The organism is Shewanella subflava, assembly GCF_025971955.1.
GTDB classification, from domain to species: domain Bacteria; phylum Pseudomonadota; class Gammaproteobacteria; order Enterobacterales; family Shewanellaceae; genus Shewanella; species Shewanella subflava.
In genome coordinates, this window is sequence record NZ_JAPDMX010000031.1 from 57,672 (window position 1) to 108,291 (window position 50,620).

General features: G+C 40.5%; 39 protein-coding genes and 7 pseudogenes. 22 read left to right on the top strand and 24 right to left on the bottom strand.

Annotated features, from left to right (window positions below; all coding sequences use genetic code 11):
• Positions 1 to 153 precede the first annotated feature (153 nt).
• From OHT75_RS15570 to norR, 4 genes and pseudogenes are all read left to right on the top strand, one after another.
• Positions 154 to 1,405: pseudogene (locus tag OHT75_RS15570) on the top strand (IS4 family transposase).
• A gap of 315 nt (positions 1,406 to 1,720) precedes the next feature.
• A complete protein-coding gene (locus OHT75_RS15575; protein ID WP_264728286.1) occupies positions 1,721 to 2,368 on the top strand; it encodes a cytochrome c oxidase subunit 3 family protein in 648 nt (215 codons plus the stop codon).
• Between the two features lie 31 nt (positions 2,369 to 2,399).
• On the top strand, positions 2,400 to 2,714 hold the full coding sequence (locus tag OHT75_RS15580) for a cytochrome C oxidase subunit IV family protein (RefSeq protein WP_264728288.1): 315 nt from the start codon (positions 2,400 to 2,402) through the stop codon (positions 2,712 to 2,714).
• A gap of 181 nt (positions 2,715 to 2,895) precedes the next feature.
• Complete coding sequence (gene norR / locus OHT75_RS15585) at positions 2,896 to 4,641, top strand: nitric oxide reductase transcriptional regulator NorR (protein WP_264728290.1); 1,746 nt, start codon at positions 2,896 to 2,898, stop codon at positions 4,639 to 4,641.
• A 102-nt stretch (positions 4,642 to 4,743) separates the two neighbouring features.
• Here norR and OHT75_RS15590 read toward each other — a convergent pair whose 3' ends face one another.
• The 10 genes from OHT75_RS15590 to OHT75_RS15640 form a co-directional block, all read right to left on the bottom strand.
• The gene (locus OHT75_RS15590) at positions 4,744 to 5,151 is read right to left on the bottom strand and encodes a cytochrome C oxidase subunit IV family protein (protein WP_264728292.1); all 408 of its coding nucleotides are present in this window, start codon (positions 5,149 to 5,151) and stop codon (positions 4,744 to 4,746) included.
• Positions 5,152 to 5,198: 47 nt separating this feature from the next.
• A complete protein-coding gene (locus OHT75_RS15595) occupies positions 5,199 to 5,861 on the bottom strand; it encodes a cytochrome c oxidase subunit 3 family protein (RefSeq protein WP_264728294.1) in 663 nt (220 codons plus the stop codon).
• 30 nt (positions 5,862 to 5,891) lie between these two features.
• Complete coding sequence (locus OHT75_RS15600) at positions 5,892 to 6,716, bottom strand: CbbQ/NirQ/NorQ/GpvN family protein (protein ID WP_319803641.1); 825 nt, start codon at positions 6,714 to 6,716, stop codon at positions 5,892 to 5,894.
• Between the two features lie 75 nt (positions 6,717 to 6,791).
• The gene (locus OHT75_RS15605) at positions 6,792 to 8,774 is read right to left on the bottom strand and encodes a nitric oxide reductase activation protein NorD (protein WP_264728296.1); all 1,983 of its coding nucleotides are present in this window, start codon (positions 8,772 to 8,774) and stop codon (positions 6,792 to 6,794) included.
• 211 nt (positions 8,775 to 8,985) lie between these two features.
• Positions 8,986 to 10,389 (bottom strand): cbb3-type cytochrome c oxidase subunit I, encoded by a 1,404-nt coding sequence (locus OHT75_RS15610; protein ID WP_264728298.1) that lies wholly within the window; start codon positions 10,387 to 10,389, stop codon positions 8,986 to 8,988.
• Positions 10,390 to 10,404: 15 nt separating this feature from the next.
• Positions 10,405 to 10,851, bottom strand: a complete 447-nt coding sequence (locus tag OHT75_RS15615) for a c-type cytochrome (RefSeq protein ID WP_264728299.1) — start codon at positions 10,849 to 10,851, stop codon at positions 10,405 to 10,407.
• 320 nt (positions 10,852 to 11,171) lie between these two features.
• Positions 11,172 to 12,995 carry a thiamine pyrophosphate-binding protein gene (locus OHT75_RS15620; protein WP_264728301.1) on the bottom strand — a complete coding sequence of 608 codons (1,824 nt, stop codon included), beginning with the start codon at positions 12,993 to 12,995 and terminating at the stop codon, positions 11,172 to 11,174.
• A 998-nt stretch (positions 12,996 to 13,993) separates the two neighbouring features.
• Entirely contained in the window at positions 13,994 to 15,088 is a 1,095-nt protein-coding gene (locus tag OHT75_RS15630) for an ACP S-malonyltransferase (RefSeq protein WP_406682039.1), read from the bottom strand.
• A 3-nt stretch (positions 15,089 to 15,091) separates the two neighbouring features.
• On the bottom strand, positions 15,092 to 17,332 hold the full coding sequence (locus OHT75_RS15635; RefSeq protein ID WP_264728304.1) for a thiamine pyrophosphate-dependent enzyme: 2,241 nt from the start codon (positions 17,330 to 17,332) through the stop codon (positions 15,092 to 15,094).
• 175 nt (positions 17,333 to 17,507) lie between these two features.
• The gene (locus tag OHT75_RS15640; protein ID WP_264728307.1) at positions 17,508 to 18,683 is read right to left on the bottom strand and encodes an acyl-CoA dehydrogenase; all 1,176 of its coding nucleotides are present in this window, start codon (positions 18,681 to 18,683) and stop codon (positions 17,508 to 17,510) included.
• A 202-nt stretch (positions 18,684 to 18,885) separates the two neighbouring features.
• On the opposite strand from OHT75_RS15640, the gene OHT75_RS15645 reads away from it, so the two are divergent.
• Entirely contained in the window at positions 18,886 to 19,722 is an 837-nt protein-coding gene (locus OHT75_RS15645; RefSeq protein ID WP_264728309.1) for a LysR family transcriptional regulator, read from the top strand.
• Positions 19,723 to 19,819: 97 nt separating this feature from the next.
• Here the strand turns inward: OHT75_RS15645 and OHT75_RS15650 are convergent, their stop codons facing one another.
• From OHT75_RS15650 to OHT75_RS15670, 5 genes are read right to left on the bottom strand one after another with little or no spacing between them, the layout of a single operon-like run.
• Positions 19,820 to 20,602: a peptidylprolyl isomerase gene (locus tag OHT75_RS15650; RefSeq protein ID WP_264728311.1), complete on the bottom strand. Its 783-nt coding sequence runs from the start codon at positions 20,600 to 20,602 to the stop codon at positions 19,820 to 19,822.
• A 56-nt stretch (positions 20,603 to 20,658) separates the two neighbouring features.
• Entirely contained in the window at positions 20,659 to 21,342 is a 684-nt protein-coding gene (gene narI, locus OHT75_RS15655) for a respiratory nitrate reductase subunit gamma (protein WP_264728313.1), read from the bottom strand.
• Between the two features lie 9 nt (positions 21,343 to 21,351).
• Positions 21,352 to 22,065: a nitrate reductase molybdenum cofactor assembly chaperone gene (narJ, locus tag OHT75_RS15660; protein ID WP_264728315.1), complete on the bottom strand. Its 714-nt coding sequence runs from the start codon at positions 22,063 to 22,065 to the stop codon at positions 21,352 to 21,354.
• Positions 22,066 to 22,075: 10 nt separating this feature from the next.
• Entirely contained in the window at positions 22,076 to 23,608 is a 1,533-nt protein-coding gene (gene narH / locus OHT75_RS15665; protein ID WP_264728317.1) for a nitrate reductase subunit beta, read from the bottom strand.
• A 15-nt stretch (positions 23,609 to 23,623) separates the two neighbouring features.
• Positions 23,624 to 27,349, bottom strand: coding sequence for a nitrate reductase subunit alpha (locus OHT75_RS15670; protein WP_264728318.1), 3,726 nt, complete (start codon positions 27,347 to 27,349; stop codon positions 23,624 to 23,626).
• 289 nt (positions 27,350 to 27,638) lie between these two features.
• Here OHT75_RS15670 and OHT75_RS15675 point away from each other — a divergent pair, with 289 nt between their 5' ends.
• Positions 27,639 to 29,426, top strand: coding sequence for an ATP-binding protein (locus tag OHT75_RS15675; RefSeq protein WP_264728319.1), 1,788 nt, complete (start codon positions 27,639 to 27,641; stop codon positions 29,424 to 29,426).
• A gap of 423 nt (positions 29,427 to 29,849) precedes the next feature.
• On the opposite strand, the pseudogene OHT75_RS15680 reads toward OHT75_RS15675, so the two are convergent.
• Positions 29,850 to 29,975, bottom strand: a pseudogene (locus OHT75_RS15680) (IS256 family transposase); the annotation flags it as partial.
• A gap of 273 nt (positions 29,976 to 30,248) precedes the next feature.
• Here OHT75_RS15680 and nrdG point away from each other — a divergent pair.
• Positions 30,249 to 30,728, top strand: a complete 480-nt coding sequence (gene nrdG, locus OHT75_RS15685) for an anaerobic ribonucleoside-triphosphate reductase activating protein (protein WP_264728320.1) — start codon at positions 30,249 to 30,251, stop codon at positions 30,726 to 30,728.
• Positions 30,715 to 32,511 (top strand): anaerobic ribonucleoside-triphosphate reductase, encoded by a 1,797-nt coding sequence (nrdD, locus tag OHT75_RS15690; protein ID WP_264728321.1) that lies wholly within the window; start codon positions 30,715 to 30,717, stop codon positions 32,509 to 32,511. Before nrdG ends, nrdD begins: the two co-directional genes overlap by 14 nt.
• 422 nt (positions 32,512 to 32,933) lie before the next feature.
• Here the strand turns inward: nrdD and narL are convergent, their stop codons facing one another.
• Complete coding sequence (gene narL, locus OHT75_RS15695) at positions 32,934 to 33,575, bottom strand: two-component system response regulator NarL (RefSeq protein WP_406682040.1); 642 nt, start codon at positions 33,573 to 33,575, stop codon at positions 32,934 to 32,936.
• 313 nt (positions 33,576 to 33,888) lie between these two features.
• Here narL and OHT75_RS15700 point away from each other — a divergent pair, with 313 nt between their 5' ends.
• Positions 33,889 to 35,502 (top strand): MFS transporter, encoded by a 1,614-nt coding sequence (locus tag OHT75_RS15700; RefSeq protein WP_264728323.1) that lies wholly within the window; start codon positions 33,889 to 33,891, stop codon positions 35,500 to 35,502.
• A gap of 82 nt (positions 35,503 to 35,584) precedes the next feature.
• The gene (locus OHT75_RS15705; protein WP_264728324.1) at positions 35,585 to 35,968 is read left to right on the top strand and encodes a ribonucleotide reductase subunit alpha; all 384 of its coding nucleotides are present in this window, start codon (positions 35,585 to 35,587) and stop codon (positions 35,966 to 35,968) included.
• Positions 35,969 to 36,020: 52 nt separating this feature from the next.
• Here the strand turns inward: OHT75_RS15705 and OHT75_RS15710 are convergent, their stop codons facing one another.
• Positions 36,021 to 36,530, bottom strand: coding sequence for a hypothetical protein (locus OHT75_RS15710; RefSeq protein WP_264728325.1), 510 nt, complete (start codon positions 36,528 to 36,530; stop codon positions 36,021 to 36,023).
• Positions 36,531 to 36,569: 39 nt separating this feature from the next.
• Positions 36,570 to 38,297 carry a bifunctional protein-serine/threonine kinase/phosphatase gene (locus OHT75_RS15715; RefSeq protein WP_264728326.1) on the bottom strand — a complete coding sequence of 576 codons (1,728 nt, stop codon included), beginning with the start codon at positions 38,295 to 38,297 and terminating at the stop codon, positions 36,570 to 36,572.
• 308 nt (positions 38,298 to 38,605) lie between these two features.
• Between OHT75_RS15715 and OHT75_RS15720 the strand changes: the two genes are divergently transcribed.
• Together OHT75_RS15720 and OHT75_RS15725 are read left to right on the top strand one after the other, a co-directional pair.
• Positions 38,606 to 39,904: an MFS transporter gene (locus OHT75_RS15720; RefSeq protein ID WP_264728327.1), complete on the top strand. Its 1,299-nt coding sequence runs from the start codon at positions 38,606 to 38,608 to the stop codon at positions 39,902 to 39,904.
• On the top strand, positions 39,901 to 40,275 hold the full coding sequence (locus tag OHT75_RS15725; RefSeq protein ID WP_264728328.1) for a putative zinc-binding protein: 375 nt from the start codon (positions 39,901 to 39,903) through the stop codon (positions 40,273 to 40,275). The genes OHT75_RS15720 and OHT75_RS15725 overlap by 4 nt, the downstream gene beginning before the upstream one ends.
• Before the next feature lie 40 nt (positions 40,276 to 40,315).
• Here the strand turns inward: OHT75_RS15725 and OHT75_RS15730 are convergent.
• Positions 40,316 to 40,920 (bottom strand): annotated as a pseudogene (locus OHT75_RS15730) (IS30 family transposase); the annotation flags it as partial.
• A gap of 30 nt (positions 40,921 to 40,950) precedes the next feature.
• Positions 40,951 to 41,250 (bottom strand): annotated as a pseudogene (locus tag OHT75_RS15735) (IS66 family transposase); the annotation flags it as partial.
• Positions 41,251 to 41,652: 402 nt separating this feature from the next.
• On the opposite strand from OHT75_RS15735, the gene OHT75_RS15740 reads away from it, so the two are divergent.
• Positions 41,653 to 42,861, top strand: coding sequence for an IS4 family transposase (locus OHT75_RS15740; protein ID WP_264728329.1), 1,209 nt, complete (start codon positions 41,653 to 41,655; stop codon positions 42,859 to 42,861).
• 377 nt (positions 42,862 to 43,238) lie between these two features.
• A complete protein-coding gene (locus OHT75_RS15745) occupies positions 43,239 to 44,726 on the top strand; it encodes a NarK family nitrate/nitrite MFS transporter (RefSeq protein ID WP_264728330.1) in 1,488 nt (495 codons plus the stop codon).
• Between the two features lie 594 nt (positions 44,727 to 45,320).
• Here OHT75_RS15745 and OHT75_RS15750 read toward each other — a convergent pair.
• Together OHT75_RS15750 and OHT75_RS15755 are read right to left on the bottom strand one after the other, a co-directional pair.
• Positions 45,321 to 45,590: pseudogene (locus OHT75_RS15750) on the bottom strand (transposase); the annotation flags it as partial.
• Between the two features lie 232 nt (positions 45,591 to 45,822).
• The gene (locus tag OHT75_RS15755; protein ID WP_264728331.1) at positions 45,823 to 46,047 is read right to left on the bottom strand and encodes a helix-turn-helix domain-containing protein; all 225 of its coding nucleotides are present in this window, start codon (positions 46,045 to 46,047) and stop codon (positions 45,823 to 45,825) included.
• A gap of 119 nt (positions 46,048 to 46,166) precedes the next feature.
• On the opposite strand from OHT75_RS15755, the gene OHT75_RS15760 reads away from it, so the two are divergent.
• Genes OHT75_RS15760 through OHT75_RS15775 form a run of 4 tightly spaced genes read left to right on the top strand, consistent with a single transcriptional unit; the run spans position 46,167 to position 48,831 of the window.
• Complete coding sequence (locus OHT75_RS15760; protein ID WP_264728332.1) at positions 46,167 to 46,403, top strand: hypothetical protein; 237 nt, start codon at positions 46,167 to 46,169, stop codon at positions 46,401 to 46,403.
• Positions 46,396 to 47,619: a site-specific integrase gene (locus OHT75_RS15765; RefSeq protein ID WP_264728333.1), complete on the top strand. Its 1,224-nt coding sequence runs from the start codon at positions 46,396 to 46,398 to the stop codon at positions 47,617 to 47,619. Before OHT75_RS15760 ends, OHT75_RS15765 begins: the two co-directional genes overlap by 8 nt.
• Positions 47,612 to 48,475, top strand: coding sequence for an HD domain-containing protein (locus OHT75_RS15770; protein WP_264728334.1), 864 nt, complete (start codon positions 47,612 to 47,614; stop codon positions 48,473 to 48,475). The genes OHT75_RS15765 and OHT75_RS15770 overlap by 8 nt, the downstream gene beginning before the upstream one ends.
• Positions 48,476 to 48,498: 23 nt before the next feature.
• The gene (locus OHT75_RS15775; protein ID WP_264728335.1) at positions 48,499 to 48,831 is read left to right on the top strand and encodes a hypothetical protein; all 333 of its coding nucleotides are present in this window, start codon (positions 48,499 to 48,501) and stop codon (positions 48,829 to 48,831) included.
• A gap of 141 nt (positions 48,832 to 48,972) precedes the next feature.
• On the opposite strand, the pseudogene OHT75_RS15780 reads toward OHT75_RS15775, so the two are convergent.
• Positions 48,973 to 49,376 (bottom strand): annotated as a pseudogene (locus tag OHT75_RS15780) (transposase); the annotation flags it as partial.
• Positions 49,377 to 49,440: 64 nt separating this feature from the next.
• Here OHT75_RS15780 and OHT75_RS15785 point away from each other — a divergent pair.
• From OHT75_RS15785 to OHT75_RS18015, 4 genes and pseudogenes are all read left to right on the top strand, one after another.
• A pseudogene (locus tag OHT75_RS15785) lies at positions 49,441 to 49,787 on the top strand (transposase); the annotation flags it as partial.
• A 121-nt stretch (positions 49,788 to 49,908) separates the two neighbouring features.
• Complete coding sequence (locus OHT75_RS15790; RefSeq protein ID WP_264728336.1) at positions 49,909 to 50,118, top strand: helix-turn-helix domain-containing protein; 210 nt, start codon at positions 49,909 to 49,911, stop codon at positions 50,116 to 50,118.
• Complete coding sequence (locus OHT75_RS18010) at positions 50,115 to 50,324, top strand: helix-turn-helix domain-containing protein (protein ID WP_406682041.1); 210 nt, start codon at positions 50,115 to 50,117, stop codon at positions 50,322 to 50,324. The genes OHT75_RS15790 and OHT75_RS18010 overlap by 4 nt, the downstream gene beginning before the upstream one ends.
• A 19-nt stretch (positions 50,325 to 50,343) precedes the next feature.
• The gene (locus OHT75_RS18015; RefSeq protein WP_406682038.1) at positions 50,344 to 50,559 is read left to right on the top strand and encodes a transposase; all 216 of its coding nucleotides are present in this window, start codon (positions 50,344 to 50,346) and stop codon (positions 50,557 to 50,559) included.
• Positions 50,560 to 50,620: the final 61 nt, after the last annotated feature.

The window sequence follows — 50,620 nt, forward strand, 5'->3', positions numbered from 1 at the left end:
TGATGTTCCCCCCTAGCCTCAAAGTATTTTATCTTAACTCATATCATAGACAGGATATTTAGCAATAAACCTATATTTTATATAGAAAAAAGGCCTTATTTATGATCTGATAATTGTCGTTAAACAAATCAACATGAGCAATAAATAAAGTTGGTGACAATTATCACCTTAAAAAAGCAATTTATGCAATTATTCAATACAGACATCCTTCAAAAAATGGCTAAGCGCACAGGGTTTGTACAACGAAATCGCGCTGTTCTACCTGAGTTACTGGTGCCGAGCCAGGTCTCTGCGTTGAGCAAAGGGAACTGCCATGCCATTGCTGACTTACATCGTCAGTTTAATGCTATGTGCCTGACAGAAAATGATAATGTGGCTTACAAACCTTTTCATAATCAGCTCCGCAAAGCAGCCTTTGCCGATTTTATGAAGCAACTGGTTCAGTTGGCTATCGCCCAATTTGCGCGCCAATAATGCGCGCTGTTACCGAAGAAGTTGTCTGACTTTGATGATATTTTGCTTTAGGACGGTAGTTCTTTTCATGTCCACAAGACGTTAGCAGACGTGTACCCAAGCCGCTTTAAGCGTAATCCCACCGCGATTGAGTGTCATATGACCATGTCATTGCGCATATTTAACCCGATGGCAATGGCGATAATTGCTGATACAGCTTCAGAAAGAACCTATCTTCCCATGGCCTTTAGGATGAAAAATACACTGCTTCTGGTTGATGCGGGCTATCCTGAATTCAAGTATTTTGCCAATGTGGAACAGCGTAAGACTTCTATATTTTTCGGGGGAAAAAAATCACTAAACCCAAGAATAGTTGAAGCTAGATATGTTAAGGGGAGGCGGCTGCCTAAGCTTAAAGACATCACGCGTCGCACCAACCGCTCTGAAGTGCTTGACCTAAAAGTTCGGCGAGGGACGCAGGAATTTCGAGTGATAAGAAGTTGGTTTGCAGAAGAAAAACGATTTTGCATCTGGTTAACCAACTTACCGACAGAGTCTTATTCAGCCGATGACATTATGGCGATTTACCGCTGCCGCTGGCAGGTTGAGCTGCTGTTCAAAGAGTTGAAATCACATACAAACTGGCAAAGATTTGCCACCGCGCAGAAAGCGATAGTTGACGGCCTAGTATGGACCAGCCTGCTGGCACTTATTATCAGACGCAGCACAGCGATGCGCATCATGCCCTCAGTTTCGCTGTTCAAAGCAGCAAAGAATGTGGACGTTTGGCTGCTGCCGATTTTTGAATGTATCTGTCATCGGGCTTGGTCAGAAATAACAGAAAAGATAGCCTGGGCGGTCTGCTACATAACAAGAAACGCAAAAAAGTCACAGCAAAAAATCTATAAAAGACATAACGTTAGATGGAATTTTTGCAGGCCTTAATGCTTAAGGTCCAGTGTATGTAACTCATATAGACAACGTTACCATTGCCATTCTATATATTTCATCATTTGCTAGCACACTTTAAAATATACAAAACTCCTGTTATGGTGAGTTTTTATGTTAATTATCTCTATGAATATCGAGCCTCATCCATTTTCAGCCTGAGCCGTGTCTAATTAACACATGCCTGTATATTTAACCTCAATAACACCCATTAATTACCATTATTTTTCAAATAGATAGCCATTTAACAAAAACTTCTTAAACATAGGCACGATTGTTGCTTTGTACTATTCAAATAGTTTACCTCTGAAGGTGATACATGTCGCCACTTGCCATTATCGATGAACAGGCTCGTTTATCTACACATCACTCATATCAACAACCATGTCAGGTATCAAACGCTACAGCACCCGAGACTAGGCTACCCGGTGACATTGCTATGTGGTTTGTCATCATGATGGAGTTAACCGTGTTTGCGCTATTTTTTATCGGTTTTGCGGTAATGAAACGCTTAGAGCCACAAATGTTTGCCCAAGGGCAAGAGATTATACATATCAGCATAGGACTTGCTTGTACGATAAGTTTATTGATCAGCAGCTATTTTGTCGCGCTAGCGCTCGACGCGGCAAAGTGCGGCGACAACCCTAAAGTAGGTAAACACATTATTGCCAGCTTATGTTTTGCTTTTATCTATTTGATTGCTAAAAGCTATGAGTACTCTTTACTGGTTAATGCCGGTTTTAGTCTGTCTACTAATGATTTTTTCACCTTGTATTTTTTGATCACCGCATTCCACTTTATGCACGTAGTATTAGGTTGTGGAATTTTATTTTATTTGTATAAACAAAGCCGTAAACACTTTTATAGCACCAATGAAAATCAAGGTTTTGAAGCCGCGGCGACCTACTGGCACATGGTCGACCTAGTATGGATTTTAGTCTTTTTCTTAATTTATATTGCCCATTAAGACTTTACTTAAAAATGACAGGAATACCCCTATGAATGCATATGTCAGTAATACTAAATCTATACATGTTGCCGCCATTATCTTGGTCGGACTAACCTGCTTTACTACGTTTATTAGTTATTACCCCGCAGCTTTACTGTCTTCAAATGCGTTGTCTTTAGAAAGCATACGACCCAGCGTGCGGCTTATTGGCATTTTAATCATCGTATTAATGACCATAGTTAAAGGTGTGCAAATTGTAGATACATTTATGGAAATGCGTCACGCGCCTAAACACTGGCGTTGGTTAGCGTTAAGTTATCCCATTATTATCCCGCTACTGCTTACCTTAATTCTTTACCTTTAAATATGACACGGTATGAATCCATAGCGGAACCAATACAGGAGTCATTAAGTCACCCGATAAAACTGTGCAGTTGTTCACACTCTATCGGTTTATTGCAGGACAAAATCTTAGGCGTTGATATATTGACAACATAAAATCGCGGCATAGCTATTTTGTTGTCAATTACCCCACGGAGCCTGTCATGTTAGCGCAAACCTTACTGGATATTGCATTAGATCTTAGCCAAAGCTTGCCTAAAAAAGCGCTTTATCAACGCTTTATGACTGCAGTTAATCAAGTCATGCCCTGTGATGCGGTTGCCTTATTAGAATACCAAGGCAATGAACTTGTACCTGTTGCGGTTGACGGCCTATTACCTGAAGTGCTTGGTATGGGCTTTGCGCCCCATGAGCACCCAAGGTTAGAAGCCATTATGGCCTCCCGCCACCCTATTCGTTTTAATGCAGATTCAGAACTTGCCGATCCCTATGATGGTTACCTAGTCATCGATCCCAAACGCGTGTTAGATGTTCATGCCTGTATCGGCTGTAGCTTATATGTAGAAGATACACTAGTAGGTGTACTCACCTTAGATTCGCTCAACGTCGGCGCATTTGATACCACAAGCGATATCAGCATTGCCACTTTAGCCGCCCTTGCCGCAGCCACTATACGTAACGTTAACTTGCTTACCCTACTTGAGCGTCAAGAAAGTCATTCGGCCAATGATATTGAAAGCTCGTTTAAACAAAAACCATTAAAGAAGTCAGATTTTATTGGTGAAACCCCTTGTATGCTGTCGCTTAAAGACGATATTCGCATTGTGGCTAATTCCGATTTATGCGTGTTGATCAGTGGTGAAACCGGTGTTGGGAAGGAAGTAGTCGCCCGTACTTTGCACGCCCAATCTAAGCGTAAACAGCAAGCTTTAGTACAATTGAACTGCGCTGCATTGCCAGAAACTTTGGCTGAAAGTGAGCTGTTTGGTCATGTTAAAGGGGCGTTTACCGGTGCGACTAAAGATCGTATGGGTAAATTTGAATTAGCCCACCAGGGCACCTTGTTTTTAGACGAAGTAGGTGAATTATCTTTAGAGTTACAGGCAAAACTGCTGCGGGTTATTCAAGATGGTGAAATTCAGCGTTTGGGGCTAGATCGCAACATCCATGTTGATGTGCGTATTATAGCTGCCAGTAACCGTAATTTACTTCATGCGGTGAGTGAAGGTCATTTTCGTGAAGATTTATACCATAGGTTATGTGTTTATCCGCTGCATGTACCACCACTACGTGAACGCCAAGGCGACATTCCGCCCCTGTGCGGCAACATAGTCACCAACCTAAAACACAAAATAGGCTTAAGTAGCGCTAAAACCGTGCGCCTAAGTGAAGATGCCATGCAAATATTGTTAACTTATTCATGGCCAGGTAACGTTCGTGAATTACAAAATGTGTTGATGCGCGCCGCCCTCAAAGCCAGTGCCGAAGGCAAAAGTGTCACCATCATTCAACGTCATCACTTAACTTTTGCAGGTGAACAATTTAAACAAGTATCCATCCAGCCAAGGAGCTCTTTATCAGTCGCATCAGCAGCTCAATTTTCTTCATCAGCACCTTTAAAGCCAGAGACTTTAAAGTCAGAGCAGTTTAAGCAAGGGCTTACCAATCAAGACATTGTTAAATCAGAGCCGGCTATCTCTGTCGTAACATCCGCAACAGCAACCGATAACGCAAATGGTGATAACCAACTAAATAATAGTGAGAATACTCATTCACTATTTTTAAACAAAGGTCAGTCTTTTAACGACAAGGTGGCAGAGTTTCAACGCCACGTCATACGCCAAAGTCTTGAGGACAATAACCACGTTTGGGCTAAAGCCGCACGACAATTACAATTAGATAGGGGAAATCTGCACCGCCAAGCCAAGCGATTAGGGTTGATATCTTAAGGTGAGTATTTTATTAAATGCTCAAACGTTACGTATACACCCATGTAGATATTAGTTATCTAAGTAAATTGATAATGAAAGATAAAGCTTGGAAGAGATTAATTAATACAAAATAAAACATCCGCCAATCAACAATAGAACTAGCACAAGGTAGCTTTTCATTATTCGTTGTGGCCAGCCTTGGGTGTGTTTAAGTCCCATAAAGTAGTCAATGACTAATGAACCTTTGGCCAACACTATTCCCAATACCAGCAGTAAGCTTAATTGATTGATGTGATTTATGTGGATTAATTGCTTAACGTCAATGAGTTGAATGTTATTTTCAACTGCGGGCTTTATCAAAGTCCCTTCGGCAATCGCGGCGCTTAATAGGGTTAATAACACTAAAATGACCCACACCCAAATAGGTCGAATGCGAGTGCTAATGTTAACGCTAAGTGCTGGAGTCAATCGTAGCTTAATGTGCGACTTTAACCTTTGCATAAGTGACTTTAATAATCTATTTGTCATATCCACTCGATTTTTCTAGCCATTACCGCTTTAGCGCAGTACATGCATTAATGCAGTACGTACAAAAGCGGAAAGATGATAATCCACACCATATCAATCATATGCCAATAGGTTGCTGCGCTTTCTAATCCCTCATGGTTTTTAGCGTCATAAAAGCCAAAAGCGGTTAATAATGCCACAAAACCTAGGGTGGCCATGCCTATCAACACATGCAATAAATGATTAAAACCAATGTAATAGTAAGCGGCAATAAAGTAGTCATCTCTGGGGCTAATTCCCAAGGCTTCATTACGGCCGAACTCCAAATATTTAACGCCGCAATACAAGGCGCCTGCAGTGATGGTGAGCAGTAACCAATTAATTGTACTTTTAGTATTGCCAAGCTTAATCGCTGCCATGGCTTTAACCACGCATAAACTGCTTGAAAGTAATATCAGTGTATTAGTAAGGCCAGAAAGCGTGCTGAGCTTTTGTGGGCCTTGGCTAAAGTCTGCCGGGAAATAGGCTTTAGCCACTAAAAATAAGATAAAAAACAGCCCGAATTCAGTCAGTTCAGCGTAAATAAATACCCATACCGCTAATGAACCCGGCGCTTTTGGCGTCGGGTTCTGTTCAGCTAGGCCACCTTGACTATCTACCTGGTGATCACCAAGTTCCTGCAGACTCAGCAATGATGCAGATTCTGCCTTATGTTCAAGTTCGGGCATCATTTTAACCGTAGAGTCAGTCGTGATTGCGGCTTAAAAATGGGCATTAACAAGGGTAGATAACGCTTTATTGGTTTCAGTTTCATCGGTTAATGGCTCGATAATACAATGCAAACAGGCCATTTGAGCGTGACAGCCACTGGACATCATTTTTGCTGCATAGATCAATAAACGGGTCGATACCGCGGCTTTTAAATCGATATCACTTAAACGGCGAATATCGGCACCTAATTTGACCAAGGTTTTAGCCAATTCAAGGCTGATCCCCGCTTCATGTACTAGAATATCAGCCTCGTTTTCTGGGGTTGGATAGTCAAAAGACATCGCCACAAAACGCTGACGGGTACTAGGCTTAAGCCCTTTCATCATATTTTGATAACCTGGGTTATACGACACCACCAACATAAAGTCTTTATGGGCTTTAATCACCTCACCTGTGCGTTCAAGATACAGCTCGCGGCGATGATCGGATAACGAATGCAAGACTACAGTGGTGTCTTTACGCGCCTCAATAATTTCATCTAAGTAACAAATACCACCATTACGCACCGCACGAGTTAACGGGCCATCTTGCCAAAATGTGCCGTCAGAACTGACTAAATGACGTCCAAGTAAATCGGCAGCGGTTAAGTCATCATGGCAAGACACTGTCACTAATTCGCGCTCAAGTTCTTGTGCCATATATTCTACAAAACGCGTTTTGCCACAGCCGGTTGGTCCCTTAATAAGGATCGGTAAATTGTGTGCCATGGCAAAGTTAAAAATGTCGACTTCGTTGTCTTGCACTTGGTAGTAACAGCTGTTGGCTTTTTTAGTCATTGCTTCTGTCGCTGTTTCAATGCGGGTGTCTAAGGTCATAACGGGCTCTCTTATCGCGCAAAATGGATAAATTAAATAAAGTTTAGGCTAACTTAAGGCTCACATTAAAAGTGACTAATGCACTGCTGTAAGATGCAGGTAAATTTTAGGTAATACTCGCGGTAACTCACTGGCGTTACTCACAATAGCAAAGCCATTACTGCCAAATAGATAAGGCAAGTAATCATGGCCTTTTTTATCTATGGTGACGCAATAGGGGACTAAACCTAATAGTTTGGCTTCAACTATCGCTTGGCGAGTATCTTCAATACCGTAACGGCCTTCATACTGGTCTAAATCGTTTGGTTTACCGTCGGTGATGATCAATAACACCTTGTTCGCTCCGCCGCGCTGCGACAATAACTGACTCGACTGGCGAATAGCGGCGCCCATACGGGTGTAATAACCAGGTTCGATGCGGGCTATGCGGCCACGCACATGATCGCTATGGGGCATGTCGAAATTTTTAAAAATATGAAAACGAACATGTTGACTGCGCACCGATGAAAAACCATACAAAGCAAAGTCATCACCCAGACGCGTCAATGCTTCACTGAACACCATTAAACTGTCACGAATAACATCAATGACCCTTTGTTTATCATCAATATAGGCTTCGGTAGATAGTGATAGGTCTGCCAGAATAAGACAATTCACATCTCTGTTTTGGTGCTGAGTATCAATATAAAATGCTTGTTTACTGCTGTCTTTAACCGGTAAAGCAAAATTATCAATCCAGGCATCAAGATCGATTTCATCACCACTTGGCTGGGCTTTTCGACGATTTGGGGTTAAGCCTATGTGCGCAAACAATGCCAGAATATCTTGGCTAAGTTTTTGGTATTCACTGGATAACGCCATCGGCTCAACATCATCACTTATCATGGTTTGCAGCACACAAGCATTGTCAACTAAACGTTGCTGCTTATAGTCCCATTCAGGTAATAGAATACCGTCGCCAAGACGTAAATCATCTTGAGCGGCTGCGGGTAAATCTAAGTCGAATCGAATCCGAGCCGCATTGGCTTTTCTGTGACGAGACAAACTAATGATATCTAAATCTTTGGCTATTTGAGTGACATCGGCATCATCATCTTCATCGCTTTGGCAGCGATCTAAATTTATCTGTTCAGTCCAGGTCATCAAGGCTTCAGCTTGAAACACTAAAAGACCATCGGTTTTACGATTGTCGTCTGCGTATTGCGCTTTCTTGCGTTGCTCAATTTCTTGCAGTTCGCCCGGTTTTCGTTTGCTGTTTTTCTGATTATTTTTTTCGTCCATAGGGTCAAAATTAGCCCCTTGACCTTGTACATCTATTGGCGGATAAAGCCATAAAGGCACAGGCAGCACGTCTTTACTGCAAGGGGGATATTGATTAATGACCCCAGGAATTTTAAGCACTGTGGCAATGGCTTTCTCTGCTTGCTCTAAGTCATTATCTTTATTGAAAAAATCGCCTTTAAATAAATGGTGACTTAGTGAAGAGGTTGGTTGTTTTTTAAGGGATGCGTCAATTTCGATACTGCGCAGACGCAGTACTTCGTGCGCTAAGGTACTGTAAAGTCGTCTTAGGCCCGCATATTCAGTTATTAAATGACAAGTGGCCTGCTGATTGTCATTAAACCAATCATTTTGATTAAGTACAGAGCCGCTATTATTTGCATCATGGTTATTGGTATCATGAGTGTTTAGCTGAGCACTGCGGCGCTGTTTATCTAGTTGGGCTGCTAATGCCGTGAGCCAAAAATATAGCGACTGATTAAGATTTTTATCGGTAAATAAGGCGATATAAGGCGGTAATCTAAGGCTGCGCTCATCCTGCCAACTTACATAGAATTGCTTATGGCTGCCAGCAATTTTTTGCATTGTGCTGCGATGAATATTAAGCTCACGCTTTTCAGCCATTTCAATACTTTTTGCGCCATCGCCGCCCATTGCACGGTAATAAATTAACAACTGTGATTGTAATTCACTGAAATGAACCTTGGTATCAACATGGTCAGTAGTCACTTGGGATGTTATCCATTTGTCCCATATTTTGCCAACGACTTCTTCCATTTTTACCTCGATAATTAAATAGTGAATCGTTTATGTTATGTGAGATTAAAAACGCTGATACTAATCAATAAAATCCAGCCAAGTAAAAGGGTGGGCACTTACCCAGCTGGCAAAAACTAGCTCACCTTCTCAAGCATTAAAATGGGACAGCCATCAATAACCTGCCGTCCCATCACCTTACTTAATTGACACGTTTAAATCGTTTTCGCAGCTAAATTAGACTACCGCTAAGCTGTTTTTTACCATCATTATTAGCGATGACAAAGCTGGTAAAATACGTTACAACACCTGCGGTGAAGATTAATGCAAACCCAAGTCGTACCACATAAAATGGGGTTAACTCGGTTTGAGTTGCCATAAAGCCTAACGCTTCACCTGCTTCAGGTAATCGTTGTAACGCTACTTGCCAAATCCCTGCTGCGGTAAGCGCAAAGGTAATGCCAAGCATGCCGATACACATTAACCAAAAACTAATGCGCTCGACTTTTTGTGCTCTAGCACTGTTACCTTGCAGACGACCGTTCATTACAGGCATAGAGTAAGAAATCATACACATCACTACCATGGCATAAGCACCAAAGAAGGCTAGATGACCGTGTGCCGCAGTTAATTGTGAACCGTGTGTATAGTAATTTACAGGTGCTAAGGTATGTAAGAATCCCCATACGCCTGCACCTAAAAAAGCCATAACAGCAGTACCTTGAGCCCAAGTGGTGGCTATCTTGTTACCATGATCACGACGACGTTCTTTCACTACTTTGAAGGCGAATACCACCATCATGAAGAAAGGCACCGGCTCTAAAGCTGAGAATAGCGATCCCATCCATAACCAGTATCGTGGTGGGCCAACCCAGAAATAGTGGTGTCCCATACCAATAAGACCTGAGATCAGTGCCATAGCGATAATGACATAAAGCCACTTTTCAATATGCTCGCGATCAACTCCAGTAACCTTAATGAGCACGAAGGCTAATAGCGCACCTAAAATAAGCTCCCACACACCTTCAACCCATAAATGCACCACAAACCACCAGAAGTATTTATCTAGGGTTAAGCTGTCAGGATTATAAAAAGAGAATAAATAGAACACCGCCAAGCCAACTAGACCGGTTAGCAGTACCATGTTTATCACCGTTTTGCGGCCTCTTAATATCGTCATACCGATATTAAATACAAAGGACAAACAAACTAATACGATACCTATTTTAGTGATGGTGGGTTGTTCTAAAAACTCACGTCCCATAGTAGGGAATAGCTCATTTTGGGTGATCCTAGCCAACTCAGCATAAGGGACAAGTAAGTAGCCTAAGATGGTTGCTATACCTGCGAAAGCAAACACCCAGAAGGTTATTTTTGCCAACAAGGGGCTATACAGCTCAGTTTCCGCTTCTTCCGGTACCAAGAAATAGCTGGCACCCATAAAACCAAATAACATCCAAACTATTAATAAATTGGTGTGTACCATTCGGGCGGCATTAAATGGGATGTAAGGAAAACCGGCATCACCATTAATGTATTGCAGCCCCATAAGTAAGCCAAAAATCACTTGGCCAGCAAATAAAATCATCGCAAAAATAAAATACGGTTTTGCAATTAATTGAGATTCATACTTCATATTTCGCTCCTCTCCTTAACCTTCGATATTAGGTGGCCAATTGTTATCATCAATTCTGGATGTCCAGATCAGAAACTCTGCCAAACTATCGATTTCTTCATCGGTTAAATTAAATTGCGGCATCTTACGGCGATGAGGTATGGGCAAAGGCTGGGCATTCATCCATCCACGCATATAACTCTTAAATGCAGCCTCGTTACCGGCTCCACGACGATCAAACACGTTAGCAAGTTCAGGAGCATAATAAGCCCCCTCACCCATCAAACTGTGACAACCGATACAATTGTTGGTTTCCCATAATCCCTTACCGGCAATCACTTGTTCAGTCAGCGCATCTCTATTTTCTCGCTTAGGCAGTTGGCGGACTGTGTCCACCGACAATCCTAGTAGCAGCAACAAAAAGAAAAAGCTGCCGCCATAGTAAATATTACGGGCCATACTTTTTGTAAATTTCTCAGCCATTAACGACTCCTTGATAAAAGATTTCACTCACTGCAAAGCAATCCTCAAGCCAACTATGTAACTAATTGATATTAAAGAAGTTAAGATTGCATTTTTTGTTATGCAAATAGTGGAGAAGTCCAATTAACAACATGCACGTTGTTAATTGGATAACGATAATCGAAAGGTGATGTTAATAAAACAAGACTAATTAATGTCTAAGTGATTCATTTACTGAATTTTTGAGGATTTTTTAACCAAGGTCGAATATCAACACTCACCACTCAATACTGCGGGGTGAGCAGATACGATATGACGCCAAGATAGTGCATTGTTGTAAATTATGGTCGACATAATTCCTGCCATAATAAGTTCGCATCTGGATCATCATTTTTAAAACCAATGTAGGTATTTAATTTTTTGCTTATATCACTTTGATGCTCAGGCTCAATTGAGGTTGGTATTTCAATTAAATGCATTCCACCTTTAGCGGTAATTGTTAATGTTGCCATAAACTCAGCAATTGTTTCACAGTAATGCCCTTTTCCACCATAGGCTTGAATCAGCATTTTAGGGTCAAAGCCATTATCATTGCAGGCATAAATAGGGGCATCACCAGCTTTACCTAAATGAAATACATTGTTGCGCATATATATAATGGTAATGTCAGCATGCTGCTTCTGTAGGTTGATGAGCTCATTGGCCTGAAAGTTAAATCCACCATCGCCTGTAATTACCACAATTGTTTGTTTAATTTGCTGCTGCTTCAGTTCATCCGCAATCGCTCTAGCATAAGGTAAACTGGTGCCCATTGCGGCGTACCAAGGGTTAGCAAAAAAACTGCGCCCTAGCTTGTTATTAATGGTTTTTAATTCAAAACTAGCAAAAAAAGCATTACCAACTTCTGGCACAAAAATGAAGGGACAAACTAAGCTATCTTGCACCGTGTTAATAACACTCGCCAGATTGGCGTAACTTATTTTGCCCTCTATTGTAAAACTATTGTCAACGCCATTCGGTAATGGCCTTATCTGCGTTTGCAGTAACTCTATTCTTCTATCTCGCTCAAGTGCCAATGGGACTTCAAGTTTAGGCTCTAGTAATGCTACAACAGCCTGTATATCTTGCTCCCAACGTGCGGTTCCTTTAAGCATGGTTTTATTTTGATGATTATCAATCGAATGGGTTTGACTGCCAAAAGCATTATTGGTGTCAGAAGGAAAAATAGCTGTGCCAATTTCCAGTACATAATCAACCACTGTCTCTATATATGACTGAAATGGTGTGTTACTAAAAACACCATTATAACTACCAAGGCAAAGTGGATCGTTTTCATCAACCATTCCCTTTGCAAACCAAGTAGTTCCATACGAAATGTGATGTCGATGGCATAACTTAATAAGCCTCTCTAATAATGCCGAATTAAGACGAAGTTTCTCACCCAAAAACATAAAAGGCGCTTTAGCCTGGGTAAGCTTGTAATGAATTTCATTGGCGATTAAATCTGCACCACTCAAGTTAAGATGCTGAACACGTAAAGATTCAAGCGTGGTCGGCAACGATAAAACCTGTGTCGGTCGATAAATTAAATCCCTTGGAATTTCTATATATACCGGCTGACGATTTAAATACGCGTCTGTCAATAATTCAAAAAATTGCTGCGCGGCGATATTAGGCTGCCCCGTATGACGCTGCCCTTGCAAACGTTCGGCTCGTATACCTAGTGCTTTAAATGCATTTAACGCAGCATTAAGATCTGAATTCCACGCAGTATGGGGATGAATTGTATGATGAAGTGCATGCTGTGCAATTTCATTTTCACCCGGCGCGCCTGATATAAATATAACCGGTAATCCTTCAGTGCGCGCAAGGGCTGCGGCAGAAATACAAGGTAAACTCCCTACGGTATAAGTGCTAAGACAAACGCCGAACCCTGTAACTTCTGCTTGTGCACAGGCACTAAATCCCGCATGCATCTCATTACTAGAAGGTAATACATCTACATAGGGCTCAAGTGAATTAATCAAATTGGCAACAAAGTCACCTCCGACACCATAAACACGCTTTACTCCAAAAAACTGTAATATCTGACCAATACTGTGCCCAAGTTGTGGCAGGCTATTATGGTACTCTTGACCAAAATTTTGCTTAATAGATGAATTCACAAATCATTCCTATAATCATTAATGATGCTCAGAGTAAAAGGAAGTGTGAGATGGAATATTGTTCAAGATCAATTTTGTAAAATTATTCAAAAAGTGTATTTGTCACACTTTATAGACAGCAAATGTTTTATTGATATAAGCACTTGATAAAAATGGTTTTTATGTGTATTTATTTAGACACGCCAGTTAGGGAACATTGTTAAAAAGATCTGTTTAATAAAAGTAATTTTTGAGCTGAATGCCATTGTTGCCTAAATAAACTTTTTAAGCATGTTGGGTTCTGAACCTGTGAACACATAATAGGAATCGATATTAGATGAGAAAATCTAAGCACCACATCACTAAATGGCATGAATACAACAAAGCCATAATAAATCGAATTTCACTCACTTTTTGATATATGAACAAGCGATAAAACCGTGGTATCGTTCCGAGCATCATGGTGGCCGAGGTCAAGGTTTGTAGTATAGAGATACTTCTCTAGAAACAGCTTTAATGCTCAAAGATGTGTTTCATCTGCGTTGATGAGCCAGGAAGGCATCATGAATTCAACGTTCTTCTCAGAAGAGTGTGCCTTTGTCTTCCCCAGATTACAGCTGTATTAAAAAGCGAGCTCAAACTGTCGATATCAAGGATACCCCCTACTGTGGAGCATTTTCCCACTTAGTTGTTTATTACACAAAGCTAAAAATTTACTAGGACGTTGAATGCTTTGAAGAATAATGCATTCAAACCGTAGAAGAAAGATAATGATTAGCGTCAACGTTTACTCTCGGAAACGAGTATGTAACGTTATAAATGTAGGGGTCAAGTAAAATTGAGTCTGCGAATTTATAGCGACCAAGTCGATGAGGCATTAGCTGTGGAGATCATGAAAAAGTCATAAGACTCGGTATACCTATCCGGCAGCAGATCAATTAATACTATCAAAAAACTATAGAACTGCCTTGTCTAGTAAATGATTTGATCAACAAAGCCACTTATGATAACTAATATTATCAATATTTAATGACTAATTCTCGTTGTGTTTTTATCCCCATAGCGAGTAGTCTTGGCAGTATTCCTTGAACTGAAATAAAGTCTGCTTTATTACGCCAGTCAAAACCTTGCACATTAATTATAGCCTGCGCTACTGGTCCTCCTAAGGTATTTCCAGGACCAAGAATGATCACTTTGTCCGGTGCAAATTCTTTTATTCCTACCGCGATGGCGACGGTAAAATCGTAGGGGGCCAATACTTGCTCCACTAATGTGTACTCATGTAGTTTTTGAAGATCTGTGCTGTACTGAGTCCAGATGTTGCCCTCGCCATCTATCATAGGTATTTGCGGCTGGTGAAATAACTCTTGTGGCAAAAGTGCTTTAGCCTTGTTTGAAATTTGCTGCAGTAAAGGTGAATGAAATGCAGCGTGATTATAAAGCCTCATTGGGTATCTGCCGTCAATATTGGGCAGTAGGATTTCGGCAAGTTTTAGACCTGCTTCATTCCCAGCCAAAACACGATATCCCCCTAAATAAATGGAGCTAAATAGCTCACAGCCTTCGCTATTATTCACCTTGGCAATGACGTCATCAATAATCATTGTTTTAGTGCAGTCCTGAAGCCAGTGCTCGTCCATTTCGGGATAAATCAGCTGACCGCCAATTAAGCCATCGGCCATCATTGAACCCATAGTATTAATTACTTCAATTGCACCTTGTTCATTCAGGCTCCCCGCTAACGCTAAGGCTATATACCAACCCATGGAGTTGCCTGTCACAGCAACTATCTCATACTGTTCTCGATCTATGTCCTTAAAATCACTCATAGCGCAAGCGTAAATCAGCGCCGAGGCGTTTTCCCCCGTAGTATGCAACTTAAAGGAATACTTAGCTTGGCCATCTAGCTGAGTAATGCCTTGCTGATTAAGGCTTTTTCTATATGTATCTATACTAGCTATAAAGTCTTTTTTATCCGTATGAAAGCGCTGTAAATAACCTAACTCGTCTTTGTTATAACAGCCACGCCCTGGTGCTACCACTAGCACTCTTTGCTTGGATATATTCACCTTGTTTGCTAACTGATTATGATCAACTTGGCTCACTGTAGAAATTCCTTAAATAGTCGCTAATTTTATTATTGATGACTTAACCAAGCTTAGCGCCGCTGTAACAATCGAGTCTCGCGTTGGCAAAGGTAAAGTTGCTGCATCAGCTAAGGGAATAAAACAATCCTCAGCTGTGATACGGGCTATTTTAGGGCAAGCCTCGCCTAATATTTCATGCAAGCTTGCCATAATCGCCTCACTTACCGAGCCACTGCGACGACACTCATCGACAATCAGCACATGCTCACACTCGCCAGCATACTGGGCAATGGCAGCGTGATTTAATGGCGCTAAGTATCGTAAATCAACCACTGTGGTCTTGATCCCTTGCTCAGCGAGGATTTTCTCTGCCTGACGACTCAAGTAATATCCATTGGCATAACTTATGATGCACAGATCTTTACCTTCGCCGTATTTACCCAATTCGCCAAAGGCAAGCCTTGTGGCCTGAGTTTGACTGACATATATCCCTGCCCAAAGATTATCGCCAACCTCGTGCAAGTCTCTAGTCATATACAAGGCTATCGGTTCCAAAAATACCACTATACGCTGCTCTTCCTGAGCTAAGCGCACGCATTCTCGAAGCATGGCCATGGCATCCTCACCATTTGAGGGAGAGGCCAAGATAAGGCCGGGAATATCCCTAAACAGGGTGAAGGAATTGTCATTATGAAAGTGTCCACCAAAACCTTTTTGATAAGCTAGACCTGCAATGCGGATAACCATAGGGTTAGTGAATTGACCATTAGAAAAGAACGGTAAGGTGGCCGCTTCGCCGCGTATTTGATCTTCGGCGTTATGCACATAGGCTAGAAATTGGATCTCTGGGATTGGCAGAATACCATTGTGGGCCATGCCGATGGCAAGCCCTAAAATAGAGGTTTCATCTAATAAAGTATTAATTACCCTATTTGGTCCAAAGCGTTCCACTAAGCGCGATGTCACATGGTACACGCCACCCTTTTTACCTACATCTTCGCCGCACACCACAATATTGCTATGCCTTGCCATTAACTCTGTGAGGGTCAGGTTAATCAACTTGCCCATGTGCACGGGTTTATCGAGCGAAAGCTTATCGGCAATCATTAAGGCCTTGTAGTCGTCTTCACTCAATGGTGTGGTTGGCACTTGCTCTGGTAGCAGATTAGGCGGCACAATAGAGGCCATTGCTTGCTCCGCGGTTTGCAACTTTGGCCTGTGTATTACCTGCATGGCGATGGCAGTGATGCGCGCTTTTAGCTCGTGGTAGAGGTCAATTACACCTTGGGGGGTTAACAACTTAGCTTCAATGATCTGCTGAGCCGTAACCAGCAAGGGATCTTGGGCTTCGTTTTGTAAAATATAGTCTCTTTTCATGTAGGCGATTTCGGCGTCGCTGCCGGCGTGGCCCATAAGGCGCACTGTGCGCACATGCAAAAATACCGGCTTGCGATAACGCCTAGCGAAGTCGGCGGCCTGCTTAGAAACACGATAGGTGTCTAGCAAATCACGGCCATCGCAATAGAAATATTTAAGCCCTGGACGCAGGCTAAAGTTAGCGTTGATCCAGCCTTTAGGCGTACGGGTAGATATACCTATGCCATTGTCTTCACAAACAAATATCAACGGCAATGGCACCTGCTGATAGGCGGTCCAACAGGCAGCATTAATGGCAGTTTGGGCACTGGCATGGTTGGCCGAGGCATCACCAAAATTACAAATAACGATACTGTCACAGGGCATCTTAGCGTCAATACCGATTCTATCTGTCAGTGGAATACTTAAGGCGGCGCCAACGGCTTTGGGTAAATGAGAGGCTATGGTGGAGGTCTGTGGCGGAATAAACAGTGTTTTGCTGCCCAATACTTTATGACGGCCGCCTGAAATAGGGTCATCGCTGGATGCGGCAAAAGACAGTAGCATGTCCCACAGCTGAGTTTCACCACTGACATGGCGGCCGCGCTCTATCATAAAGGCGGCGCTGCGATAATGTAGAAAGGCCATGTCCGTTGGACGCGTTGCCATACCGTAGGCAGCATTACCTTCGTGCCCCGAACTGCCAATAGTATAAAAACCTTGATTACGGGCGCGCATACGCCGGGATTCTAAATCTAATAGGCGACTCTTTAATTGGGATTCAAACATGCCCAAAAAATCTGCATCAGACAAGCCCAGTTTTTTGTGATCCCAGCCCTCGCCTATTTCTTCAAAATCTTGCTGTAATACCCTGTTTATAAACAGCCTTTCTAAGGCTATCGCTCTGTCTTCCATTGCCGTCACCGTCAGTGAAAAGCCACCTTTACACTGCGTTATTGAATCTCATCTTATGACTTAATTCGTGTTACTCAAACAGCACAAGTCCTTACAGGCTGGGCTGCAATACATTAAGTAATGTCACTTATACTAAAATAGTTAAGTGACTTAAGGAGTAAAGTGGATGTTGATGTTAGCCGAAGGCTTGAAGTCCTGTTTGGGCACGACCTAAAATCAGCGCGTGAATGTCATGGGTGCCTTCATAGGTGTTAACCGCTTCAAGATTCATCACATGGCGAATAACATGAAACTCATCACTGATACCGTTGCCGCCGTGCATGTCACGGGCCATACGGGCGATATCTAGGGCTTTGCCGCAGGAGTTACGCTTGATCATGGAAATCGCTTCCACAGGCAAAGCATTATTGTCCATTAGGCGGCCCGCTTGTAAGCAGGCAAATAGCCCCATGGTGATGTCAGTTTGCATGTCGGCCAGTTTTTTCTGAATAAGCTGAGTGGCTGCCAATGGGCGATTGAACTGAATTCGGTCTAGACTGTATTGACGCGCCGCATGCCAGCAAAATTCAGCGGCACCAAGGGCTCCCCAGGCTATGCCATAGCGGGCCTTGTTCAAGCAGCCAAACGGGCCTTTTAAACCCGACACATTAGGCAATAGAGCATCTTCGCCAACTTCGACATTGTCCATCACGATTTCACCTGTGATAGAGGCGCGAAGCGAAAACTTACCTTCAATCTTAGGTGCGCTCAGGCCCTTCATGCCTTTTTCTAGCACAAAGCCGCGAATGTCACCGTCAAGCTTGGCCCACACCACAAACACATCGGCAATCGGCGAGTTGGTGATCCACATTTTAGCGCCAACAAGACGATAACCGCCGTCAATTCGGGTGGCGCGAGTTTTCATGCCGCCAGGATCAGAGCCCACATCAGGTTCAGTCAAACCAAAACAGCCTACCCATTCACCGCTAGCCAGCTTAGGTAAATATTTCATCCGCTGCACTTCGCTGCCATATTCATAAATGGGATGCATCACTAAGGATGACTGCACACTCATGGCCGAGCGATAACCGCTATCAACGCGTTCGATTTCACGGGCAACTAGACCGTAGCTAACATAGTTTGCACCGCTGCCGCCATATTGCTCAGGCAAGGTAGCACCTAATAAACCTAAACCACCAAGCTCGGGCATTATTTCACGATCAAAATGTTCATGACGGTTGGCCATTAACACTCGGCTCATTAAATTATCTTGAGCGTAGTCATGTACCATACCGCGGATCATTCGCTCTTCTTCAGTTAACAGGCTGTCAAATTGTAATGGGTCTTGCCAATCAAATTTCACGCGGGACATGAGTTTTCCTTTCATTAGTTGGCTAACAGCCCCTTCATCTATGATTGATAAGACACATAGTTGATTAGGCTGCTGAACAGTTAAACATTGATAATAAATACTGCTTTAAATTTGACTTAATATAAGCCTAATACTATCTTAGGAAAAATATTCTTTTCCTTTAACACCTATAGCTTTTAGCTATGCGCCGCGAGCAGGTAAAATGAACCTCAGAGCCTTGAATTATTTTGTCTCTGTCATTGAAAAAGGCAGTATTAGTGGTGCAGCCAAGCATTGCTATATTTCCCAGCCATCCATTTCGGCGGCTATCGCCTCATTAGAGGCCGAGCTTAACACTCAGCTATTCCTGCGCCACGGAAAAGGAGTCAGTCCTACCGATGCTGGTACACGTTTGTATCCTTTGGCTAAACGCCTACTTAACGAGTCTAAAGCCATTCAGGCTTTATTCAGCAAACCTGAAATTCAAGTGCCGTTTAAGCTTGGTTTGATCCGCTCTCTGGGTGTACGACGAATGAGCATGCTGTTAAAAGATTTCACCGCAGCTTGTCCTGATATGGATCTGACTTTGGTGGAGCCAACAGAATATGCCAATGCCAGAATAGTTAGCACTCGCGATATCACCACACATGAAAACTTTCAGCCCATTTGGCACGACACTTTTTTATTGGCGATACCACCATCGTTAAGTTTAAGCTTGAAATCGTCCATCGAATTAATCGATTTACAGCAGCAGCCCTTTATTCACCGCGCTCCCTGTGAGGCTCTCACCAGTTTGCAGCAATTGTTGGATATGGAAGGAGTTAAATTGCAAATAAGGGCGCGTATTCAAACGGTAGAATATGCGGTTGGTCTTGTGGCAGCAGGTTTAGGTATTGCTTTAGTTCCTGCAATACCTGCTATTTTAGAGGATAAAAATATTGTTTGTAGACCACTCGCTGACATTTCGCTTAAACGCACCATTGGCCTAGCATTACCTTTGGGGCAAGCTCATACTGAACAACAAAAGCTACTTGCTATCGTGTGCAGTAAACAACATTAGTTTGAGTTGAACGCTATTCATTGAAAATGGGGTTGGCTTAATCGACCACCCCATTAACGACTGCGATAACCTTTATAGTAGCTCTTACTACTGACTTTTACTGCATCAGCGGACTGGCATCAACATTAAAATCAAAGCCATCAATCTTAGCTTGACTAATTAGATGCCTAATGTATTGTGCTATGGCTTTGCGTTTCACTTTTTCATTTAAATAAGTGGTAATACGTTGCTCAACAAATTCAAAAGGTAATTGATTACCAGCCACTTTCATGTCAACAAACACCACATGAAACCCATAACGCGACTCTACCGCATGGCTTATTAACCCTTCATTAGCAGCAAACACTTGGCGCTCAAACTCTGCCACGGTTTGGCCTTTACTCAATTGACCTAAAGCACCGCCGTGTTTTGACGAGTCACACTTAGAATGCGCTAAAGCTAACTCGCTAAAGCTTTCACCTTGCTGTAATTGATTAATAATGGCATCAGCAAGAGTCTTAGCCTCGAGTCTGGCAGTAACATTATCTGTAGGAGCCGGTAATAGAATGTGTTTTGCCGCAATTAACGGTGATGTTGAAAACTTGGATAAATTAGCTTGGTAATACTGAAAACATTCTGCTGCTGTTGCATGAGGGAATTGAATATCTTGGTTAACTAGCTGTTCGAGTAATGCATCATGGTAAGCTTTCTCGTCTTGATACTCAGTCACATCATCCTTTTTTGTAATGTCTAATTCGTTGGCTCGTTGGAATAATAATTTTCCAATAATCAAGCTTTGTGCTGCGCTTATCATGGCAGAACGATGATCTTCTGCTGGATGGTACTGCATCTCACTCAATATGTCTTGTTCAGAGATAGGCTCTAGATTAACGCTGATCATAAGGTATCCTCAGTAGTGATAAATGCCCTGAGACTGGCTCAGGGCAATATATATCATTAACGTTTCACACGAACGATTTGATAGTTACGGGTTAAGTATTGAACTGGCACACTGGCGATATGCACTAAACGGCTGAATGGGAACAACACAAACAAACTCATACCTAAAAATATATGAAGTTTAAAGATAATATTCACATTTGCGATAGCCGCGGTTGCTTCAGCTACGTCAAATGTCACCACATTTTGAGCCCAGCTCATTAGCAATAACATTTCTGAGCCATCAAGATGACCTAATGAAACTATGATTGAAATTAGTCCCAATACAAGTTGTACATAAAGCACCAACAAAATAGCGATATCCATATTGCTGCTTGTCGCTCTAACCCTTGGGTTATACAAACGTCGTTTTATTAGAATCGTTAATCCATACAAGCAGATTAAACCAAACAATCCACCTGCACCCATTGCAATTAACTGCTTATCGCTCGCTTCTATCCCGAACAGATGCCATACTTCTGCTGGCGTTAATAAGCCAACAAAATGACCCAGTAAAATAGCGATGATACCAATGTGAAAAGCACGACTTCCTCTTTTTAACTCCTTGCCTTCAAGTAACTGGCTTGAACCTGTTTTCCACGTATATTGCTCTCTGTCGTAACGGACGATAGAGCCAACGATAAAAATAGCTATGGCAATATAAGGGTAAATGCCAAAAAACAGCGTGTTTAAATAACTCATGGTTTACTCCTAACTGGCGCGTTTGTCAAAACCAGTCCAGGTGACTGGCACAAACTGATCTTTTCGTTGACTTTCACTTGGACGATTAACAGAGCTTGGGCAGTTTTCTGCATCAGGGGCACCAAAGGTTACCGCTTCTTCTTCCCATTCTTTATCAATTGCTTGTTTGGTATCATCGCGTTTTTCATTAACGAGTTGCGCCCGAATCGGCGCCAAATCTACCTGGTTTTGCGCTATATGAAGCAAGGCATCAAGCAACACCGCATAGTCACTTTGACGCTTTTCTAAGCGACAAAATAATAGGGCGATAATATGTTCAACTTCTTGCAAACCCGCCCTTGCGTTGTCATCACCCTGGCTTGATAAAAACTCAAGAAATAATGGAACATAATCAGGTAATTCCTTCTGATCAAGCTCTAATCCCGCCTGTTTATATTGACCGACTAAATCAACCATTGCCTGACCACGATCACGGCTTTCGCCATGAATATGTTCAAATAACCACAAACCAAGCGCACGGCCACGTTCAAATAAACCGTCATATTCGGCCTGCCAGTCCATCAAATCACCAGCAAAACGTTGCTCTATAAAGCCAATCACAGCGGTTTGATGTTCTTGATTTAGTGGGCTTTGTTGTACTACGTCAATTAGTTCATCACATGCTGAGATCATCTCCTGTTTGGGGTAATCCAGTAGATGAGATATCACACTCAATACTTGCATGTTCTACTCCTTACTTAATTTCTACTGGAATAATTTGGCGAACAGTTTGTTTTTTATTGCCAAACAAATTCACGCTATTGCCACCATCGCTACAACCATTACCAAAGCTAAATCCACAACCGTTTTTCATGTCGTAAGCATTAGCGGCATAGGCTTTATGACTTGTTGGGATAACAAAGCGATCTTCATAATTAGCAATCGCCATATAGCGGTACATTTCTTCAACTTGGTTTACAGTTAAACCTACTTGCTTAAGTACGGCTAAGTCTTCTACCCCTTCAACTTGCTGAGCACGTTTAAAAGCACGCATCGCTATCATTCGCTCTAGAGCATGAATAACAGGACGTTCATCACCTGCGGTAAGTAAGTTAGCTAAATAACGCATTGGAATACGCTGAGATTTTAAGTCAGGGATCACGCCATTCATGCCAATGTGACCCGCTTTAACCGCACTTTGAATAGGCGATAAAGGTGGGACATACCACACCATTGGCAAGGTGCGATATTCAGGGTGTAATGGCAGTGCGACTTTCCAATCTACTGCCATTTTATACACTGGCGATTGACGTGCTGACTCTAACCAATGTTCAGGGATACCTTCGGATTTTGCTGCGGCAATCACTTCAGGATCGCTTGGGTCAAGGAACAAACTTAATTGAGCTGGATATAAATCGTGCTCATTAGGTACGCTTGCCACTTCTTCCACTCTGTCGGCATCATATAAAAGCACGCCTAAGTAGCGAATACGGCCTACACAGGTTTCTGCGCATACGGTTGGTTGCCCGGCTTCAATACGGGGGAAACAGAAGATACATTTCTCTGATTTGCCTGATTTCCAATTGTAGTAAATCTTTTTATATGGACAACCTGACACACACATCCGCCAGCCACGACATTTATCTTGGTCAATCAATACAATACCGTCTTCTTCACGTTTGTAGATTGCCCCTGATGGACAACTGGCCACACAAGCAGGATTAATGCAGTGCTCACACAAGCGTGGCAAATACATCATGAAGGTTTTTTCAAACTGGCCGTATATGTCTTTTTGCACAACTTCATCAAAATTTTTATCTTTTTTGCGCTCAGAGAATTCGGTGCCAAGAATTTCTTCCCAGTTAGGACCCCAATTAATTTTCTCCATGCGTTGACCAGTAATCAAAGAACGAGGACGCGCTACTGGCTGATGCTTACTTTCAGGTGCATTGTGCAAATGCTGATAATCAAAATCGAATGGCTCGTAATAGTCATCAATTTCAGGTAAATCAGGGTTAGCAAAAATATTGGCTAACAACCTACGTCGATTGCCTTGACGAGGCTCTAAAGAACCATTTTTGTTGCGTTTCCAACCACCATTGTATTTATCTTGGTTTTCCCATTCTTTGGGATAACCAATACCGGGCTTGGTTTCTACATTATTGAACCAAGCGTATTCAACACCTTCGCGACTGGTCCAAACGTTCTTACAAGTAATAGAGCAAGTGTGGCAGCCGATACATTTATCTAGGTTTAACACCATGCCAATTTGTGCACGTACTTTCATAATTTTATCCTCGACCTACTCTTCGTCTAACCAGTCAACATTGTCCATCTTGCGGACAATAACGAATTCATCTCGGTTACAACCCACGGTACCGTAATAGTTAAAACCGTATGACTGCTGTGCATAACCGCCAATCATATGGGTTGGTTTCATCACTGCACGCGTTACTGAGTTGTGAATACCACCTCGGGTACCTGTTGTTTCAGCACCGGGAGTGTTAACTATTCGCTCTTGGGCGTGATACATCATACTCATACCCTGTGGTACACGTTGTGATACAACTGCACGACAGGCGATAGCGCCGTTTACGTTAAAAACTTCAATCCAGTCGTTATCTTTAATGCCGGCATCTTTGGCGTCGATTTCGCTTAGCCACACAATTGGGCCACCACGGCTTAAGGTGAGCATCAGTAAATTGTCAGAATAGGTTGAGTGAATACCCCACTTTTGGTGTGGCGTGATCCAGTTCAAGACAATTTCTTTATTTCCATTTGGTTTTTTACCCAACATTGGTTGAGTGGTTTTTAAGTTTACAGGTGGCTTATAGCTTACAAAGGTTTCACCAAAATCACGCATCCATTGATGATCTTGATAGAACTGCTGACGTCCCGTCACAGTACGCCAAGGGATAAACTCATGCACGTTGGTATAACCAGCGTTGTAAGACACATGTTCATCTTCAAGACCAGACCAAGTAGGTGAACTAATAATTTTACGCGGTTGTGCTTGAATATCGCGAAAACGGATTTTCTCTTCTTCTTTAGGTTTAGCTAAATGACTGTGATCAAGACCAGTAAACTCACTCAACGCCGCCCACGCTTTAACAGCAACTTGACCATTTGTTTCTGGTGCTAGACTTAAAATCACTTCTGCCGCATCAATAGATGACTCAATTTTGGGTCGACCTTTCTGTGGGCCTTCCGTCGTGTGCAAGTAGTTTAACTCACCGAGGAATGCAACTTCTTTTTCAGTATTCCAGTTAATACCTTTACCACCATTGCCTTGGCTTTCTAACAATGGCCCAAGCGAAGTAAAGCGGTTATAGGTATTTGGATAATCACGTTCAACTACTACAAAGTTAGGAGCAGTTTTACCCGGAATAAGATCACACTCGCCCTTCCACCACATTTTAACGCCATCAGGCTGAGCTAATTCCGATGGTGTATCATGCATTAACGGCACAGAAACAAGATCTTGCTCGATACCTAAATGACCAACGCATAGGGTTGAGAATGTTTTTGCAAGACCTTTAAAGATGTCCCAGTCAGAGCGAGACTCCCAAACAGGGTCAACCGCTTTAGATAAAGGATGAATAAAGGGATGCATGTCTGAGGTATTCATATCGTCTTTTTCATACCAAGTAGCGGTAGGTAAAACGATGTCAGAGTACAAACAGGTCGTTGACATACGAAAATCTAATGTTACCCACAAATCAACTTTGCCTTCTGGTGCTTTGTCATGCCAGACCACATCTTCAGGCTTTTTATCACCGCTTTCGCCTAAGTCTTTACCCTGTAGGCCATGTTTTGTGCCGAGGAAATGTCGCAACATGTACTCATGGCCCTTTCCTGATGAACCGAGCAAGTTTGAACGCCAAATAAACATGTTATGTGGGAAGTTTTTAGGATTATCAGGGTCTAAACAGGCAAATTGCATATCACCTGATTTTAACTGCTGCACGGTATAATCTTTAGGTGACATACCGGCTTTCACCGCTGCTTTACATAATTCCAGTGGATTAGTGTTGAACTGTGGAGCCGATGGCAACCAGCCCATACGTTCTGCACGGGTGTTGTAATCAAGCACCGATGCTGTCCACTTACTTTTATCTGCCAATGGCGATAACACTTCAGTCATTTCAAGTTTTTCATAACGCCATTGATCAGAATGGTTGTAGAAAAATGAGGTACCGTTCATTTGACGTGGTGGTTTTTGCCAATCTGAACCAAAGGCCAAAGGTAACCAACCACATTGTGGACGGAGCTTTTCTTGACCAACATAATGTGCCCAACCGCCACCTGATTGACCAACACAACCACACATCATTAACATATTGATTAGGCCACGATAGTTCATGTCCATGTTGTACCAGTGGTTTAACCCTGCTCCAACAATCACCATGCTACGACCATTGGTTTTATGAGCATTATCAGCAAACTCACGGGCAACTTGAATCACATGATCTGCATCTACGCCGGTTATTTGTTGTTGCCAACCCGGTGTATAAGGCACGTCATCATGAAAAGACTTCGCGGTATTGTCATCACCAAGACCATTATCAACACCATAATGGGCAATCATTAAATCAAATACGCTGGCAACAAAAATGCTAGAGCCATCTTTTAGCATCACATTTTTAACAGGTACTTTACGGATCTGAATTTCGTCATGTTCAGTATGTTGGAAGTAACCTAGCTCGTGGGCTTTACTGCCAAAATAGGGGAATTGAACATCTACAACACTGTCGCCATGCTGCTTCAAACTTAGCGCAAACTTATGCTTTTCGCCTGAGCCACCATTTCGCTGCTCAATGTTCCATTTGCCTTTTTCTCCCCAACGATAACCAATTGATCCTGTAGGTGAAATTAGTTCGCCTGTATTTTCATCAAGTGCAATGGTTTTCCATTCTGGATTATTATCTTGACCTAGATTGTCAGCTAAATCTGATGCGCGTAAAAATGCACCTTGAACTAAGCCTGTGTCATTTTCATCGAGCCTAACTAGCATTGGCATATCGGTGTAACTTCGCACGTACTCAGCGAAGTATTCACTTGGTTTATCAATGTGGAATTCTTTTAAAATGACATGTCCAAAAGCCATCGCAAGTGCAGCATCTGTACCCTGTTTGGGTGCTAACCAAATATCAGATAATTTTGAACATTCAGAGTAATCTGAAGTGATAACAACTGTTTTAGTACCTTTGTAACGCACTTCTGTAAAGAAGTGAGCATCAGGGGTACGAGTTTGAGGTACGTTAGAGCCCCAAGCAATAATGTAATTAGAGTTATACCAATCGGCAGACTCAGGAACATCCGTTTGCTCGCCCCAGACTTGAGGTGACGAAGGCGGTAAATCACAGTACCAATCATAGAAACTTAAACAGTTACCACCAATAAGCGACAAGTAACGCGAACCGGCAGCGTAGCTCACCATGCTCATGGCCGGAATGGGCGAGAACCCCATAATACGGTCAGGGCCATATTCTTTGGCGGTGTAGATGTTTGACGCGGCAATAATTTCGTTTACTTCATCCCATTCAGAACGAATAAAACCACCTAATCCGCGTTTTGTTTTATAGCTTTTAGCTTTAACAGGGTCATTAACGATTGAAGCCCATGCATCAACTGGATCGCTAAACTGGATTTTGGCTTCACGCCACAGTTTGAGTAAGGCTTGACGTACTTTTGGATATTTTAAGCGGTTAGCACTATAGATATACCAAGAGTAACTCGCACCGCGTGGACAACCTCGAGGTTCATGATTTGGCAAATCAGGACGAGTTCTAGGGTAATCGGTTTGTTGGGTTTCCCAGGTGACTAAACCGTCTTTCACGTATATTTTCCAGCTACACGAGCCAGTACAGTTAACGCCATGGGTAGAGCGCACAATTTTATCATGCTGCCAACGACGTCGATATCCATCTTCCCACTCACGACTTTCATCAGTAGTCACGCCGTGCTCATTGGAAAACGATTGCTTATTAGTCTTAAAGAAGCGCATTTTATTTAAGAAATGGCTCATGTTTACATCTCCTCACCTGCTCGGTAGTTGGCCTATTACTCTTTTTACTTATGCCAAAACAAGTTTGTATTATGCTCAGCGATAGACTGTAATATATGATTACAAAGCAGACTTTAATTTGACCCAGATCACGTCAAAATCAGTCAAAAATGTGATGTATAACAGATAAATACCCTATTATGGGTAGTGTGGAGTATGGCTATTTTCAGCAGCAATACTGGTGGGCGTAACCTGTTATGACTAGATAGAAATACAATTATCTAGTAATGAATTCTTTGTGGGTAATTAGATGAAAAAACATTTTCTTGGTTCGGTGATGTTCTACATCACTATGTCGTTAACTAGCATCATCGCCATTGCTATAATGACAATGTTTGCGTCTTATTGGATTACTGAACAAGCCGATATCGACGCCTACGCAATCAATATTAGCGGTTCGCTTAGAATGCAAACCTATCAACTGGGTTTTTATACCAACGCGGGCCTAACCTATGAGGCCAACCAAACAATTTTATTATTTGAAGATAAGCTCAACTCGCCTATTTTTAATAAACTAAGACAATCACCCGAAGTTACCTCTTTACTAAAAGAATTAACGGCATTTTGGTATCAGGAGGTTAAGCCAAACCTTACCTCTGGTGACCCCGCATTAACACAATACCTCGCAACCCAGACTTCATTGGCAGATCAAATTGTCAACCTACTACAGCAGAATGCAGAACATAGAATTGTATTACTGAGAACCATTCAACTGGTGGCGGTATTTATCACGCTTATTTTAGGCTTATTAATTCTTTATTTAATGAAGTTATGGGTGCAAATTCCAATGGCACAACTCACTAAAGCAGCCCATGCCATAGGTAAAGGTGACTTTACCCAAAGAGTACATGTAAAAGGTGACGATGAACTCGCTTTGCTTGCCGCGACTCTTAACCATACTTGCGATGCGATAGCGACCATGTATGGTCAACTTGAAAAAAGGGTAAAGGAACAAACTCAAGAATTAAAAAGAAACAATAAAGCACTGTTATTTTTATTTACTACAGTAAGAACTATGTTAGAGAAACAAGAGCATAAAATTGATTATCAAAAACTACTCGATGAGCTGGCTGAATTAATTAGCATTGATAACATTGAACTATGTTTGATGACAGCCGAAGGGAATAACCCTTATTTACAAGTGCAGAACCATCAATTGGCTAGTCATCTATGCGCTACAAAAAACTGCAATAAGTGCCATGGAGATGCAGTATTTATCAATATAGCTGAACCCAAAGATACACTTTATCCGCTCGTTTATAATGACATTAATTATGGAGTGTTAGTAGTTACCAATAACTTAAACATGAGCCAGCATAGTTGGCAAAATCAGTTGATTCAGTCGGTGGCCGACCAAGTCGCTTTATCATTGAATTTAGCAGATCAACATAACAAAGAAAGGCGTATCGCATTACTGCAAGAACGCACCGTAATAGCAAGGGAGCTACATGACTCTTTGGCGCAGGCATTATCTTATTTAAAAATTCAAGTTACCCGTTTAGATTTTAGCCAACAAAGACAACAATATGAACAACAGCAACCAATTATTGATGAATTAAGATTGGGACTGGATGCCGCTTATCGCCAATTAAGGGAGCTGCTGACAACATTCAGATTAAAAGTCCTCGATGAAGGGCTACATCCAGCATTAAATAAAACTTTAGAATTACTGACTGAACAAAGTGAAATGCATTTCAGTCTAAATTTTGCCATTCAACAAGTTCCACTCTCCCCTATGGAAGAGATTCATTTACTGCAAATTGCCCGTGAAGCTTGTCAAAACACGATACACCATAGTCATGGAGAACACGTTTGGATAAACATAACACAACCCGAAGTTAGCAAAGTCGTGTTAACTGTAGCAGATGACGGTATTGGCATCACTAATACCGCTAAACTTAACCACTACGGTATGGCGATTATGCAAGAGCGGGCAAAACAATTGAATGGTGAGTTAAATGTGAGGGATAGATTAGGGGGAGGGACTGAAGTAGAGCTTATTTTTACGCCACACAGTACTTTGTCACAAGCCATATAGATAATAGTAAATGTGCTCAAAAACCTATGAAAACTGACTTAAGGAAAAAGACATGGTCGCGTTGATGATCGGGAATTGCATGTACTGGATGGGGTAGATGTCACCGAGGTTCCCCCTGGCTGGGCTGGTTTAAAAACGATTGGTATGGCGATAAACTATCAAAGTGATGGTCAAAAAGCATCATTGGAATGCTGCTATTAGATCAGTTCTGCTCTACTATTTGGTAAAACGGCACGAGGGCCTCAGGGGGATTTAAAGTAAACTGCACTGGGTATTAGACACCGCTATGCGGGAAGAAAACTCCCGGATACATCGAGGTGTCGGTGCAGGGAATATTGCTGGTTTACGGCACATTGGAGCAAATATAATAAAGTTTGACACAAACAGAGCCGTCAGTATTAGGCGTAAACTGTTGTCTGCTTTTCTATCTTCAAATTCGATAGTAAAGCGATTTAGTGCTGGTTTCCAGTTTCTTATCGGCATCGTCCACTTCTTAGATGCTTGCATAATTGCCAAGTAAACAACTTTTTTAGTTGAGTCATCATTTGGCTGCTGTGGATACCGACTATCTTGAAGTTATATTTTTAGCGGGGTGTACTCAATTGAGTGAAAATTATGCATTCATGCTCTTGCTGTAAGGTGAGTACAACTTAAATAAGCAATCATTTACAGTCATTCATCTGTGTTAACAACCTCATTCTCCCTAGATTAATCCCATCGCAATAATCCTCAATAGCTTGATCTTGATCAAACTTTTATTTATCTATCTCGATATTATAAAAACACAATATATAGTACAAATAATATAATTAGGCACAATATATGGTTAAGTTGGAATTCAATAGCCTTGCACCACAGATCTGTTTTCAAGAGGTTCCTGATGAGGTGTCGTTAGCATTTACCATCACCGGTTGCCCACTACGTTGCCAAGGGTGCCATAGCCAAGATACATGGGATTCAGAAACGGGTACTCAGTTAAATAATGATAGTTTTCAACATTATTTAATACGCTATCAGGGTCTGGTGAGTTGTGTTTTATTTTTTGGTGGCGAATGGAACTCTCCTGCATTACACGACAAGTTATCACTCGCAAAAAAACACGGTCTTAAAACCTGTCTTTACACTGGAAAAAATAAGGTGTCACGGCATCTGATTGCACAGTTGGATTACCTCAAAACGGGGGCTTGGCGACCAAATCAAGGAGGATTAGAAAAGGAGAAAACCAATCAACGCTTTATTGAATTAGCAACGGGAAATCTACTCAACTTTAAATTTAGGGAACATCACCATGCCATCTCTTAACCCACAGCAATTACAAAAAAAATTAGCTTTCATTAAGCAATATCAACAATCCAATAATGCAGCTGATGCTTCGCATTTAGATGCGAATGCGAATGTGACCCATAAGAACATTGCCACCTTAGAAACCGAGTTAATGAAAGATTATTTTATTGATATTAATCGTGAATTAGTAAAACAAAAAATAACTGAATTATATGGTGTAGATTTAGCGAAAGAATACGAGAGACAAATAACAGAACATGAAATTTACGTTCATGATGAAACCAGTTTAAAACCCTATTGTGCTTCTATTTCAATGTACCCATTTTTACTCAGCGGATTAACTCAATTAGGCGGCGAATCACAAGCGCCAAAACACTTAGAGTCTTTTTGTGGCAGCTTTGTTAATTTAGTATTTGCTATCAGCGCGCAATTTGCTGGTGCAATTGCGACTGTCGAATTTTTAATGTATTTCGATTACTTTGCCCGTAAAGATTTTGGAGATGATTATCTCACCGAGCATAAACACGCAATAGAGAACCACCTGCAACACGTTGTGTATGCGTTAAATCAACCTGCAGCAGCAAGAGGATACCAAAGTGTATTTTGGAATATCTCTCTTTATGATCAATATTATTTTGAGGCCATGTTTGGGCAATTTGTATTTCCTGACTTTACCCATCCAGATTGGCACTCTTTAAAACAGTTACAAGTCTTTTTTCTAGATTGGTTTAATCAAGAACGGAATAAAGCCATTTTAACTTTTCCAGTGATCACCGCGGCAATGTTAACCGCTGATGATAAAGTTAAAGATACTGAGTTTGCTCATGTTTGTGCCAAAAATATGAGCGAAGGCGGTGCATTTTTTATTTATCAATCTAAAAATGCTGACTCTTTAGCCTCATGCTGTCGTTTACGTAATGAAATAAGCGATCACACATTCTCTTACAGCTTAGGTGCTGGTGGCGTCGCTACGGGTTCAATTAATGTTATCACTATTAATATGAATCGCTTAATCCAAGATAAACGCGATCTTAAAATCGAAGTTGAAAAGATTCATCAATATCAAATTTCCTATCGTAAACTAATGGAAGAACAATTGACCAATGGTATGTTACCAGTCTATACCGCAGGGTTTATCTCTCTGGATAAACAATTTATGACGATTGGTATTAATGGCATGGTAGAAGCTGCTGAATCCTTAGGTCTAGAGGCTAACACTAATAATGATTACCAAACCTTTGTCGACCAACAATTACAGATTATTTATAGGGCTAACCGAGAAGCTACTCAAAAATTTGGCTACAAATTTAATACTGAGTTTGTTCCAGCAGAAAACTTAGGTATAAAGAATGCGGCTTGGGATAGAAAGGCAGGCTACTTTGTTAATCGAAGTTGCTATAACAGTTACTTTTATCCGGTAGAAGACACTAACATTAATTATCTTGATAAATTTATTATGCACGGTGAAAAAATGACCCGCTACTTAGATGGGGGCTCAGCATTACATTTAAATTTAGATGAAAAGTTATCAGTAAAAAATTATCTTAATTTATATAATGTCGCTGCGCGTACAGGGTGTAATTATTTTTGTGTCAATGTGAAAATTACTATCTGTAACGAATGCCAGCATATAGATAAACAAACTCAGCAATATTGCCACCATTGCGGTTCAAAAAATATTGATTATGGCACCCGTGTTATTGGTTATTTAAAGCGCGTCTCAGCCTTCAGTCAAGGACGTCGAACGGAACACGATTTACGTTATTATCACCAGTCACCGGCACAAACTCATACGCTGTAAAGGAATATTTAGAACAATAGCCTATGCGGTAAATAACAAGCGATTGATGCCGGCATGTTTATGAATGTTCGGCATTTAAGTACCACTAGAAAATCATGGAACAATAAATTACTGAACAAACAAATGTAGTTGTAAAAATATACAAGTAAAGTGTTTGGAAACGTTCGCGTTTTCGCCCCTAAATCCTAATAGGCTTATCTAATATTTAAAACCAGTTAACTTATTTATACAGATTTTTAAATTTAAACATTAATTCAACCTTTTTTATTACAATCATTAAGAATCTCTTAAACCACATTGATAGTTTATTAAGAAAGTCTTAAAGAACTATCATATGTATGTTTTTTATTTTAAACAGTAAGATAGATAATGGTTGCGATCCTAATTTTGTAAATTAAAATCAATACTATTTATTTAAAGTACTACTTTTGTTGATGTAACATCCATACAGCGGCTTCAACACGGGAACGCATTCCTAGTTTTTTAAGTAGATGCTTAACATGAACTTTCACAGTACCATCGGTAATGTCGAGCTCTCTGGCGATTAATTTATTGGTTAACCCTTTGGCTATTTGCTTCAATATTTCAAATTCGCGACTCGTTAGTGAATTTAACAATAACGCCTTTTGTGACACGTCAGGCTTACGAATCGCCTTTGCCAGAATGGTGGCCAGCTTATCTGATATCACCATTTCCCCGCTAACCGCCTGTTTAATTTTTTCTAGGATCAACACAGGGTCCATATCTTTTAACAAGTATCCGTCTGCGCCAAAGCTGATCGCTTGGATAACATCTTCATCATTGTCAGAAACCGTTAACATAATAATTCGCGATGTTACGCCTTCAGCACGCAAGATACGTAGAGTCTCGAGCCCATCTAAACCATGCATATTTAAATCTAAAATAATTAAATCAGGGTCTAACTCCCTAGCAAGTTCAATACCTTTAGTGCCGTTATCTGCCTCCCCCACTACTTCTAAGCCGTCTTCTAAAGCAATCAATTGTGTTAAGCCTTTACGTAATAGTGGGTGATCATCAATCAATAATATAGTCGCTGTATCCATGTTCATTTTGTAGCCCTTCGCTGCTTATAAAATAAAACCCAGACCATAGTAAGTAACATTGATGAAACAAAAGTTGATTTACATCATAAGCAAGAGAGAATGTTTGTTAGGCCAACTGAATCAAAAATACTTAAGGCATCTCAAATAAAAATAATATATAGGCAATAAAAACAACACTATAAAATAAAAAATACTCATTAATAGGCATTGGATTTTACAATCAAGCCACTCAAACTTACCCACGAATGTGCATTGTTTCGATGGCTAACTCTCACCATAGTTATGCTGAATTTCATACACGTGGATGAGTAAAATGACAGATATAAACAGATGGGAACCAGAAAACGAGCAATTCTGGCAAACCAGCGGTAAATCAATTGCTCGGCGAAATCTGTGGATTTCAATACCCAGCTTGTTATGTGGTTTTGCTGTATGGCTATATTGGGGAATTCTAACCGTACAAATGATGAATGCGGGTTTTAATTTCACCTCTGATGAACTATTTACATTAACCGCAATAGCGGGATTATCAGGAGCGACTTTACGCATTCCCAGCAGTTTCTTCATTCGTTTTTGTGGTGGTAGAAACACAATTTTCTTTACCACATCTTTATTACTTATTCCGGCATTCTTTACTGGGGTAGCATTACAAAATCCTGATACTCCATTATGGCAATATCAACTTCTTGCACTATTGTCTGGTTTTGGTGGCGGTAATTTTGCTTCTTCAATGTCTAACATCAGTTATTTCTACCCTAAAAGCCAACAAGGATTAGCACTAGGATTAAATGCAGGCTTGGGTAACTTTGGCGTAACCTCGATGCAAATTTTAATACCGCTATTTATGACCTACGGTATTTTTGGTGCCTTTGGTGGCGACCCGGTTACGTTAATCAGTCCATCTGGAAGTTTAATCGGTAAAGTGCCTGCTGGGTCTGATACTTGGATCCAAAATGGCGGCTATTTATGGCTGCTCATATTAGTGCCATTATTTTTTGCGACTTGGTTTGGTATGGATAACATTCGCACCAAAGAAGTGTCACCCGATGTCGGTTCTCCGTTGAGTGCTATCGCGATGATCAGCATCATGTTAAGCATTGGACTTGTCACCGCGGCTGCCGGATTATGGCTCATACTACCTGAATCGGCAAATGGTTCAGGCTGGGGGATCCCTAAAGAATTGGTTTTAGTATTAGTCGTCGCCACGACAGTATTTTGCTTAAAAATGTTGCCTGGTGCGATAGGCGATAGCTTATCAAAGCAATATCAAATTTTTAATAACAAACACACTTGGGTGATGAGTGTTATTTACACCATGACATTTGGTTCTTTCATTGGCTTTTCTGCTGCTTTTCCATTAGCGATTAAAGTTATTTTTGGTTTTCAGCATGTGCTTGTAGACGGCCAAATGACCCACAACATCGTTAATCCTAATGGACCCAGTGCATTAATGTATGCGTGGATGGCACCTTTTATTGGAGCGTTAATCCGTCCAGTGGGCGGCTGGATTGCGGATAAGTTTGGTGGCGCCTTAGTAACACAAGTGTGTTCGGCCATAATGGTGGTTTCAAGCTTAGGCGCAGCATATTATATGAAGCAGGCTTACACCTCGGCAACACCTGAAGAATTCTTTATGCCTTTCTTTATCATCTTTTTAGTGTTATTTGCCGCCACCGGAATAGGTAACGGCTCCACGTTCAGAACCATCGCAATGGTGTTTCCAAAAGAACAAGCTGGACCAGTACTAGGTTGGACGTCGGCAGTTGCTGCTTATGGTGCTTTTTACATTCCCATGGTGTTTGGTCAGCAAATAAAATCTGGGACTCCTGATATTGCATTAATTGGTTTCGCTGTATTTTATGCCGTATGTCTATTAGTTAATTGGTGGTTTTATCTGCGTAAAGATGGTGAGTTTTATAACCCATAAAGTCGACGTTTCTCAGGCTTGTACTTACGAATAAGCCTGAGAGAATTCATATTAAAACAGATATTTATATTAGAGTAATACTATGAGCGCATTAAAAGAGTTAATTACCATGGCAAGCTACCAGGGTGAACCTGTAAAGCTATTATTTTTGTTTGCCAAAGCGGAATATGAACAGTCAGAAAAAGGCACAAATAAAGACGAAAACAAGGGCCATATGATGCCGGTTATGTGTGTAGATAAACTGCCCGCTGAACTAACCAACTTTGCAGACCTATGCAGTGAAGCAGATAATATTAATCCAGAGTGGGAGTTTATTTTTGTCACCAGTATGTTTGCTGAAGTAGATAAAGAAGCGTTAGATGGTGGGCTAAAGCGCATGGCAAGTGACATTGAGAATGGCGAAAATACAGCTATGTACGTTGTGCTAGACAGGCAAGAAAATGTCATTGAAATGATGCGCAGTTAACCCATGTCAGTTACGACTTAACCGCCCGCGCCTTGCCAGTAATCATTAAGTATCACTGGCAAGAAGTGTCAAAATTTATCATAGTCAAAAATAATTTTGCAATGTCGTCTTTGGGCAGTGCTTCGTCGATTGTCGGAAAAAAAATACTCTCTTTCTTGATATTCAGCTGCAGGAGTAAGTCCTCTAGCTCATCAAAAATCTCTAATAAAGCATCTATTTTTGAATTAATCGCGAGTTTAGCCTTATTGCTTGGTGCTTGTAAAGGCTGGATAAGTTGTAAAAACCCTTGGTCGATATGCTCCATTAATATTTTACTGTGCTGTAATTCTAGCAGTAATGAATAAGTGGGATAGGTTTCAAATAGTGGGCTATTTTTATCTTCAAATAGTGGCAGCAACACAGCTTCTTCCCATCTAATAAAAAACATTAAATCAGTCTTTACCCGATAGAATACCTGTTGTGCCTGAGTCATATTTTTTGTTATCAGACTTTTGGCATAATAAAATAATAGGCTTTGCTTATCATGTGTGGCTGAAAAGTAATTGGTCATTAATCCCTGCATTGTAGTGCCTCCTTGATAAATACTAACGACCTTCACAAATCAGCTGGTTTGGCTGAATAGATAGATAACAACCATCAATGTTACAAACCAGAAACCACTGACTAACTTCCAAAAAAATAGGCTATTAGATTGCTTAACTTCGGGTTCAGGTTTTAAAAAAACAGGATTAGGCTGGGTCAAATCCGTCATAAATTCCGCGACCGTGTTATAACGCTCGTTTAAATCAAATTTAACCCCTTTTTCTAATGCTTTATCAAACCATATTGGAATAATGGGATTAATGTTGGCTGCTGATATATAACGTAACTTGTCGTAGTCCCTCATGTTTTGGCAATCTTCCACCTGTTTACCATAGGGTAGACAATGAGTAAAAATCTCATAACACAGGGTAGCTAGGCTATAAATATCACCTTGTATTCCTGGGTTTTTACCTTGTAAGTAATTAGGATCAGAATAGCTTGCTGTACCGAGTATACCTTGGTATTCAATAGGGCTGTAAAGTTCAGCAACACCGGCAACAAATACTGAGCCAAAATCGACAATTTTCACCCTATCCTGATCTAGAATCATAATGTTGGCCGGCTTTATATCCTGATGAACTGCATCATGTTGATGAAATGCATCCAGTGCTAATGCTATTTTTTTCACCAGCTCAATCGCTCTTTTAGGTGAAATAGGGAAATGCAGATCAAGCCATTTATCTAAGCTGATGCCAGGTAGCCACTCCATCAGATAATACAGCCCAGTTCTGGGACGATTGTGTTGAATAATTTTAACCACATATTCTGATTCGATACGGCTACCAATCCACTGTTCACGTATAAATCGGTCGATATAATGAATATCATCAATAAAGTTTTTCGAAGGGACTTTCATGGCAAACTGTTCTTGAGTTTCCATGTCTTCCACTAGGTATAAATGGCTTCTGCTTGATGCAAATACTTCACTTATAATTCGATATCCATCCAGCTTCATTCCCGCCTTTAAAATTGGCGGAAAAGGTAAGCGAGTAAGCTCGACATTTAAATCATCTATGTGCTGTTGCTGTAAGGATTTGATATGCAGAACTAAACAACTCATGTTGTCATCGCTATTGCCTTTTTCTGCTGCCTCAATAAGCTGCTTACAAATTTGGCTCATGGGTAGCGGTAGACCTAATAGCCGGGTGAGTTCATTTTCTGCAATAAAGTCATGCACGCCATCTGAGCACAGTAAAAAACGGTCCTGTTGTTGTAACACAAAGCTGCTGAAATCAATGTGTAATTTATTATCCATCCCCACAGCGCGGGTGAGAAATGTTTTATCTTTTTCAATACTGGCACAATGATCCTGCGTTAACTGCGTAAGCTTATTGTCTCGAAGGAGGTAGATTCTGCTATCACCTACATGAAAAAAATAGCCTTTATGCCCTTTTAACACTAACGCGCTAAGGGTTGTAAGATACCCTTTATGGTCATTTTTATACTGATGACTTTTACGAAATAAACGCAGGTTAATGGCGGATAATACTTGTTCTCCGCTTTTACCCACTGACCAAGTATCTGGTGTTTGATAGTACTCAACTAAAAAACGTTCAACTGCGATATGACTCGCTTCACGCCCCGCTTCTGCAGAGCTGACCCCATCAGCAACAATAAAAGCATACCCTTTTACTTGCTGTAAATAGGACTCTTCAGGCAATAACAGTTCTGTGGCATCTTCGTTAATGCCCTTAACCCCCGCATGGGATTCAAATGCAACGTCAATGTCAAACTCACTAACTGCCATAAATAAACCTTTTATATAGATTTATAAAAATAATGATAACCATAACCGACTTGTTCAAATATCGATATGGTGTTTGAGCTGTTGAAGCGGTATAACGGTTAGCAGAAACAATGCCAAACTACTCAACCTTCAACTGAACACCTTATTTTTTCCTGCTGTATTAACAACAGCATAACTAAATTAATACCTAATGATGGGCAAGTATAATCGCCAAAAAAAATCTCACTGGATATTAAAGAGTAGTGTGATCAAACACGTCATAACTTAGTTAAACTCAGAGGGAGTAATTGCTGGCATATGGGAGAGTCATGGCAAATCAACATTCTAAAGCTTGGCGAGCTTTATTGTTTGCGACGTTAGCTTTTGCGGCCAACTTTTCAGTATGGACTTTATATGCTGCTGCAGTGATCCCCTTTACCGAACAGCTTGGATTTTCACTGACTCAATTGGGGGTATTGCTCGCCTCACCTATGCTTACCGGTGCACTTAGTCGCATTCCTGCGGGATTACTGGTTGGTCAATTTAATGCTAAAAAGTTATTCAGTTTGCAAATGCTACTTTGTATACCGCCATTAGTATTGTTGCCATTGGCAACGGATTACACCAACTTGCTATTAGTTGGACTATGGATAGGGCTAAGTGGCAGCTCGTTCACCTTTGGGATTAATTATATTAATGATTTTTTTTCCCGAAAAATCCAAGGCACAATAATGGGGGTATTCGGTGTAGGTAATGCTGGAGCGGCAATTAATTTGGTGTTTGCCCCTATAATCATTGAGCTTTGGGGCTGGTCATATCTTGGCCCCGTTTACGCCGTAGGATTAGTGATTATTGCCTGGTTATTCTTCTGGTTAGCTCCTAATCCTTCAGAGCAAGTTCAACAATTAACCGCCAAGACTCACCCTAGGGCAGGCACTGGTATTAGCAACATTATCAGTACGATGAAAAACCTGCACGTTTGGGCTTTAGGACTTTACTATTACTTTGTTTTTGGCTCTTTTTTGGCATTATTAATGTGGCTGCCTTATTATTACATGCAAGCTTATCAGCTTAACATAAAGCAAGCCATGGCCTTTACTTTATTCTTTGTCGCCACATCCTCTGTTGTCAGAGCGCTTGGCGGCTGGTTCGCCGATAAATACGGTGGAAGAACTGTCAATTGGAGTGTTTTTTGGGTCTGTTTAGTGTGTTTGTTTTTTTTAAGCTACCCTCCCACAACCATGACAATACATGGCGTAAATCAAGATGTTCACTTAACTGTTTCAATTAATGTTTGGGTGTTTACCGGCTTACTATTCATTATTGGTGTGGCGCAGGGTTTTGGCCGAGCCAGTGTGTTTAAAGTGATTCACGATCAATACCCAAACAATATTGGCGTTGTAGGTGGCGTTGTAGCAGCAATTGGAGCTTTAGGTGGATGTAGCTTACCTATTTTGTTTGGTTTATCCGTCGATCTAATCGGTATTTATAGCGCTAGCTTTATGGTGCTATATGGCATTTTAGCCCTTTGCATGATGGCAATGTATATGGCTATTCAAGCAGAAACCCACCAAAAACGAATTGCAGAAGCAAAAAAATATAATTTCCTAGAGGATGATAATCTATGAGTCAGATAATTAATAATGGTGATTTACCCTTAGTGTATTCATGTTCTGGTTGCTCTAATGTTGCACAATTAGCCAATAATTTGGCCATCGAACTAAATGTTTTGGGCATTGCTGAAATGTCTTGTATTTCCGGTGTAGGAGGACATGTACGGCCTTTGGTTAAATTGGCTAAATCAGGTAGGCCTATCATTGCGATTGATGGCTGCCCATTAAATTGTGCCGCATCATGCTTAAATCAGCATAATATTAAAGCTACATATCATTTTGAGTTAACTAATACTATGAACTTACAAAAGCGTCAAAATAGCCAATGTGCAAAAACAGATTTACAAAGTGCTTTGGCAATGATTATCTTAAAAATAAGCCATTAAATAACCCCGAATTCAACTCAGAAGTGCGATACTCACCAAATTAAGCAGCTAATTGTTTAAACACAACAGCAGGCTGCTTAAACTTAAGGCATTTCTTAGGACGATTGTTAATCCTGTTTTGCGCAAACAAGATAATCTCATCGCTTTCAGTCCTTAAGTCAGTCCCTTTTTTACATATTACCTTAATAAGCCGTTGGCATTTTCATTAGCACCACGTTCCCAAGAACTATTCGGATGTGTAAAGTAAAACGCTGTGTCTAGTGTATTGGCTATGATTTAGTGGTTAGCAAACTCTCGACCATTATCGGCACTTATAGTGTGCACATATTGCTTATAGGGCATCAATAATTAGATAGTCGCTTTAGCCACATTTTCAGAAGATTTTGACGCCATTATCTTTATTAAAGAAAAACGGGTTTTGCGCTCTAAAATGGTCACGATTGAACCTGTCCCATTCTTCCCTAATACGGTATCAATTTCCCAATCACAGACACGTTCACGGGTATCAACAAAGGCAGTTCTAGACTCAAAAGCGGTGCCATTTTTAATCGCTGGCGTTTTCTCTTTTTTACCTCGGCGATAACGCTTATGGCCTTGCCGTAAATGGCGATATAATTTGCCGCTTTGACGCTTATTCCTTGCCAATAAGTAAGCGGTAAATGAAGCTGTGAAACGTTAATGCAAATTGCTCAAATCAACATTCCACGGCATTAAATCGGTCAAATCGTCGGTAGAAAGACGCTTGGGTAACTCGGTAAACAAGTGTCTGAAGTAATAATATGGACTGATATCATTGGCGCGACAGGTCATCACTAAACTGTATAAGTTCGCACTGGCATGTGCGCCATTGACTGACGTTGAGAACATCCAGTTTTTACGCACCGTTGTGAACGGGCGAATATCTCGTTCGGTAACATTGTTGTCGATGCTAATATCACCATCATCAAGATACGTTAATAATTTTGGCCATTGGTTGGTCTAACAGGACTGACATCTGATATTTTCCCTTAGTCAACAGCTGATAACTCATAGTGACACTCTTTTTCTTTGGTGAGATAAAGCCTACCACCTTCAGCAGTCGGCTTCTTCTATGCCTCAATTAAGAGTGTCACAGTTATTATCTTAATTCGGTACAAACTAAATAAGCAACTTTATGATTTTATGAAACTAGAATAATTTATTACGCTTATTTTATACCATGTACTTTTAGTACAAGAGCATTTTGAATATCAAACACCAAATGCTCGACTTCTCTTTTACAAGATATCCATAGACAGGATCTTTAGCTATAAACCTATATTTTAAATAGAAAAAAGGCCTTATTTATGATCTGATAATTGTCGCCAAACAAATCAACATGACCAATAAATAAAGCCGATGACAATTATCACCTTAAAAAAGCAGTTTATGCAATTCTTCAATGTAGACATCCTTCAAAAAATGGCTAAGCGCACTGGGTTTATACAGCGAAATCGCGCTGTTCTTCCTGAACAACTGGTTCCGTGTTTGGTCTCTGCGTTGAGCAAAGGTAACTGCCATGCCATTGCTGACTTATATCGTCAGTTTAATGGTATGTGTCTGACAGAAACAGATAATGTGGCTTATAAGCCTTTTCATAACCAGCTCCGTAAAGCAGCCTTTGCTGATTTTATGAAGCAACTGGTTCAGTTGGCTATCGCCCAATTTGCGCGCCAACAATGCGCTTTACTCCCGAAGAGGTTGTCTTGCTTTGATGATATCTTGCTTCAGGACGGCAGTTCTTTTCATGTCCACAAGGCGTTAGCAGACGTGTACCCAAGCCGTTTTAAGCGAAATCCTGCCGCGATAGAGTGTCATATGACTATGTCATTGCGCACATTTAACCCGGTGGCAATGGCGATAAGTGCTGATACCGCTTCAGAAAGAACCTATCTCCCCAAGGCCTTTAGGATGAAAAACAAACTGCTTCTGGCTGATGCGGGCTATCCTGATTTTGATTATTTTGCCGATGTGGAACGCCATAATGGTTTCTATCTTTTTCGAGGGGCAAAGTCACTCAACCCAAGGATTGTTGAAGCTAGAAATGGCAAGGGTCGGGTGCTGCCTAAGCTTGCAGGAATGAAGCTTAAAGACATCACGCGTCGTACCAATCGCTCAGAAGTGCTTGACCTAAAGGTCTGCCGAGGAACACAGGAATGTCGAGTGATAAGGCGTTGGTTTGCAGAAGAAAAGAGATTTTGCATCTGCCTAACCAACTTACCGGCAGAGTCTTACTCAGCCGATGACATTATGGCAATTTACCGCTGCCGCTGGCAGGTTGAGTTGCTGTTCAAAGAGTTGAAATCACATACAAACTGGCAGAAATTTGTCACCGCGCAGAAAGCGATAGTTGACGGTCTCGTATGGGCCAGCCTGCTGGCACTTATCATCAGACGCAGTACCGCGATGCGCATCATGCCCTCAGTTTCGCTGTTCAAAGCAGCAAAGAATGTGGACGTTTGGCTGCTGCCGATTTTTGAATGTATCTGTCATCGGTCTTGGTCAGAAATAACAGAAAAGATAGACTGGGCGGTCTGCTATATAACAATAAATGCAAAAAAGTCATAACAAAGAAAATCTAGGAAAGACATCACGTTAGATGGGATTTATGCAGGACTTAATGCTTAAGGTCCAGTATAGGACAAGATATCAAAGAAATTATGTTGAATTCATTTTTTATAATTTCAATAAAAATACCTAAAACATTTTAATAATTTATCTCTGATCTATTCCTTTAAAGTCAACTTACATCAAACACCAAAAACAACATACTCACTTGTGGATACAAAATCAGCAGCACAAACCTTTCTACAGCATAATAAATTTTAAAAGTGAGTAGGTGATTCTTAAGGCTAAAATAATGTTCTTGAATTAAATGACATACATCAACTTTTTTATTGATGAATCAGCCAAAATAATTTATCTCAGCATTATTGGAGTTTGAAATGGCTACTGAAAAATTTAACCTTTTTACTTTCAAAGACAAGATGAAAGTTTTACATCTTAGTTGGATGGCATTTTTTATTACATTTTTGGTCTGGTTTAACTTCGCGCCCATGTTAATGGCTGTTAAAGAGTCGCTTGGATTAACGACGGATCAAATTAAAACGTTATTAATTTTAAATGTCGCCCTAACAATTCCCGCTCGGGTAATTATTGGAATGTTAACGGATAAATATGGTCCTAAAATTGTTTATTCTGCCTTGCTAATCTTTTGTTCAATTCCTTGTTTTATGTTTGCGTTAGCAGATAATTTTATTCAAGCAGCTATAGCTAGATTCTTACTTGGCTTTATAGGTGCAGGGTTTGTCATTGGCATTAGGATGGTATCTGAATGGTTTCCACATAACGAACTGGGAACGGCAGAAGGGATTTATGGTGGCTGGGGGAATTTTGGTTCTGCTGCAGCAGCTTTCACTTTACCTTCAATTGCACTCTTATTTGGTGGAGAAGATGGTTGGCGCTACGCCATCGGGATCACCGGCTTAATTAGTTTGCTATTTGGTTTTATCTACTACTTCAATGTAACCAATACACCGAAAGGGTCGACCTATTTTCGCCCCAAAAGCTCAGTGGCTATGGAAGTTACTTCAATAGGTGATTTTTATTTGCTATTAGTTATGAAAATACCAATGTATGCAGCCCTCTCACTCTTAACATGGAAATTGTCTCCTCAAGGCGTTAACCTGATCAGCAACCTGGCAACCTACTTTATCTACGCGGGTTTGTTACTGCTTTACCTATTCGAAGTATATAAGGTATGGAGTGTTAATAAACATATTTTCAGCGAAGATGTTCCTGAAATACACAGATATAGCTTTAAACAGGTCGCTGTACTCGATATTTTATATTTTACCAATTTTGGTTCAGAGCTTGCGGTTGTATCAATGTTGCCGCTGTTTTTTTTAGACACCTTCTCACTAGATCCTGTCTTAGCAGGTATGGTCGCAGGAGCTTATGCATTCATGAATCTAATGTCACGCCCTGCGGGTGGATGGTTCTCTGATAGATTCGGGCGAAAATCTACATTACTCATATTGACTGCTGGTTTAGCTATAGGTTACTTTTTAATGGGCCAAGTCAACAGTAATTGGCCGCTATGGTTAGCGGTTGTAACGGCAATGGGTTGCTCTTTCTTTGTTCAATCTGGTGAAGGTGCCGTATTTGCTGTAGTACCATTAATTAAAAGAAGATTAACAGGACAAATAGCGGGAATGACTGGCGCATATGGTAATGTTGGCGCAGTAACCTTTCTAACTATTTTATCGTTCGTTGATTATAAATCATTTTTTCTAGTAATATCCGCAACAGCTATGGTTGGCTTTATCACCTTGTTTTTCATGAAAGAACCACGTGGTCAAATTGCCGAAATCAAAGAAGATGGTACAGTTGAATTAATAGATGTATCTAATAAGGGATTAATGAAAAGTTAAGCGAAATAATAAAAACTACAAGCACCTGATAAAATAAGGTGCTTGTTGCAATCAAAAATACACTAATGAAGTTTAATCGATATCTCCAGAAATCGCCCAAACACCCCTAAATATCATTATAGTAAGGCACGCAAGTGTTAGTTGACAGATTCAATTTCGTTAGAAGCTAAATTGTTTATTTATCATTAGCCATAAACTTAGATAAAAGCGTAAACACAAAAAGTATCGAGTTATTATCTGAATTCGGGAATAATAATCCAAAGTAGCAGTAGCTATCTGTATAACTTAGAAATGGAAATAAATTAGTTACTCATAACATATTTTCTGCTTGAGTCTAATTTTTAGTTACATATACATTTTTATGAACTTGACCATATATGGACGCCTCAGCTTTTACAACACTTTTGAATGATTGGTTCACTACCATATATTCGGCGTCTAAATAGGCTTTTTACCCGCGCCATGATGTAAATCCGAAACCTATTACCTTATCAGTACATCGGCATTTAATGCCTTGGTCAAGTCAGGCTCTAATAGGTACGGTTGACCGTTTATTCATCAGTGCATGTAAACTTTTAGGTGATACTTAACGTCTTACGCAAACGCTTTATTAACGTCGAAATTATTGTTACTCGTGAGGATCCGCCATCCTATACGCGCTATTTTATTAGCCAATGCGACAACGGCTTTGTGTCGACCTTGCCTTAACGCAAGCGCATTAAACCACCGTCCAAGTCTATCATCACGTTTGCTCGCAAATCGGCCAACGGCTCTGGAACCATGGATGAGTAAAACGCGTAGTTCTGAGCTGCCATTTTTCGTGATCGATCCTAGTCGTACTTTTCCACCGGAACTCGCTTGTGATGTTCAAAATGCCCCCATTTTTCTTCGTCTTTGTTGGATAGTATTACGATTTTATCAAAAGCTTACTTTGATTTAGTCGCAATTGAACTGATTGCGGCATGTTCATCGTTAAGCATGTTATCTAGGTCTTTTGTACCTAGCCAAGTTAGAAGAATATGCATCCATGGGTACTCATAAAAAGGAATTGTAAATAATCTTACATTAAACAATTAATTTTACTATGAAGATTTAATTATTCCTCAACATAATCAATGACATCCTCAACTTTACAACCAAAGTATTGGCATAAAGAATCAATCGCTTTTGTCGTTGTTGAATACTCATAACTTGGATTTATCATCTTAGATAATGCGGTTCTATTTACGCTAGCGGAGTCAGCAACCTCTTGAAGGGTAATCTTCCTTCTTTCTTTAAATTCTTTTTCTGCTATTAACTCTTTGATTTTAAACCTAATCAATTTTATTCACCCTTAAATGATGTAAAAACACCAAAATGTTCCTTGCAGGAACGAAAAACAAATGCTTAAATGTTCTTACATAGAACACAACGAACACATTAAGAACATTTGGAGCTACTATGGAACAAACGTTACTCAATGCTAAAGAACTTTCTCAAAGAATAAAGTTTAGTGCACCATATATCAACCATACATTGAAAGATAATGTTTTCATTGAGGGGGTTCATTACATTAAACCTTTTGGTGGTCGTAAGATTTTTTATATTTGGGAGGAAATAGAAAGGGAACTATTTAAAAAACCTAAGTCTGTTCAAGTGCTTGTTCCAATGGCCAGGGGAGGTATTTGTCATGGCTAGCATTAGAGCTCGCAGTGGAAAATTATTTTTTGATTTCACTTATCAAGGCATTCGATGTCGTGAACAAACACTTTTAATTGATAACCGCCAAAATCGAGTCAAGCTAAACAGCATTTTAACTACTATAGAAGCTGAAATACGCTTAAACAGGTTTGTTTTTAAGAACTATTTCCCCTCAAGTTCGAAGTGTGCTGCATTTTTGGAATATGATTTAAAAGTCGAGCAATACATATCAGAAAATACTGCCCCTTTAACCACTCACATTTTATCTAACATTCCAAAATTTGGAGAATTTGCAGACGAGTGGCTTGCTGAAAATAAAATCCAATGGAAGAACAGTCATTACAAGAATGTGGTAATGATTGTTTATAATTATTTATTACCTGTGTTTGGTCAAGCTAGGCTTGATGAGATTACTCGCGCTCAAATAATCAAATTTAGGGCGGCAATTGCTAGCCCCAAACGCTCTAACGTAAAAGATAAACTCAGTAATGACTGGATCAACCATGTGATGACACCTTTACGAGGTATTTTGAATGAAGCGGCAATGCGTTATGAGTTTCCTACACCGTTCATCAATATTAAACCATTGAAAATTGATAAGACTCCGATTGAGCCCTTTAGCCTAATTGAAGTCCAACGTTTCCTTGCTAACGTCCGTGCTGATTTCCGTGATTACTATATTGTGCGTTTTTTTACTGCCATGAGAACAGCAGAGATTGATGGTTTGAAATGGCAATTTGTCAATTTTGAACGAAAGGAAATACTCATTCAAGAAACACTCGTTGACGGCAATGTGGAAACGCCCAAGACATCGGCATCTTATCGCTGTATTCAACTGTCTCAACCGGTTGTGGATGCGTTAAAGCGCCAATACTCTATAACAGGCAATAATGCTTATGTTTTTTGCAATGCAAATGGTAATCCTCTGGAACACAGGAATGTAACCAAACGCATATGGTATCCGGCTCTCATTGAGATGAACTTGAAAAGAAGAAGGCCTTATCAAACTCGACATACCTGTGCCACCTTGTGGTTGGCCGCTGGCGAAAACCCTGAATGGATAGCAAAACAAATGGGTCACAGCACCACCAAGATGCTTTTTGAAGTCTACAGCCGCTATGTGCCGAATGCTACACGACAAGATGGTAGCGCCTTTGACCTACTGATTAAACAAACAGACTTTATCGCTATTGAGGAGCTGTGTGATGAATAACGCAATTTTTGTATGGATTAAAGACATTAAAATAAGTGGCTCGTTACCAACTGCTAACTGTCAATTTATCTCTAATTATAAAACGATGCATGCTATCACTTCAGCCGAAATAGCAAGAACTAGTCAAACAAGCTGTGGATTGGCTCAAATAGTATTCGCTCACGATAGTCAGGGAAATATCGTGATTTGCTCTATTAAACCAATTTATACCCAATGCTCTGAAAATGAATATTTTAAGTTAGTTAACATGGTTGGTCCAAACAATGAAAACTTAGTTGGTCGGTTTTTAAAACTCATCAGTTTTATCACTTACTCAGAACTTCAGCCATTTACTGACTTTATTCTAAGTAACGCAAGAATTCTAAATGCATTTATGCAATCACAAGCCAGCTATTCTCATCATCATGCAAATAAAAACGGCTTGTTTGAACACAGTATTGAGGTCGCTGAAATGACTTATCATAATGCAAAGCACTTGAAGCATTCCGATATAGAATGTCAGACAGGCTTAATTGCTGGGCTATTTCATGATATAGGTAAAATCTATCCCGTCTTACACAATAAAACTGATTCCTATGTTGCTGGCCCCCATGAAAGTTTTAACTTTGCTATTCTTGCAAAACCTTTAGGGGAACTAGGCACTCTAAATAGTAAGGTTTTTGCACTATTAAGTGATTTACTTGCGGCAAAACCATATGGCCATAAAACTCGATACGCAATGGAGCATGTTCTTAAGCAGGCTGACCGTACCTCAGCAGAATCGAACTTTGTAAAAAAGCAATTCGAAGAACTACCAACGCATTACTTTTTCACTAAAAAAAATGGCAAGCTAATATACAGACTTAACAGTCTTTAACTAATGCTTTGGAGAATTTAAAGATGATAAACAAATACATAGGCTATGCAGAATACTTTGCGACTGGCGAGGGCTTAACAAAGTTTGTTGCTTCCGGAACAAAAGAAGAAATCATGAACTCCGCTGAACCTTTTATGTCTCGTTGTTTGACGTATTTCTCTATCAATGAAATACGTGATGCTCTAGAAGACGTTCAGAAAGATGAAGAATGTATTAAAAACCATAAAAATATAAATTATGAAGCTATAAGAGTAGCTTACTTTCTAAGGGGACATGCACCTATTGTCGCTCAAACAATTCATGAGAATACTGGATATTATTCCTTCTCTTACAAGTTTTATATAAATTTTTCCTAACAATAATTTCACTCGTTTCATGGATTATATTTATATCGATAAAGCAACTACTGGCTTGCTCTAAGTACAGGTAATTGTATTATTTTAGTTCCTGTTAAATCAGCTCTTAAAATGACCAATTAATTTATCATATACTGGACCTTAAGCATTAAGTCCTGCATAAATTCCATCTAACGTGATGTCTTTCCTAGATTTTCTTTGTTATGACTTTTTGCATTTATTGTTATATAGCAGACCACCCAGTCTATCTTTTCTGTTATTTCTGACCAAGACCGATGACAGATACATTCAAAAATCGGCAGCAGCCAAACGTCCACATTCTTTGCTGCTTTGAACAGCGAAACTGAGGGCATGATGCGCATCGCGGTACTGCGTCTGATGATAAGTGCCAGCAGGCTGGCCCATACGAGACCGTCAACTATCGCTTTCTGCGCGGTGGCAAATTTCTGCCAGTTTGTATGTGATTTCAACTCTTTGAACAGCAACTCAACCTGCCAGCGGCAGCGGTAAATTGCCATAATGTCATCGGCTGAGTAAGACTCTGTCTGACGTGGTTTAATTGATACGACTAACCCAGTTAAGACATAATTGATTTAACTGGAGATTCAAATGCAAACACGTAAATCCTATTCAAAAGAATTCAAGCTTGATGCCATTGCACTGGTAAGGGAGCAAAATTACAGTATTGCTGAAGCCGCTAGAAATTTAGAGGTCACTCCTCAGCTACTCGGCCGCTGGATAAAAGAATCAGAAAATGATGATAGTCATGCATTTAGAGGCAATGGCAAGCTGACACCTGAGCTGGAAGAGATCCGCAAGCTAAAAGCACAAGTAAAACGCTTAAAAATGGAGCGTGAAATATTAAAAAAAACGACGGTCTTCTTTGCCAAAGAAACGAAGTAAAATACGCGTTTATTGCCCAAAAAAAGAAGATCTGGCCAGTGATATTAATGTGTCATACCAATCCGCATTGAATTGTGATCTAATGTGTTCATCATTTCTAAATCATTTTATTCTTTGAAAAACTACACACCTGTTCAACTAGCTAAATTATCAAAGTCAGAAAAAGATGCTCGTATGCGCATTCGCATATTGGCCATTTCATGCTTTTTGGAATGCCACAATCGCGCTCAAGTTGCTCGCCAGTTAAAGGTAAGTCGTCGCAGTGTCAATGAATGGGTTAAAAACTACTTAAATACTGGCATTGATGGTTTAAAAGCTAATATGAACTCGACAAATGCGAATAAACTCGACGACCAGCAAAGCAAGCCCTCTATCAATATATAGACGAGTTAAGCCGCTCTGAACAAGGTGGAAGATTAACGGGTATAGATATTCAATCTTATATAGAACAGCAGTTTGGGATCCATTATCATCTAAATCATGTATATAAAATATTGAAAAGTATTGGCTTAAGCTGGATTACAAGTCGCTCTAGGCACCCAAAAAAATCCTTAGAAGCTCAAGCAGAGTTTAAAAAAACTCATTTCTAAAACGATCGCAACGATCCCAGTGTATATCCCTTTAGACACTGTCGATATTTGGTTTCAAGATGAAGCTCGATTTGGCCAACAAAATACAACAACCAAACTTTGGGCTCCAAAAGGTTCTCGACCCAGAGTCGTAAAACAGCAGCAATTTGAATATGCTTATTTGTTTGGTGCTGTCTGCCCCGCAACTGGGGCAACAGAAGCCTTGGTCACCCCTTTTGTTGTAAGCGGTCAATAAACCCCACATACCAATAATACTCACGCTTTAATATAGTACCTTTTTCACCGGAGGTACTATG

Bases quoted from the DNA above. Each gene is read 5' to 3' on its own strand.
- OHT75_RS15650 (WP_264728311.1), bottom strand. From the start codon at position 20,602: ATGATCAGCGTTAATCTAGAGCCTATCTCTGAACAAGACATATTGAGT.
- OHT75_RS15580 (WP_264728288.1), top strand. From the start codon at position 2,400: ATGAATGCATATGTCAGTAATACTAAATCTATACATGTTGCCGCCATT.
- OHT75_RS15675 (WP_264728319.1), top strand. From the start codon at position 27,639: ATGAAAAAACATTTTCTTGGTTCGGTGATGTTCTACATCACTATGTCG.
- OHT75_RS15610 (WP_264728298.1), bottom strand. From the start codon at position 10,389: ATGAAGTATGAATCTCAATTAATTGCAAAACCGTATTTTATTTTTGCG.
- OHT75_RS15760 (WP_264728332.1), top strand. From the start codon at position 46,167: ATGGAACAAACGTTACTCAATGCTAAAGAACTTTCTCAAAGAATAAAG.
- OHT75_RS15590 (WP_264728292.1), bottom strand. From the start codon at position 5,151: ATGACAAATAGATTATTAAAGTCACTTATGCAAAGGTTAAAGTCGCAC.
- OHT75_RS15670 (WP_264728318.1), bottom strand. From the start codon at position 27,349: ATGAGCCATTTCTTAAATAAAATGCGCTTCTTTAAGACTAATAAGCAA.
- nrdD (WP_264728321.1), top strand. From the start codon at position 30,715: ATGCCATCTCTTAACCCACAGCAATTACAAAAAAAATTAGCTTTCATT.
- OHT75_RS15700 (WP_264728323.1), top strand. From the start codon at position 33,889: ATGACAGATATAAACAGATGGGAACCAGAAAACGAGCAATTCTGGCAA.
- OHT75_RS15575 (WP_264728286.1), top strand. From the start codon at position 1,721: ATGTCGCCACTTGCCATTATCGATGAACAGGCTCGTTTATCTACACAT.
- OHT75_RS15615 (WP_264728299.1), bottom strand. From the start codon at position 10,851: ATGGCTGAGAAATTTACAAAAAGTATGGCCCGTAATATTTACTATGGC.
- OHT75_RS15775 (WP_264728335.1), top strand. From the start codon at position 48,499: ATGATAAACAAATACATAGGCTATGCAGAATACTTTGCGACTGGCGAG.
- norR (WP_264728290.1), top strand. From the start codon at position 2,896: ATGTTAGCGCAAACCTTACTGGATATTGCATTAGATCTTAGCCAAAGC.
- OHT75_RS15770 (WP_264728334.1), top strand. From the start codon at position 47,612: ATGAATAACGCAATTTTTGTATGGATTAAAGACATTAAAATAAGTGGC.
- OHT75_RS15600 (WP_319803641.1), bottom strand. From the start codon at position 6,716: ATGACCTTAGACACCCGCATTGAAACAGCGACAGAAGCAATGACTAAA.
- narL (WP_406682040.1), bottom strand. From the start codon at position 33,575: ATGGATACAGCGACTATATTATTGATTGATGATCACCCACTATTACGT.
- narI (WP_264728313.1), bottom strand. From the start codon at position 21,342: ATGAGTTATTTAAACACGCTGTTTTTTGGCATTTACCCTTATATTGCC.
- OHT75_RS15595 (WP_264728294.1), bottom strand. From the start codon at position 5,861: ATGATGCCCGAACTTGAACATAAGGCAGAATCTGCATCATTGCTGAGT.
- OHT75_RS15715 (WP_264728326.1), bottom strand. From the start codon at position 38,297: ATGGCAGTTAGTGAGTTTGACATTGACGTTGCATTTGAATCCCATGCG.
- OHT75_RS15725 (WP_264728328.1), top strand. From the start codon at position 39,901: ATGAGTCAGATAATTAATAATGGTGATTTACCCTTAGTGTATTCATGT.
- OHT75_RS15710 (WP_264728325.1), bottom strand. From the start codon at position 36,530: ATGCAGGGATTAATGACCAATTACTTTTCAGCCACACATGATAAGCAA.
- narJ (WP_264728315.1), bottom strand. From the start codon at position 22,065: ATGCAAGTATTGAGTGTGATATCTCATCTACTGGATTACCCCAAACAG.
- OHT75_RS15790 (WP_264728336.1), top strand. From the start codon at position 49,909: ATGCGCATTCGCATATTGGCCATTTCATGCTTTTTGGAATGCCACAAT.
- OHT75_RS15645 (WP_264728309.1), top strand. From the start codon at position 18,886: ATGAACCTCAGAGCCTTGAATTATTTTGTCTCTGTCATTGAAAAAGGC.
- OHT75_RS15720 (WP_264728327.1), top strand. From the start codon at position 38,606: ATGGCAAATCAACATTCTAAAGCTTGGCGAGCTTTATTGTTTGCGACG.
- OHT75_RS15705 (WP_264728324.1), top strand. From the start codon at position 35,585: ATGAGCGCATTAAAAGAGTTAATTACCATGGCAAGCTACCAGGGTGAA.
- OHT75_RS15635 (WP_264728304.1), bottom strand. From the start codon at position 17,332: ATGGAAGACAGAGCGATAGCCTTAGAAAGGCTGTTTATAAACAGGGTA.
- OHT75_RS15640 (WP_264728307.1), bottom strand. From the start codon at position 18,683: ATGTCCCGCGTGAAATTTGATTGGCAAGACCCATTACAATTTGACAGC.
- nrdG (WP_264728320.1), top strand. From the start codon at position 30,249: ATGGTTAAGTTGGAATTCAATAGCCTTGCACCACAGATCTGTTTTCAA.
- narH (WP_264728317.1), bottom strand. From the start codon at position 23,608: ATGAAAGTACGTGCACAAATTGGCATGGTGTTAAACCTAGATAAATGT.
- OHT75_RS15745 (WP_264728330.1), top strand. From the start codon at position 43,239: ATGGCTACTGAAAAATTTAACCTTTTTACTTTCAAAGACAAGATGAAA.
- OHT75_RS15740 (WP_264728329.1), top strand. From the start codon at position 41,653: ATGACAATTATCACCTTAAAAAAGCAGTTTATGCAATTCTTCAATGTA.
- OHT75_RS15765 (WP_264728333.1), top strand. From the start codon at position 46,396: ATGGCTAGCATTAGAGCTCGCAGTGGAAAATTATTTTTTGATTTCACT.
- OHT75_RS15605 (WP_264728296.1), bottom strand. From the start codon at position 8,774: ATGGAAGAAGTCGTTGGCAAAATATGGGACAAATGGATAACATCCCAA.